At 62.7% G+C, this 56,655-nt stretch carries 49 protein-coding genes and 2 pseudogenes (1 of these 51 cut by a window edge); 31 read left to right on the forward strand and 20 right to left on the reverse strand.

Translation table 11 applies throughout. The annotated features are described in order from the left end of the window. The first annotated feature begins 150 nt into the window (after positions 1-150). The gene (egtB, locus tag ONG87_RS12390) at positions 151-2,298 is read left to right on the forward strand and encodes an ergothioneine biosynthesis protein EgtB (RefSeq protein ID WP_264381365.1); all 2,148 of its coding nucleotides are present in this window, start codon (positions 151-153) and stop codon (positions 2,296-2,298) included. A 33-nt stretch (positions 2,299-2,331) separates the two neighbouring features. Then, positions 2,332-4,920 carry a DNA ligase D gene (gene ligD, locus ONG87_RS12395; protein WP_264381366.1) on the forward strand — a complete coding sequence of 863 codons (2,589 nt, stop codon included), beginning with the start codon at positions 2,332-2,334 and terminating at the stop codon, positions 4,918-4,920. Positions 4,921-4,948: 28 nt separating this feature from the next. Here the strand turns inward: ligD and uraH are convergent, their stop codons facing one another. Beyond that, a complete protein-coding gene (gene uraH, locus ONG87_RS12400) occupies positions 4,949-5,302 on the reverse strand; it encodes a hydroxyisourate hydrolase (RefSeq protein ID WP_264381367.1) in 354 nt (117 codons plus the stop codon). A 328-nt stretch (positions 5,303-5,630) separates the two neighbouring features. Here uraH and puuE point away from each other — a divergent pair. The 4 genes and pseudogenes from puuE (at position 5,631) to ONG87_RS12420 (ending at position 8,713) form a co-directional block, all read left to right on the forward strand. Then, positions 5,631-6,559, forward strand: a pseudogene (puuE, locus tag ONG87_RS12405) (allantoinase PuuE). Then, entirely contained in the window at positions 6,556-7,071 is a 516-nt protein-coding gene (gene uraD / locus ONG87_RS12410) for a 2-oxo-4-hydroxy-4-carboxy-5-ureidoimidazoline decarboxylase (RefSeq protein WP_264381368.1), read from the forward strand. Before puuE ends, uraD begins: the two are co-directional and overlap by 4 nt. Before the next feature lie 69 nt (positions 7,072-7,140). Then, positions 7,141-8,136 carry an allantoicase gene (alc, locus tag ONG87_RS12415; RefSeq protein ID WP_122477391.1) on the forward strand — a complete coding sequence of 332 codons (996 nt, stop codon included), beginning with the start codon at positions 7,141-7,143 and terminating at the stop codon, positions 8,134-8,136. Positions 8,137-8,209: 73 nt separating this feature from the next. After that, positions 8,210-8,713 carry an ureidoglycolate lyase gene (locus ONG87_RS12420; protein ID WP_264381369.1) on the forward strand — a complete coding sequence of 168 codons (504 nt, stop codon included), beginning with the start codon at positions 8,210-8,212 and terminating at the stop codon, positions 8,711-8,713. 110 nt (positions 8,714-8,823) lie between these two features. Here ONG87_RS12420 and ONG87_RS12425 read toward each other — a convergent pair whose 3' ends face one another. Further along, positions 8,824-10,020 carry a PLP-dependent aminotransferase family protein gene (locus tag ONG87_RS12425; protein WP_192175459.1) on the reverse strand — a complete coding sequence of 399 codons (1,197 nt, stop codon included), beginning with the start codon at positions 10,018-10,020 and terminating at the stop codon, positions 8,824-8,826. 282 nt (positions 10,021-10,302) lie between these two features. Here ONG87_RS12425 and ONG87_RS12430 point away from each other — a divergent pair, with 282 nt between their 5' ends. The 4 genes and pseudogenes from ONG87_RS12430 (at position 10,303) to ONG87_RS12445 (ending at position 13,798) form a co-directional block, all read left to right on the forward strand. Beyond that, complete coding sequence (locus tag ONG87_RS12430) at positions 10,303-10,914, forward strand: paraquat-inducible protein A (protein WP_264381370.1); 612 nt, start codon at positions 10,303-10,305, stop codon at positions 10,912-10,914. Beyond that, positions 10,911-11,525, forward strand: coding sequence for a paraquat-inducible protein A (locus ONG87_RS12435; protein ID WP_122477384.1), 615 nt, complete (start codon positions 10,911-10,913; stop codon positions 11,523-11,525). Before ONG87_RS12430 ends, ONG87_RS12435 begins: the two co-directional genes overlap by 4 nt. Continuing rightward, a pseudogene (locus ONG87_RS12440) lies at positions 11,518-13,199 on the forward strand (intermembrane transport protein PqiB). The gene ONG87_RS12435 and the pseudogene ONG87_RS12440 overlap by 8 nt, the downstream one beginning before the upstream one ends. Beyond that, on the forward strand, positions 13,196-13,798 hold the full coding sequence (locus ONG87_RS12445) for a membrane integrity-associated transporter subunit PqiC (protein WP_264381371.1): 603 nt from the start codon (positions 13,196-13,198) through the stop codon (positions 13,796-13,798). Before ONG87_RS12440 ends, ONG87_RS12445 begins: the two are co-directional and overlap by 4 nt. Here the strand turns inward: ONG87_RS12445 and ONG87_RS12450 are convergent. After that, complete coding sequence (locus ONG87_RS12450) at positions 13,791-14,207, reverse strand: response regulator (protein WP_122477379.1); 417 nt, start codon at positions 14,205-14,207, stop codon at positions 13,791-13,793. The two genes, ONG87_RS12445 and ONG87_RS12450, sit on opposite strands and share 8 nt — an antisense overlap. 163 nt (positions 14,208-14,370) lie before the next feature. After that, positions 14,371-16,164, reverse strand: coding sequence for a phosphonate metabolism protein/1,5-bisphosphokinase (PRPP-forming) PhnN (gene phnN, locus ONG87_RS12455; protein WP_264381372.1), 1,794 nt, complete (start codon positions 16,162-16,164; stop codon positions 14,371-14,373). 262 nt (positions 16,165-16,426) lie between these two features. On the opposite strand from phnN, the gene ONG87_RS12460 reads away from it, so the two are divergent. From ONG87_RS12460 to ONG87_RS12475, 4 genes are all read left to right on the forward strand, one after another. Further along, positions 16,427-17,722 (forward strand): MFS transporter, encoded by a 1,296-nt coding sequence (locus tag ONG87_RS12460; protein ID WP_122477376.1) that lies wholly within the window; start codon positions 16,427-16,429, stop codon positions 17,720-17,722. A 134-nt stretch (positions 17,723-17,856) separates the two neighbouring features. Then, complete coding sequence (locus ONG87_RS12465; RefSeq protein WP_264381373.1) at positions 17,857-18,834, forward strand: aliphatic sulfonate ABC transporter substrate-binding protein; 978 nt, start codon at positions 17,857-17,859, stop codon at positions 18,832-18,834. 4 nt (positions 18,835-18,838) lie between these two features. Beyond that, entirely contained in the window at positions 18,839-19,678 is an 840-nt protein-coding gene (locus ONG87_RS12470; RefSeq protein ID WP_192059849.1) for an ABC transporter permease, read from the forward strand. After that, positions 19,675-20,388, forward strand: a complete 714-nt coding sequence (locus tag ONG87_RS12475; protein ID WP_264381374.1) for an ABC transporter ATP-binding protein — start codon at positions 19,675-19,677, stop codon at positions 20,386-20,388. The genes ONG87_RS12470 and ONG87_RS12475 overlap by 4 nt, the downstream gene beginning before the upstream one ends. A 158-nt stretch (positions 20,389-20,546) precedes the next feature. Here the strand turns inward: ONG87_RS12475 and ONG87_RS12480 are convergent, their stop codons facing one another. Then, a complete protein-coding gene (locus tag ONG87_RS12480) occupies positions 20,547-21,404 on the reverse strand; it encodes an SDR family oxidoreductase (RefSeq protein WP_122477369.1) in 858 nt (285 codons plus the stop codon). Between the two features lie 226 nt (positions 21,405-21,630). Between ONG87_RS12480 and ONG87_RS12485 the strand changes: the two genes are divergently transcribed. Continuing rightward, complete coding sequence (locus ONG87_RS12485) at positions 21,631-21,903, forward strand: hypothetical protein (protein WP_122477368.1); 273 nt, start codon at positions 21,631-21,633, stop codon at positions 21,901-21,903. Positions 21,904-22,020: 117 nt separating this feature from the next. Here ONG87_RS12485 and ONG87_RS12490 read toward each other — a convergent pair whose 3' ends face one another. Next, complete coding sequence (locus ONG87_RS12490) at positions 22,021-22,926, reverse strand: polyprenyl synthetase family protein (RefSeq protein ID WP_264381375.1); 906 nt, start codon at positions 22,924-22,926, stop codon at positions 22,021-22,023. A gap of 223 nt (positions 22,927-23,149) precedes the next feature. On the opposite strand from ONG87_RS12490, the gene fni reads away from it, so the two are divergent. The 5 genes from fni to ONG87_RS12515 are packed head-to-tail and all read left to right on the forward strand — an operon-like array spanning position 23,150 to position 29,111. Continuing rightward, complete coding sequence (fni, locus tag ONG87_RS12495; RefSeq protein ID WP_264381376.1) at positions 23,150-24,196, forward strand: type 2 isopentenyl-diphosphate Delta-isomerase; 1,047 nt, start codon at positions 23,150-23,152, stop codon at positions 24,194-24,196. Beyond that, positions 24,193-25,467: a glycosyltransferase gene (locus ONG87_RS12500; protein ID WP_264381377.1), complete on the forward strand. Its 1,275-nt coding sequence runs from the start codon at positions 24,193-24,195 to the stop codon at positions 25,465-25,467. The genes fni and ONG87_RS12500 overlap by 4 nt, the downstream gene beginning before the upstream one ends. Next, the gene (gene crtY / locus ONG87_RS12505) at positions 25,464-26,639 is read left to right on the forward strand and encodes a lycopene beta-cyclase CrtY (RefSeq protein WP_264381378.1); all 1,176 of its coding nucleotides are present in this window, start codon (positions 25,464-25,466) and stop codon (positions 26,637-26,639) included. Before ONG87_RS12500 ends, crtY begins: the two co-directional genes overlap by 4 nt. Continuing rightward, the gene (locus ONG87_RS12510) at positions 26,626-28,116 is read left to right on the forward strand and encodes a phytoene desaturase (protein WP_264381379.1); all 1,491 of its coding nucleotides are present in this window, start codon (positions 26,626-26,628) and stop codon (positions 28,114-28,116) included. Before crtY ends, ONG87_RS12510 begins: the two co-directional genes overlap by 14 nt. Further along, positions 28,113-29,111 (forward strand): phytoene/squalene synthase family protein, encoded by a 999-nt coding sequence (locus tag ONG87_RS12515; RefSeq protein WP_264381380.1) that lies wholly within the window; start codon positions 28,113-28,115, stop codon positions 29,109-29,111. Before ONG87_RS12510 ends, ONG87_RS12515 begins: the two co-directional genes overlap by 4 nt. Here ONG87_RS12515 and ONG87_RS12520 read toward each other — a convergent pair. From ONG87_RS12520 to ONG87_RS12530, 3 genes are all read right to left on the reverse strand, one after another. Further along, complete coding sequence (locus ONG87_RS12520) at positions 28,993-29,487, reverse strand: sterol desaturase family protein (protein ID WP_197975821.1); 495 nt, start codon at positions 29,485-29,487, stop codon at positions 28,993-28,995. The genes ONG87_RS12515 and ONG87_RS12520 overlap by 119 nt on opposite strands. 119 nt (positions 29,488-29,606) lie before the next feature. After that, the gene (locus ONG87_RS12525) at positions 29,607-31,709 is read right to left on the reverse strand and encodes a TonB-dependent receptor family protein (RefSeq protein WP_367400476.1); all 2,103 of its coding nucleotides are present in this window, start codon (positions 31,707-31,709) and stop codon (positions 29,607-29,609) included. 235 nt (positions 31,710-31,944) lie between these two features. Beyond that, positions 31,945-32,154 (reverse strand): hypothetical protein, encoded by a 210-nt coding sequence (locus tag ONG87_RS12530; RefSeq protein ID WP_122477353.1) that lies wholly within the window; start codon positions 32,152-32,154, stop codon positions 31,945-31,947. 248 nt (positions 32,155-32,402) lie between these two features. Between ONG87_RS12530 and ONG87_RS12535 the strand changes: the two genes are divergently transcribed. The 3 genes from ONG87_RS12535 (at position 32,403) to ONG87_RS12545 (ending at position 34,494) form a co-directional block, all read left to right on the forward strand. Further along, positions 32,403-32,663 carry a hypothetical protein gene (locus ONG87_RS12535; protein ID WP_163007545.1) on the forward strand — a complete coding sequence of 87 codons (261 nt, stop codon included), beginning with the start codon at positions 32,403-32,405 and terminating at the stop codon, positions 32,661-32,663. Positions 32,664-32,769: 106 nt separating this feature from the next. Beyond that, positions 32,770-33,036 (forward strand): DUF6555 family protein, encoded by a 267-nt coding sequence (locus tag ONG87_RS12540; protein WP_122477350.1) that lies wholly within the window; start codon positions 32,770-32,772, stop codon positions 33,034-33,036. 231 nt (positions 33,037-33,267) lie between these two features. Next, positions 33,268-34,494: a zinc-dependent alcohol dehydrogenase gene (locus ONG87_RS12545; protein WP_122477348.1), complete on the forward strand. Its 1,227-nt coding sequence runs from the start codon at positions 33,268-33,270 to the stop codon at positions 34,492-34,494. Between the two features lie 326 nt (positions 34,495-34,820). Here ONG87_RS12545 and ONG87_RS12550 read toward each other — a convergent pair whose 3' ends face one another. The 3 genes from ONG87_RS12550 to ONG87_RS12560 form a co-directional block, all read right to left on the reverse strand. After that, positions 34,821-36,401 (reverse strand): GGDEF domain-containing protein, encoded by a 1,581-nt coding sequence (locus ONG87_RS12550; RefSeq protein ID WP_192059863.1) that lies wholly within the window; start codon positions 36,399-36,401, stop codon positions 34,821-34,823. A 517-nt stretch (positions 36,402-36,918) separates the two neighbouring features. Continuing rightward, positions 36,919-37,710: a hypothetical protein gene (locus ONG87_RS12555; protein ID WP_197975801.1), complete on the reverse strand. Its 792-nt coding sequence runs from the start codon at positions 37,708-37,710 to the stop codon at positions 36,919-36,921. A 195-nt stretch (positions 37,711-37,905) separates the two neighbouring features. Beyond that, positions 37,906-38,808 carry a LysR family transcriptional regulator gene (locus ONG87_RS12560; protein ID WP_192175471.1) on the reverse strand — a complete coding sequence of 301 codons (903 nt, stop codon included), beginning with the start codon at positions 38,806-38,808 and terminating at the stop codon, positions 37,906-37,908. A gap of 100 nt (positions 38,809-38,908) precedes the next feature. On the opposite strand from ONG87_RS12560, the gene ONG87_RS12565 reads away from it, so the two are divergent. Next, positions 38,909-39,433 (forward strand): DMT family transporter, encoded by a 525-nt coding sequence (locus ONG87_RS12565; RefSeq protein WP_197975802.1) that lies wholly within the window; start codon positions 38,909-38,911, stop codon positions 39,431-39,433. 134 nt (positions 39,434-39,567) lie between these two features. Here ONG87_RS12565 and glgX read toward each other — a convergent pair whose 3' ends face one another. After that, positions 39,568-41,742, reverse strand: a complete 2,175-nt coding sequence (glgX, locus tag ONG87_RS12570; RefSeq protein WP_244646794.1) for a glycogen debranching protein GlgX — start codon at positions 41,740-41,742, stop codon at positions 39,568-39,570. A 227-nt stretch (positions 41,743-41,969) separates the two neighbouring features. Between glgX and ONG87_RS12575 the strand changes: the two genes are divergently transcribed. Together ONG87_RS12575 and ONG87_RS12580 are read left to right on the forward strand one after the other, a co-directional pair. After that, positions 41,970-42,410 carry a response regulator gene (locus ONG87_RS12575; protein ID WP_122477343.1) on the forward strand — a complete coding sequence of 147 codons (441 nt, stop codon included), beginning with the start codon at positions 41,970-41,972 and terminating at the stop codon, positions 42,408-42,410. Further along, entirely contained in the window at positions 42,403-43,410 is a 1,008-nt protein-coding gene (locus ONG87_RS12580; protein ID WP_185793031.1) for a sensor histidine kinase, read from the forward strand. Before ONG87_RS12575 ends, ONG87_RS12580 begins: the two co-directional genes overlap by 8 nt. 16 nt (positions 43,411-43,426) lie before the next feature. On the opposite strand, the gene hpxO is transcribed toward ONG87_RS12580, so the two are convergent. From hpxO to ONG87_RS12595, 3 genes are all read right to left on the reverse strand, one after another. Next, on the reverse strand, positions 43,427-44,584 hold the full coding sequence (hpxO, locus tag ONG87_RS12585) for an FAD-dependent urate hydroxylase HpxO (RefSeq protein ID WP_264381382.1): 1,158 nt from the start codon (positions 44,582-44,584) through the stop codon (positions 43,427-43,429). Positions 44,585-44,752: 168 nt separating this feature from the next. Next, positions 44,753-46,471, reverse strand: coding sequence for a ubiquinone-dependent pyruvate dehydrogenase (gene poxB, locus ONG87_RS12590; protein WP_185793029.1), 1,719 nt, complete (start codon positions 46,469-46,471; stop codon positions 44,753-44,755). A 208-nt stretch (positions 46,472-46,679) separates the two neighbouring features. Beyond that, positions 46,680-47,090 (reverse strand): DUF3597 domain-containing protein, encoded by a 411-nt coding sequence (locus tag ONG87_RS12595; protein WP_264381383.1) that lies wholly within the window; start codon positions 47,088-47,090, stop codon positions 46,680-46,682. 239 nt (positions 47,091-47,329) lie between these two features. Here ONG87_RS12595 and ONG87_RS12600 point away from each other — a divergent pair, with 239 nt between their 5' ends. Beyond that, complete coding sequence (locus ONG87_RS12600) at positions 47,330-47,698, forward strand: histone-like nucleoid-structuring protein, MvaT/MvaU family (RefSeq protein WP_122477336.1); 369 nt, start codon at positions 47,330-47,332, stop codon at positions 47,696-47,698. Positions 47,699-47,785: 87 nt separating this feature from the next. Beyond that, entirely contained in the window at positions 47,786-48,115 is a 330-nt protein-coding gene (locus tag ONG87_RS12605; protein WP_122477334.1) for a hypothetical protein, read from the forward strand. Between the two features lie 3 nt (positions 48,116-48,118). Here ONG87_RS12605 and ONG87_RS12610 read toward each other — a convergent pair whose 3' ends face one another. Further along, complete coding sequence (locus ONG87_RS12610; protein ID WP_264381384.1) at positions 48,119-49,582, reverse strand: IclR family transcriptional regulator C-terminal domain-containing protein; 1,464 nt, start codon at positions 49,580-49,582, stop codon at positions 48,119-48,121. A 246-nt stretch (positions 49,583-49,828) separates the two neighbouring features. On the opposite strand from ONG87_RS12610, the gene ONG87_RS12615 reads away from it, so the two are divergent. The 3 genes from ONG87_RS12615 to ONG87_RS12625 are packed head-to-tail and all read left to right on the forward strand — an operon-like array spanning position 49,829 to position 52,843. After that, positions 49,829-51,178: an MFS transporter gene (locus tag ONG87_RS12615; protein WP_122477331.1), complete on the forward strand. Its 1,350-nt coding sequence runs from the start codon at positions 49,829-49,831 to the stop codon at positions 51,176-51,178. A 10-nt stretch (positions 51,179-51,188) separates the two neighbouring features. Further along, entirely contained in the window at positions 51,189-52,163 is a 975-nt protein-coding gene (locus tag ONG87_RS12620) for a hydroxyacid dehydrogenase (RefSeq protein WP_192059911.1), read from the forward strand. A gap of 35 nt (positions 52,164-52,198) precedes the next feature. Continuing rightward, positions 52,199-52,843 carry an RraA family protein gene (locus tag ONG87_RS12625; RefSeq protein ID WP_122477329.1) on the forward strand — a complete coding sequence of 215 codons (645 nt, stop codon included), beginning with the start codon at positions 52,199-52,201 and terminating at the stop codon, positions 52,841-52,843. A gap of 53 nt (positions 52,844-52,896) precedes the next feature. On the opposite strand, the gene ONG87_RS12630 is transcribed toward ONG87_RS12625, so the two are convergent. The 3 genes in view from ONG87_RS12630 to ONG87_RS12640 are tightly spaced (each overlapping or abutting the next) and all read right to left on the reverse strand, a layout consistent with a single transcriptional unit that may run on beyond the window. Then, on the reverse strand, positions 52,897-55,128 hold the full coding sequence (locus tag ONG87_RS12630; protein ID WP_264381385.1) for a xanthine dehydrogenase family protein molybdopterin-binding subunit: 2,232 nt from the start codon (positions 55,126-55,128) through the stop codon (positions 52,897-52,899). Next, positions 55,125-56,120 carry a xanthine dehydrogenase family protein subunit M gene (locus ONG87_RS12635; RefSeq protein ID WP_122477326.1) on the reverse strand — a complete coding sequence of 332 codons (996 nt, stop codon included), beginning with the start codon at positions 56,118-56,120 and terminating at the stop codon, positions 55,125-55,127. The genes ONG87_RS12630 and ONG87_RS12635 overlap by 4 nt, the downstream gene beginning before the upstream one ends. Beyond that, positions 56,120-56,655 carry the 3' portion of a (2Fe-2S)-binding protein gene (locus tag ONG87_RS12640; protein WP_240998780.1) on the reverse strand. Its footprint extends 40 nt past the window's final position, so only the last 536 of its 576 coding nucleotides appear in the window; its start codon lies beyond the right edge, outside the window — the gene reads right to left on this strand; the stop codon is at positions 56,120-56,122. Before ONG87_RS12640 ends, ONG87_RS12635 begins: the two co-directional genes overlap by 1 nt.

The following is a 56,655-nucleotide window of genomic DNA, read 5'->3' on the forward strand; positions in this document are numbered from 1 at the left end:
ATGAGCGGGCGAACCTGCCGGGGGTTGCACAGTCACACCCTTTAGCCCGTCGTTGAAGCTCAACGGCGCTCGTGCGGAAAGCGATAGAAAAACGCTCCCGCGCCCGTTTCCCATCGTCGCCATCGACGGAGCCGTCGGAGCAGCCTCTTGATGAATAGTCTTTCCCAGCACGCCGTGCCCGTCATCCCCCTGCACGACCTGCTGCAACGCTTCAACCAGGTGCGTCGCCACAGCGAACACCTGGCCAGCCCGCTCAGCGCCGAAGACATGGGCGCGCAATCGATGCCCGATGCGAGCCCGGCCAAATGGCACCTGGCGCACACCACCTGGTTCTTCGAGACGTTTCTGCTGGCCGAACAGCTGCCGCACTACACGCCCTTCGACCCCGATTTCTGTTACCTCTTCAACTCCTACTACGAAGCCGTCGGACCGCGCCAGCCGCGTCCACAACGTGGCCTGATGACCCGTCCGGGGCTGGACCGGGTACGCGCCTACCGCGCCCATGTCGACCAGCACATGCAAGACCTGTTGAGCGGCGACCTTGCGCCGGAAGTTTACGCACTGATCGAACTGGGCCTGTCCCACGAGCAACAGCATCAAGAGCTGTTGCTGATGGACATCCTGCACTTGTTCAGCCTGTCGGCGCTCAAATCTGCCTACGACCCGGCATGGCCCGTCGACGCAACTGGCCAGCGTGGCCGGTTCATCGGGCATGCCGGCGGATTGGTGGAGATCGGTCACGCGGGCGATGGCTTCGCCTTCGACAACGAAGGCCCGCGGCACAAGGTATTCGCCCAGGCATTCGAAATCGCCGATCGCCTGGTCACCAACGGCGAGTGGCTGGAATTCGTCGAAGCCGGTGGCTACACCCAGGCGGGGCTGTGGCTGGCGGACGGCTGGGCGACGGTCCAGGGCGAAGGCTGGCATGCGCCGTTCTACTGGCAGCAGGACAACGCCGGCAACTGGCAGGAGATGAGCCTGCGCGGACTGCAACCCCTGCAGCTCGACGCCCCGGTGGTGCACATCAGCTATTACGAGGCGGCAGCCTTCGCCCAATGGGCCGGCGCACGCCTGCCCACTGAAGCGGAATGGGAAATTGCCGCCGGCACCGGGCAACTGCAGCAGCTCGACGATGTGGCCTGGCAATGGACGCAGAGCGCCTACAGCGCCTACCCCGGTTTTCAGCCGGCAGTCAGCGCCGTGGGTGAATACAACGGCAAGTTCATGATCAACCAGATGGTGCTGCGCGGCGGCGCCAGCATTACCCCGGTCGGCCACAGTCGCCCCACCTATCGCAACTTTTTCGGCCCGGCCTGCCGCTGGATGTTCTCGAGCCTGCGCCTGGCGCGCGACGTGACACCGTACAGCGCCCGCAACGATGGCAGCGACGAGTTCGCTCGCGATGCAGTGACCGGGCTGTTAGCCCCACAGAAGTCGATTTCACCCAAGTATTTCTACGATACCCAAGGCTCGCAGCTGTTCGAAGCCATCTGCACATTGCCCGAGTACTATCCAACGCGTGCGGAAACTGCCCTGCTGACCGAAATCGCGCCGCAGCTCTCTGCGCTGATCGCCGAAGATGCAGCGCTGGTCGAATTCGGCGCCGGTGCCTGCGACAAGGTACGTCTGTTGCTGAATGCCGTGCCGCAGATCGGCCTGTACGTACCGATCGATATCTGCAGCAACGCGCTCGAACGGGCCGGCGCCCAGCTGCGCCAGCGCTACCCTGCCCTGCGCATCGCCCCGCTGGTCGATGATTTCACCCGTGCCCTGCACCTGCCGGAGGAAACCCGTGGCCACCCGCGCGTCGGCTTCTTCCCGGGTTCGACGCTGGGCAACTTCACTCGCCCGCAAGCCGTGCGTTTTCTGCGTTCGGCCCGCGAGCTGCTGGGGCCCGACGCGCGTTTCGTCATCGGGGTCGACATGGTCAAGGACATCGCCACCCTGGAGGCTGCCTACGATGACGCTGCGGGGGTTACGGCACGCTTCAACAAAAACCTGCTGACGCGCATGAATCGCGAGCTCGACGCCGACTTCGACGAACAGGCCTTCGACCATTTGGCGGTATGGAACCCCGACTACGAACGGATCGAAATGCACCTGGTCAGCCGCAAGGCGCAACAGGTTCGTGTGGCGGGACGCACGTTCGCCTTCAAGGCAGGGGAACGGCTGCACACCGAGAACTCGCACAAGTTCACCGTGCAATCCTTTACCGAACTGGCCGCCGCGGCCGGCTGGGAAGTCAGCGACCAATGGGTCGGTGAGTCGCCGCAGGTGGCGCTGTTCTGTCTGCGCTGATCCTGCTGCAGCGCATCATGAGTGAGGAACGCCATGAGCAAGGCATTGGAGGAGTACAACCGCAAGCGTGACTTCGATGCCACCCCGGAGCCTTCGGGCGGCGCACGCAGCGGCAAGCGCGGCAAGGCCGCTCAGGCCCTGCAGTTCTGCATCCAGAAGCACGACGCCAGTCACTTGCACTATGACTTTCGCCTGGAACTCGATGGCACCCTGAAAAGCTGGGCGGTGCCCAAGGGTCCATCGCTGGACCCGAAGGCTCGACGCCTGGCGGTTCATGTCGAAGACCACCCGCTGGATTACGCCGGCTTCGAAGGCAACATTCCCGAGGGGCACTACGGTGCCGGGGACGTGATCGTCTGGGACCGCGGCACCTGGATCCCTGAGGGCGACCCTCGCCAAGGCTATGAAAAGGGCAAGCTCAAGTTCGTGCTGCAGGGCGAGAAATTGGCTGGCGCGTGGAACCTGGTCAAAACCCATATGCCTGGCAAGCGTGAGCAGTGGTTCCTGATAAAGTCCAAGGACGAGGCCGCGCGTCCCTTGGCCGAATACGATGTGCTGGAGGCCCAGCCCGACAGCGTCCTCAGCGAGCGCACCCTAGTCCCGCGCGAGCGCAAAAGCAAAGTATCGACCAAGACGTCCGACAAATCCGTGGCCAAGCCGGCAGCCAAACCCCGGGCCACTGGCAAAGGTGTGCAGCTGCAAGGCGCACGCGCCGCTGCGTTGCCGGCCAGCCTCAAGCCCGAGCTGGCGACCTTGGTGGACACCGCCCCGGACGGTGACTGGCGCTACGAGATCAAGTTCGACGGTTACCGTATCGTTGCGCGCATCGAAGACGCCGAGGTCCGCCTGTTCACGCGCAACGGCCACGACTGGACCGCCAGGATGCCGCGCCAGGCCAAGGCACTTGCGGCCCTGGGCTTGCAGTCGGCCTGGCTGGACGGTGAAGTGGTCGTGACCAACGGACAAGGCGTGCCGGATTTCCAGGCTCTGCAGAATGCCTTCGAAGAGCAACACAGCGGCGACATCGTCTTCTACCTGTTCGACATGCCTTACCTCAACGGCATGGACCTGCGCGAAGTGCCTGTCGAGCAGCGCCGCAGTGCCTTGGCGAAGGTACTGGAAGCCAACGAGGACGATGCCCTGAAATTCTCCGACGACTTTGCCGACTCGGCCGAATCCCTGCTCGCCAGCGCGTGCCAGATGAACATGGAGGGGCTGATCGGCAAGCGTGTCGGCAGCCCTTATGTCTCGCGGCGCAGCAGTGACTGGATCAAGCTCAAGTGCAAGCGGCGCCAGGAGTTCGTCATCGTCGGCTACACCGAGCCCAAGGGCAGCCGCAGCGCATTCGGCGCCTTGCTGCTGGGCCTGCATGATGCCGACAGCGGCGAGTTGCGCTATGCCGGCAAGGTCGGCACCGGCTTCAGTGAAGCCACGCTGCGAAGCCTGCACGCGCAGCTGCAGTCGCTGAAAACCGACGATCCGGCGCTCGGCAACCCGCCCAAAGGCGCCGACGCACGTGGCGTGCACTGGTTGCAGCCAACGCTTCTGGCGGAAGTGGCGTATGCCGAAATGACCCGTGACGGGGCCGTTCGCCATGCGGTTTTCCATGGTTTGCGCAGCGACAAGCCCGCCAGGAAGATCACTGCAGACAAGCCGGCTGCGAAAGCCAGCGACCCCCCTCGACTCGTGAAGCCGAAAAAGACACCTCGCAAGGCGGCTACCAAGGCAGACGACGCAGACCTGGTCGGTCAGGTGCGCATCACCCACCCGGAACGGGTGATCGATGCCGCCAGCGGTACCACCAAAATGCAACTGGCCGAATACTACGGGCGCATTTCACCCTGGTTGCTGCCGCACCTCAAGCAGCGTCCGGTGGCGCTGGTACGAGCGCCCGACGGGGTGGGCGGCGAACTGTTCTTCCAGAAGCACGCAGGCCACCTGGCGATCCCGCACATCGTCACCTTCGACAAGGAAGAGGCAGGCCAGGCCGCCATGGTCATCAACGACGGCCAGGCGCTGCTCGGCGCGGTGCAGATGGGCACGCTGGAGCTGCACACCTGGAACGCGACCAGCAAGGATTTCGAACATCCGGACCGGTTCGTGCTCGACCTGGACCCCGATCCAGCGCTGCCCTGGAAAAGCATGGTCGAAGCCACCCAATTGACCCAGACCCTGCTCGACGAACTGGGCCTCGCATCGTTTCTCAAGACCAGCGGCGGCAAAGGCATGCACGTGGTGGTGCCGATCACCCGCAAGCTGGGTTGGGACGAGGTCAAGGCGTTCAGCCGCGCCGTGGTCGAGCACATGGCCAGGCTGATGCCGGAGCGCTTCAGCGCCGTGTCCGGCCCGAAAAATCGTGTTGGAAAGATCTTCATCGACTACCTGCGCAATGGCCTCGGCGCGACCACGGCCTGCGCCTACGCCGCACGGGCGCGTGACGGCTTGCCGGTGTCAGTGCCGGTCACCCGTGACGAGGTGGCACAGATCAAGGGTGGCGACCATTGGAACATCGACAGCGTGCTCGAACGCATGGCAGAGATGGATGACGATCCGTGGGCGGATTTTTTCACCACCCGCCAGAGCATCACCGTTGCGATGCGCAAGAAGCTCGGGCTCAAGTGAGCGCACGCTCACCCGGCAGCAACGCCGCTCAGCTGCCGCGGTAGGTGGAGTAGCTGTAGGGTGAAAGCAGCAGGGGCACATGGTAGTGCGCCTGGGTGGCGTCGATGCCGAAGCGCAGCACGATCTCGTCGAGAAAAGCCGGCGCAACCATGAGCGTGCCACGGGCACGGTAGTAGTCGCCGCCGGCAAAATGCAGCTGATAGACGCCCGAACGGTAGTGCTCGCCTTCGAGCAACGGCACGTCGCAACGCCCGTCGGCATTGGTCACGGCCGTTGCCAGCAGCTGCAGCTGCTCGCCCTCGACCCGGTACAGGCGCACTTGGATGGCGTTACCAGGGCACCCATGTGCGGTGTCCAATACATGTGTGGTCAAGCGTCCCATGGTCGATGTTCACCTGATGAAGGGGTGCGTTCAACGCGCACCGTGGAAGAGCGGGAACGGGCGATTCGCGCCGAAACGGGGCATGGCGCGTGGCACGTTGCAAAGGAGCCGAACCAAAAATGCCGGAAGATCCTTATTGCTGACCGACCGGGCAGGTTTTTTGCAAGACTCTGGGCAAGTGCTTCTGCAAGGATGAAGCCATCTATCCGCCAATGACGCGAGCTTACAAATTGCCCATGCCGATGTATACAATCCGTTCAAGCGCGAAGCGGGCCCTTCCCGGGTGCGTCGTCGAGCCCGTTCTGCCACGCACAGAAGGAAGCCTGCGGTGAGCCCCGACTACCCCCGCGACCTGATCGGCTACGGTGACAACCCCCTCATCCGCAGTGGCCGGGCCACGCCCGCCTTGCAGTGTCGTTCGTGCTCAACTACGAAGAAGGCGGCGAACGCAACGTGCTGCATGGCGACAGCGAGTCCGAGGCGTTCCTGTCGGAAATGGTCGCGGCTCAGCCGTTGCAGGGCCAGCGCAACATGAGCATGGAATCGCTCTATGAGTACGGCAGCCGCGCCGGCGTGTGGCGCGTGCTCAAGCTGTTTCGCAACGCCGGCATTCCCTTGACGGTCTTTGCCGTGGCCATGGCGGCGCAGCGCCACCCCGAGGCCATCCGGGCCATGGTTGCCGATGGCCATGAAATCTGCAGCCACGGCTATCGCTGGATCGACTACCAGAACATCGATGAAGCGCAGGAGCGCGAGCACCTGCGCGAAGCCATTCGCATCCTCACCGATATCACTGGCCAGCGACCGCTGGGCTGGTATACCGGTCGCACCGGCCCCAATACCCGGCGCCTGGTCATGGAAGAAGGCGGTTTTCTCTACGACAGCGACGCCTACGACGACGATCTGCCCTACTGGCAACCGGGCAGCGATGCGCGCGATGGGCATCTGGTGATCCCCTATACGCTGGACACCAACGACATGCGTTTCACCCAGGTGCAGGGTTTCAACAAGGGCGACGACTTCTTCGAGTACCTCAAGGACGCCTTCGACGTGCTGTATGCCGAAGGCGCGGACGCGCCGAAGATGCTCTCGGTAGGCCTGCATTGCCGCCTGATCGGCCGCCCCGGACGCCTCGCATCGCTCAAGCGCTTCATTGACTATGTCCAGAGCCATGAGCAGGTGTGGTGCGCACGGCGCGTGGACATCGCCCGGCACTGGCAGACCGTTCACCCCTACCCAGGCAGCCTTCGCCCATGAGTCACTTCCGTACCCTGCAACCCTCACGGCTGAGCCGCGCCGGTTTCATCTCCGCGTTCGGTGATATCTACGAGCACTCGCCCTGGGTCGCCGAGCAGGCTTTCGAGCGCCTGCCGGTGGACAGTCGCGACGACATCGAGGCAGTGCATGCCTGCATGAGCCAGGTGGTGGCCGACGCCGACCGTGCCAGGTTGATGGCATTGATCAATGCGCACCCCGATCTGGCCGGCAAGGCTGCGGTGCAGGGCCAGCTCACCGCCGCCAGCACCCAGGAGCAGGCCGGTGCCGGCATCAGCCAATGTACCCCCGAGGAGTTTCAGCGCTTCACCGAGCTCAACGATGCATATCGTGCCCGCTTCGGCTTCCCGTTCATCATGGCGGTCAAGGGCAGCGACCGGCAGCAGATCCTGGCGGCCTTCGAGACGCGTATCGGCCATTCTCCCGAAGACGAATTCAGCTGTGCATTGCGCGAAATCGACAAGATCGCCCTGTTTCGTCTGCAAGCGTTGTAACCGCTGCAGCCATGCCATCGCGCCCGCCGCGATTTTCCTCTCACCACCGTTCAAGGCAGACCCGCATTCATGAAAGCCTACGCCGCACCGTTCCAGAAATACGTCAACCTGGCGGATGCCCGCCTCGGTACCCGCGCCATTTCGGTGACCGATGATTGGTTCGCCGACGTCAACCGGTTGTTCCAGCCCACCCCGGCGGTGTGGAAGGAAGGCGTGTTCGACGACAACGGCAAGTGGATGGATGGCTGGGAATCGCGGCGCAAGCGCTTCGAAGGCCATGACACGGCGGTGATCCGCCTGGGCGCGCCGGGCTCGATCAAGGGTGTGGACATCGACACCTCGTTCTTCACCGGCAACTTCCCTCCCTCGGCGTCGTTGGAAGCGTGCTTCATCAGCGAAGGCGAGCCCGATGACCAGACGCAGTGGGTCGAGATCCTCGGCGCGGTGGAACTGCAGGGCAACAGCCATCACTACCACAGCATCGACAACGACAGCGCGTTCAGCCATCTGCGCTTCAACATCTACCCGGACGGCGGCGTCGCACGCCTGCGCGTATACGGCATCCCCTTTCGCAGTTGGTCTAGCGTCAGCGACGAAGAGCCGCTGGACCTTGCCAGCGCGCTCAACGGTGGACGCGCGCTGGCCTGTTCGGACGAGCACTACGGCAGCATGAGCAACCTGCTCAATCCCGGCCGCGGGGTCAACATGGGTGACGGCTGGGAAACCGCACGCCGACGCACGCCGGGCAATGACTGGGTCATCGTGGCCCTGGGTCACGCCGGGGTGGTGACGCAGGTGGTGGTCGACACCTTGCACTTCAAAGGCAACTACCCCGACAGCTGCTCGATCCAGGGCGCATTCGTCAAAGGTGGCACCGACAGCCAGATCGAGACCCAGAGCCTGTTCTGGCGCGAGCTGCTGCCCAGCCAGAAACTGCAGATGCACCAGGAACACAGCTTCGCCGAACAGATCAAGGCGCTGGGGCCGATCACCCATATCCGCCTGAACGTGTTCCCCGACGGAGGCGTGAGCCGCCTGCGCGTACTGGGTACCCTGGCCAGGTAGCCGGCTCGGCATCCGCTCGGCTGCCCAGGTGGATCGACCACCCAGGCAGCGCCAATCAACGACGAGGCCCTTCATGCGTACATTAACCATCGAACCCCTGAGCAAAGCCGCATTCGCCCCTTTCGGCGACGTCATCGAAACCCAGGGCAGCGCGCACTTCCTGATCAACAACGGCTCCACGCAACGCTTCGATCGCCTGGCCGACGTGCAGCTTGGCACTGCGCAGGATCAGGCCGTGATCAGCATCTTTCGCGCCCAGGTCCTGCCGATGCCGCTGACCGTGCGCATGCTGGAACGCCACCCGCTGGGCAGCCAGGCGTTCATCCCGTTGCAGGGCAAGGCGTTCCTCATCGTGGTGGCCCCGGCCGGTGAGGTGCCGCACAGTGAAGCAGTGCGAGCTTTTCGTAGCGACGGGCATCAGGGCATCAACTACCATCAGGGCGTCTGGCACTACCCGATATTGGCCTTGGCCGATGGCGATGACTTCCTGGTGGTGGACCGTAAAGGCCCTGGCAATAACTGCGACGAGTTCTTCTTCGAGGAGCGCGATTCATTGTCCCTGGATCCCTTACGGTAATTCTTGCCACGCATGGCTCGGCACCTCTGTAGCAGCGGCGCGAGTCGCGTCCGGCGTCTACGTGTTTTTTCCGATACACCACGGCGCCGGTGACGCGGCTTGCGCCGCTGCTACAGGAAGGCACGGCGCAGGCGCTCGAGGCCTTCGTCGATGTCGGCAAGCCCCGGCGCGGCGAACGACAGGCGAATGCTGCTTGGGTCGGGGTCGTGGGCATAGAACGCGCTGCCCGGCACGAACAGCACCTTCTGCTCGATCGCGCGCGGCAGCAGCGCCTTGGCGTCCAGCCCGTGGCGGCAGCGACCCCAGACGAACATTCCCCCAGCAGGCGGGCTGACCTCCAGGTATTCGGCCATCGGCTGCAGCCCTGCCAGCATCCGCTCGCATTTCTTCCGGTAGCCCTCGGCCAGGCTCGGCAAAGCCCGCTCCAATGCCCCCGCCGCAAGGTAGTTGGCCGCGATGCGCTGCGCCCAGGGCGAGGTGCACAGGTCCACGGTCTGCTTGGCCACCAGGCAGCGCTGGCGGATCGCCGCAGGTGCCACCATCCAGCCCACCCGCAGCCCTGGCGCCAGCACCTTGGACAGACTGGACAGATGGATCACCCGGCCCTCGGCGCCCTCGACCTGGCGACTCAGTGCCAGCAGCGACGGCACGTCCTCACCGGCGAAACGCAACGCACCGTAGGGATCGTCTTCGACCAGCAGAAAATCGTGCGCGACCGCCAACTTCAATAGCGCCAGGCGTCGCGCCAACGGCAGGCAGGCCCCGGTAGGGTTGGCGAAGGTCGGTACGCAATACAGCATGGCCACATCGCCGGGCGTACGCTGGGCCAGTTGTTGCGCCAACGCGTCGGTGTCCAAGCCGTCGGCATCGGTAGCCGCGCTGAGCACCTGCGCCCCGGCCAGGCGCAACGCCTGCAGCGCTGCTGGATAGGTCGGGCATTCCACCAGCACCGTGGCGCCGGGTACCAGCAGCACCTTGAGCAACAAGTCGAAGCCTTGCTGCGAGCCGGTCGTCACCACCATGTCGTCGGTCTTCACCGCGGCGCCGCGGCGCTGCATCAGCTCCGCCAACTGTTCAAGCAGAGCGGGCAGGCCTTCGGTGGCGGCGTATTGCAGGCAGTCCAGGGGCGTTTCGCGCATGGCCTGCTCTGCGGCGTCACGCAGGCCGGACTGGTCGAAGAACGTCGAGGCCGGATAGCCGCCGGCGAAGGAAATCATGCCCGGCAGCGACAGGTACTTGAACAGCTCGCGTATGGCCGAGCCCGTGGGGTTTTCGAAGGCTGGGGTGAAACGGTAGTCCAGGGCCATGACAATGCTCGACGACGGGTGTGCCGAAAGTATCGAGGCGGGCGAATACTCGTCACAAGCGAGGATATTTCCAGATGTCATGCCATTTGGTGCTGACAACGCGCAGGCGAGAAAAACACGGCTCGCCCCTGGTCCGCCGCGCATGGCTATCGCCAGACGGAACGCACACCACTATCATGACTCAGATACTCATGGCACCGCGCCACTGGACTAGACATGTCGCGTCGAATCTGGGGAAATGCGCGCCCTTGTCCGCAGGCCTTCACCCATGCCCATTGTCGAATGAATACGTCTTCGCGCCGCATCATCTGTGAACACTGCGATTCACTGTTCGAATCGGTGACGCTGGCCCATGGCCAAAAAGCCGAATGCACGCGCTGTGGCGCGGTGCTCGAACGCGGCCATCGCCTGAGCATCCAGGCGCTGTTCGCCCTCGCGCTGACCGCAGCCATGCTGTTCCTGCTGGCAAATGCCTTCCCGGTGATCAGCATCAGCATGGAAGGCCTGAGCAACCAGGCCACCCTGCTCGCTTCGGTCGGGGCATTGGCCCAAGGGCGCATCACGCCCATGGCCGCCGTCACCGGGCTGACCATCATCCTCGCCCCGCTGTTGCAGATCTGCCTGCTGTGCTGGTTGCTCGGGTTCGCCACTGCAGGGCGCGCCGCGCCCGGCTTTCGCAGCTGCATGCGAGCCCTCGAACACCTGCGCCCATGGAGCATGCTCGAAGTCTGCCTGTTGGGCATTCTGGTCGCCATCATCAAGCTGGCCGGCATGCTCGACGTGCATCCTGGCGTCGGCCTGTGGGCGCTGGGCATGGTCACGGTGCTGCTGATCCTGATTTCGGGCAAGGGCATCCGCCGGCTCTGGGATGACCTGGAAGGACAGCTGCGATGAGCGAGCCGGTCTACGCCCGACAACTGGGCCTGGTGCTGTGCCACACCTGTGGGCATATCTGCCAGACAGGTGAACATCACTGCCCGCGCTGCCACTCCACAGTCCACGCACGCAAGCCCGACAGCATTGCCCGTACCTGGGCGCTGCTGATCGCGGCCCTGATCCTGTACATCCCCGCCAACCTGCTGCCGGTGATGCGCACCAACATGTTCGGCAATGCCAGCGAAAACACCATCATGAGTGGTGTCATCGAGTTCTGGCACGGCGGCTCGTGGGACATCGCCGTGCTGATCTTCTTCGCCAGCGTGGTGGTGCCCTGCATGAAGTTCATGATCCTGGGCACGCTGCTGATAACCTGTCAGCGCAAGAGCCACTGGGCCATGCGCGAGCGGGCCCGGCTGTATCGCTTCATCGAGTTGATCGGCTATTGGTCGATGCTCGACGTGCTGGTGGTGGCGCTGGTGGCCGCGCTGGTGCAGTTCCGTTCGCTGAGTTCCATCGACCCATTGCTGGGTATCGTGTTTTTCGGTCTGGTGGTGGTACTCACCATGCTTGCCGCCATGAGTTTCGATCCCCGGCTCATCTGGGATGTAGAGGTTGAAGATGTCTGATCGTCCAGGTTCCACCCCCCGTCCCCTGCCGCTGCGCCGGCGGTCAAGACGCGTCGTTTCAATGTCTCGCTGGTGTGGATCGTGCCGATCATCGCCGCCGTGGTGGGCGCCTCGATGCTGATCAGCAACGGCCTCAATGCCGGGCCGCAGATCGAGATCAGCTTTCAGACCGCCATGGGCCTGGAGGCCAACAAGACCCAGGTCAAATACAAGAACGTGGTGATCGGCCAGGTGACCGCCATCGCGCTCAGCGACGATCGCAGCCATGTGGTGGCCAAGGTTGACCTGAACAAGTCCGCCGAAGGCTTCACCGCCGAAGACTCGGTGTTCTGGGTGGTGCGCCCGCGCATCGGTGCCAATGGCATTTCCGGCGTCGACACCCTGCTCTCCGGTGCCTTCATCGGCGCCGACGCGGGCAGCGCCGAAGAGCGCAAGAAACAGTTCGTCGGCAAGGAAACACCACCGCCGATCACCTATGGCGAGCAAGGCAAGCGGTTCACCCTGCACACCGAGGACCTGGGTTCGCTGGACATCGGCTCGCCGGTCTACTATCGCCGCATCGAAGTCGGCCAGGTGGTGTCGTACCAACTGGCCGAGGACGGCAAGGGTGTCGACGTGGAGATCTTCGTGCATGCGCCCAACGACAAATTCGTCACCACCGACACGCGCTTCTGGAACGCCAGCGGCATCGACCTGACCGTGGGTGCCAGCGGCCTGAAGGTGAACACCGAATCGCTGTCGACCATCCTTGCCGGCGGTGTCGCTTTCGTCGAGCCCAAGTACAGCCCCAACGCGACGCCGGCCACCGAACGCTCGCGCTTCGACCTGTTCGGGGATCAGGAAACCGCACTGGCGCCGCCCGACGGTGATCCACGCTACATCAGCATGAACTTCAACCAGTCGCTGCGCGGCCTCACGGTCAACGCGCCGGTGGAGTTCATGGGCGTCAACATCGGCCGCGTGGTCTCGGTCAACCTGGACTACGATGCCAAGACCAAGAGTTTTCCCAGCGTAGTCGGCGCGGTGATCTACCCGGATCGCCTGGGCAAGGCGCACGAGAAGCTGCTCAAGCAGATGGGCACCGAGGACGACGAACGTTCGGCCCAGCTGATGTCAGCCTTCGTCAAGCAGGGCCTGCGCGCCCAGGCTCGCAGCGCCAACCTGATCACCGGCCAGTTGTATATCTCGCTGAGCTTCATACCCAATGCCACGCCAGTGGCCTTCGACATGGCCGCTCGCCCGCTGCGCATTCCCACGGTGCCGGGCAGCCTGGACAAGGTTCAGGAACAACTGCAGGGTGTAGTCGACAAGATCAGCAAGCTGCCACTCGACGAGATCGCCACCAACCTCAATGGCAGCCTGAGCGAGATGCAGAAGACCCTGCGTCAGGTCAATGCCGAGGTGCTGCCGCAGATGCGCGGCACCCTGCAACAGACGCAAAAGACGCTCGCCGCGGCGAATTCGACGTTTGCCGACGACTCGCCGGAGCGCCAGCAGCTGAGCCAGGCCATGGATGAAGTTCAGCGCACCGCGCGCTCGGTGCGCGTACTGACCGACTTCCTCAGCCGCAACCCGGAAGCGCTGATCCGTGGCCGCACCAAACAGGGCGAGCCGGACGCCTTCCGCAGCCCGAGCAATACTTCACGTGAAATCCAACCGGAAGCTCAACCATGATCAAACGCACCCTGATGCTGGCCGCAAGCCTGGGCCTGAGTGCCTGCAGCTCGCCGGTCACCCACTACTACACGTTGCAGGACACCGCGCCGAGCACCCCGGCCCGCCTGTCCGCGCCGTCGTTCCAATTCGAGATGCTGGGCGTGCGGATGCCGGTGCAGGTCGATCAGCCACAACTGGTGGTGCGGCAGAACCAGGGCAACCTCGCCATTCTGGAAAACGATCGTTGGAGCGCGCCGTTGGCCGATGAGTTTCACGATGCCCTGACCGATCGCCTCGAACGCCAGCTGGGCACGCGAGACCTGGCCGGGCTACCCAAGGACGCGCAGCGCCCGGTGCTGTCGTTGCAGACCGACGTGCGGCGCTTCGACTCGCTGCCGGGGCAATATGCACTGGTCGACGTGGTGTGGAGCCTGGGCCTGCGCGGGGGTGCGCAGCCGCGCCGTACCCTGACCTGTGCGAGTCAGATCCGTGAAACGGCGGGAGTGGAATTGAGCAGCCTGGTGGTGGCACACCAGCGCGTGATCGATCAATTGGCGAAGCAGATCGCGACGACTGCTCGCCAATGGGTGCAGGGCAGCGGCGCTTGTCCTAGCTGACAGCGCGCGGCACGGTGGCGAGGGCCTTCTCGACACCGTCGAGCAACTGGCCCAGGGTCCAAGGCTTGCGCACGAAGCTGACGGGAATGGTCACGCCGGAGCTTTCCGGTGTTTCGTGCCCCGACATGATCATGATCGGAATCTCGGGCCAGGTCTGTGCCGAATAGTTGGCCAGGCCTGCGCCGTTCATGCTGCCCGGCATCAGGATGTCCGTCAGCAACAAACCCACTTCGTTGGAATGCTGGTTCAGAAACGCGAGGGCATGATCCGCAGATTCGACACCCTCGGTCTTCCAACCCTCGTCGGTCAGCAGCTCGCAGACGAATTCGCGAATCACGGCTTCGTCTTCCACCACCAGAACCAGGTTCGCTCCCTTGGAAGCGCCGTCGATGCGCGGCGAATCAGTCATTGCCAAATCCTTCTGTGTACTTGAATTGATTGAGGAAAGTAACCGCCGCGATGGCGACTCCCACACTCAGGTTAGGAGAGCGGAAAAGCCTGCGAATTCCATTTGTCGAGGTTGCGCCGACGAACGGTAACCCGCCCGCCTGGCGCGGCCGCCGCAACGGCGATCAGCGCGGGGTCGCAAGTTCGATTCCGCTGCAGGCATGGGCAAGCCGAGCCGCACATTCCAGACTGTCAGCGCTCGCGCCATGGATAACGTAGAGCACATCGCCCGGCGCCACTGGTGTGCCCTTGTCTACCTTCAGGTCGATGCCGGCGCCCTTGTCCCGGGGCGCTCCGGCGCACCGTGCGATTTCCGCCAGGCGCCAGCCGTCGAACCGGGCCACGTGGCCTTCGCAGGGTGCACGGACGGCGCAGGTCAGCGCGCTGGGCATCACCGGCACCCTGCGCCCCTGGGCGTCGATCATGCGCTCGAACGCAGCAAGGGCGCAGCCTTCGTCCAACAGCTGCTCGGCGCGTCGCCGACCCGCGGCGACGCTGCCGACCTGCGGGTCCCAGGCCAGAATCTGCGCGGCAAACACCAAGGCTTTCTCGCGCAGGTCGGCCGGTGCCTGCACAGCGCCTTCAAGCACCCAGCGTACATCGCGCACTTCGAGCGCCGGCCCGATACCGCGCCCCACCGGCCGCGATCCATCGGTGACGAGCGCCACTACGGTCAGGCCCAGCAACGCACCGACCTGCTCGAACAGCTCGCCCAGTGCCTGCGCCTGCTCGCGGCTTGCAAGCTTGGTACGCGGGCCGAACGGCAGATCGACGATGACATGGGTCGAGCCGGCAGTCAGTTTCTTGGACAGAATGGAGGCCACGGCCCAACGTGTGGAGTCGATGCGCAGCGGGCGTGTGATGGTATTCATCACCTCATCGAGATGTGAATGGTTGAGGCGACCGTTCCAGGCAATGCAGGCGCCGGTGTGGGCCACGCACTGACGCACTTGCGCAGGCGTCAGTTCCACTTCGGCGAGGACTTCCATGGCGTCGGCCGTGCCGGCCGCCGAAGTGATCGCCCGCGACGAGGTCTTGGGCATGGCCAGCCCATGCGCCGCAACGATCGGCACCACGATCAGGGTAATCCGGCTACCGGGGACGCCGCCCATCGAGTGCTTGTCGACCACCATGGGCCGGTCCCAGCGCATGATCGGTGAAAATCGCGTGCGCACCCTGGCCAAGGCCATCACCTCGGCATCCGACAGGTGCTGGCTGGCACTCACCAGGAAGGCGCCGATCTCGCTGTCCGTATAGCGACCCTCGATGATGTCGCGCAACAACGATTCGTACTGCGTTTCGTCCAGCGCGTGGCCCTGGACCTTGCGCGCCAGCAGTGGATGGCTGGTCGGCAGCCCGGCGTGACGTCGGGCGACGCTCTGCACGGCATCGATGAAACCTTCGATGCCAGCGGCCAGTGTGCCGTCGTTGTCGACGCGCAGGGTTTCGATGTCCGACGGCAGCATGTCCACTTGACGCAGCACCCGCGCACTGGCCTGCTCGGCGGTCTCCCGCCCGCGTCCCAGAATGCGCGCGGCAAGCACCTCTGGCGCGGCAGTGACCTCGATCACCACCAGATGCGGCACACGCGCCGCGGCCTCGCGGATCATCCTGCGCGAGCCGTTGGCGATGACGTGGCCACCCGCCTCCAACACCTGCAGCAGATCGGCAGACAAGCCATAGCTCAGGCCGTGGGCATGCCAGCTGAGCAGGAACTCGCCGGCCGCAACGCTGGCCTGGAACTGCTCGGCAGTCACTCCCGTGTGGTCTTCGCCGGGTGCGCCGCTTGGGCGGGTGATGGTGCGCCGGGCGAACAGGTACCGACCGCTGCCGCCCAGTCGGGCGCGGGCGCCTTCGATGAGCGAGTCCTTCCCCGCTCCGCTTGGGCCGACTACAAAGAAAAAAATGCCCTGCGCCATAGAAGAAGATGCTCCGCCTTGCCCGGACCGATGCCGTCCGGCGTATGGCCGGATCGAGCGTGTGGATGAAAGCGACGCGGCGCGAACCTGCTCGCCGACGCCGGCAGTCTACGCGATTATTTGCGCCCCAGGCTGGCACCCGTGCTGCATGCATCGAGCGCAACGATTATCATCGCCACGCACCGAGCAGTGCGGCGTTCGCGGCATGGACCGCTCCTGCGGGATACATCCCCGATTTTCTCAATGCTTCAGGAGTTCTTGCATGTCATCCATCTCCGGCCTGCCCGAGCACGCGAGCGCTGAAACGTACCGCAAGATCGTCTGGCGGTTGATCCCGTTCCTGTGCTTCTGCTACCTGGCCTCGTACCTCGACCGCATCAACGTGGGCTTCGCCAAACTGCAGATGCTCGACACCCTGCACATGAGCGAAACCGCCTACGGACTGGGCGCGGGCCTGTTCTTCGTCGGCTACATCCTGTTCGAGGTGCCGAGCAACCTGGTGCTGCAGAAGGTCGGCGCGCGCCTGTGGATCGCGCGCATCATGATCAGTTGGGGCGTGCTCTCCGGGCTGACCATGTTCGTCACCAGCCAATGGCATTTCTACCTTCTGCGGTTTCTGCTGGGCGCCGCCGAAGCCGGGTTTCTGCCGGGCGTGCTGTTCTACCTGAGCCAATGGTTCCCGTCGTACCGACGCAGCCGCATCATCGCCCTGTTCATGATCGGCCTGCCGTTGTCGAGCCTGATCGGCGGCCCCCTTTCCGGCTGGATCATGGGCAGCTTCGACGGTGTCGGCGGCCTGCATAACTGGCAGTGGCTGTTCCTCCTCGAAGCCATTCCCACTGTGATACTGGGCGTGCTCTGCCTGGCCATCCTGCCCAATGGCATTGGCGATGCAACATGGCTGAGCGAGCGCGAGAAACACCAACTGCAGGCGGTGCTGGCCAGGGACGAGAGCGAAAACCGCGGCGGCCACTCGTTTCGTGCAGGCTTTTTCGACATCAAGGTGTGGATGCTCGGCGGCATCGATTTCTCGATTCTGCTGAGCGCCTACGCCATGGGGTTCTGGCTGCCCACGTTCATTCGCAATGCCGGGGTGGCGAATGCCGGCGACATCGGCCTGCTGGTCGCCATTCCCAGCCTTGCCGGGCTGATCGGCATGCTGGCCATCGGCGCCAGTTCGGACCGATACCGCGAGCGGCGCTGGCACATCATCGTGCCTTTCATCGTCGGCGCCGCAGCGATGTTTCTCAGCACCTTCTTCACCCAGAACGTGGCAATCACGGTCCTGCTGTTCTCGGTGGCTTCGCTGGCCATCATTGGCGCAGTGCCGGTGTTCTTCAGCCTGCCGGCGACCTTTCTCAAGGGCACCGCAGCCGCCACCGGTTTCGCCCTGGCCTGTTCGCTGGCCAACATTGCCGGTCTGGTCAGCAATTCCCTGATGGGTGTGGTGATGGATCGCTTCCACAGCCCGCAGATTGCCCTGTGGATCTTCGCCGCCTGCCTGCTGCTCAGTTGCCTGCTGGTTCTGGCACTGCCGGCCAAGACCGTCAATCGCTGAGGGTCAGTGACCCGCGAGCGACTGGCCGGCAGTCTAAGCTAAGATCCAAAAGGTATTTACAGTTGGTTTTTTAGATCATTTAGGCTTGGGGTCCGGCGTGCCAGCCGGCTCTCCCCTGCCAAGGAATGATCGTCATGACCCTGTTCTCACGCCTGTCCAAACCCCTGCTGGCTGCCGCCGTGCTGCTGGCCGCCCTCGGCAGCACCGCCCAGGCCGCAGCGCCCGCCGAGGTTCGCCTGGACTACGCCTACTACTCGCCCACCAGCCTGGTGCTGCGACATTTCGGCTGGCTGGAGAAAGCCCTGCCCGGTACCAAGGTCGACTGGGTGCTCAGCCAAGGCAGCAATCGTTCCCTGGAATACCTCAACGGCGGCAGTATCGACTTCGCATCGACCGCCGGCCTTGCGGCGGTGCTGAGCCGCGCCAATGGCAGCCCGATCAAGACTGTGTACATCGCCAGCCGCCCGGAATGGACGGCCTTGGCCGTGCGCAAGGACTCGACGATCAAGAGCGTGGCCGATCTCAAGGGCAAGAAGATCGCCGCCACCAAAGGCACCGACCCTTTTCTGTTCACCTTGCGCAGCCTGCAGCAGGCTGGGCTGAGCAAGGATGATGTGGAGCTGGTCCACCTGCAGCATGCCGACGGCCGCGTTGCTCTGGAACGTGGCGATGTCGACGCCTGGGCCGGGCTCGACCCGTTGCTGGCGGCCAGCCAATTGCAGGCTGGCTCACAGTTGCTGTATCGCAACATCGAGTTCAACAGCTACGGGGTGATCAGCGTCACCGAAACATTCGCGGCAGAACACGCCGACACCGTCGAGCAGGTCATCAAGGCCTACGAGCAGGCACGTACCTGGGCGCGGGAGCATCCCGACGATCTGGCAGCGCTGCTGGCCAAGGAATCCGGCTTGCCGCTGGATGTGGCCAAGCTGCAGCTGTCGCGTACCGACTTCAGCGATGCACAGCCAGGCCCCAAGCAGGTCGAGGCGCTCAAGGCTGCGGCACCGATCCTGACCGCCGAAGGCCTGGTGCGCAAAGGCGTGGACGTCAACGAGGTGGTCGATCGCCTGATCGAGCCGCGCTTCAGCGCTGACGTCATCGGGAAGCCATGAATTCATGAGCACTTCGGAAAAAGCCCTGCCCAGGGGCGCCGCATCGTCCCCTGGGCGTGTATCGACGGCCTGGCGACGCGGCGCCAAGGGCTGGCTGCTGCCCTGCATGATCGTCGCAGTGCTGGAAGTCGTGGTGCGGGCCGGCTGGATTCCCGCCTACCAGATGCCGGCGCCCAGCGATGTGGCACTGACGCTCGCCGAACTGGCGCAGGGCGCGCTGGGCAAGCACGTGCTCGCCAGCGTAGGCCGCGTGCTGGCAGGTTTCGTCATCGGTGCGTCACTGGCCCTGGTATTTGCCGCGTGGGTGGGCCTGAGCCGAGAAGCCGAAGCCTATCTGGAGCCGACCTTCGCGGGTCTGCGCGCCATACCGAGCCTGGCCTGGGTGCCCTTGTTGCTGCTGTGGCTGGGCATCGACGAGACGTCCAAGATCGTGCTTATTGCCATCGGTGCGTTTTTTCCGGTGTACGTCAACGGCGTTGCCGCCATTCGCAACATCGACCGCAAGCTGGTCGAGGTCGGCCAGATGTATGGTTTCAACGCCCGCCGACTGACCGTGCGTATCCTGTTGCCGGCAGCCATGCCGGGATTGTTCACCGGCCTGCGCAGCGGCCTGAGCATGGCCTGGATGTTTCTGGTCGCCGCCGAATTGATTGCCGCGACCAAAGGCCTGGGTTACCTGCTCAGCGACGGACGCGAAACCTCGCGACCGGATATCGTTCTGGCAGCGATCCTCGCCCTAGCGGTGCTCGGCAAGCTCAGCGATGGCCTGCTTGCGGCCCTCGAGCGACGCTGCGTCAGCTGGCGCGATGCATTCACGGGTGAAGCCTCGGGGAACCGCTCATGAACGATGCCCTGTTGAGCCTCCGTGTCCGGCGCAAAGCATTTGGCGACACGGTGGTGCTCAAGGACCTGGAACTGCAGTTGCAACCCGGTGAGCGGGTCAGCCTGCTGGGGCCCAGTGGTTGCGGCAAAAGTACGCTGCTGCGCATCGCCGCAGGGCTCGATCGGGACTACACCGGTGAGCTCGACAGCGCGGGCGACTCCGTAGCGTTCGTGTTCCAGGAACCGCGGCTGATGCCTTGGCTGAATGTAGAGCGCAACATCGGCTTTCACGATGATGGGCATTATGACCCGGCCTGGGTGCGGCAGCTGATAGACGAAGTGGGACTGGGCGGGTTTGCCAAGGCGCTGCCCAAGGCATTGTCTGGCGGCATGGCGCAGCGGGTGGCGATCGCCCGTGGGCTTTATTCCAGGCCCAAGGTGTTGCTGCTGGACGAGCCGTTCAGTGCCGTGGATGCATTCACCCGAATGAAGCTGCAGGATTTGTTGCTGGACTTGGCTGAGCGCCATGACATCGCGTTGTTGCTGGTGACTCATGACGTGGATGAAGCGCTATATCTGAGTGATCGGGTGTTGGTGATGGGGCATCGGGCTACTGGTATTGGCAGTGATATCGAGGTTGGGCTGACACGACCGAGGGATCGGCGTGATCCTGTGTTGGCGACGTTGAAGGTGAAGGCGTTGACGCAGCTGCAGGTCGCTCATGTGGTTTGATCTTTATGTACGGCTGGAGCGCCTCTTCGCGGGCAGAGGGCTCGCCGCCCGCCCCGCTCCCACAGGGGTCCCGGGTGGACTTGGGAGTATGTGGGAGCGGGCTCTGCCCGCGAAGAGGCCCGAGCGGACAAAACAAGGACCGCCAACCGGGCGCAGCCTTACAGAATAGGCTTGCCCCCAGTCACTGCATAGCGCGAACCGGAGATATAGCTGCTCTCATCCGACCCCAGCAGCACATAGATAGGCGACACTTCCACCGGCTGCCCCGGGCGACCCAGTGGGGTTTCTTCGCCGAAGGTCTTCACTGCGTCCGGCGGCATGGTCGCCGGAATCAATGGCGTCCAGATCGGGCCCGGTGCCACGCTGTTCACGCGGATGTTTTTCTTGCCCAGCAACTGCGCCAGGCCCGCGGTGAAGTTGGCAATCGCGCCCTTGGTGGTCGCGTAGGGCAGCAGGGTCGGCTTGGGCATGTCCGAGTTGACCGAGCTGGTGTTGATGATCGAACCACCCGACGGCATATGCGGCACTGCTGCCTTGCAGATACGAAACATCGCCGTGATGTTGATATCGAAGGTACGCACCCATTCCTCGTCCGGAATCTCGTCCAGGGTTTCGTGGCTCATCTGGAACGCGGCGTTGTTGACCAGAACGTCGATACGGCCGAAACGCTCGACAGTCTTCGCCACGATGGCCAGGCACTGCTCTTTCTCGGCCAGATCGCCTGGCAGCAGCAGGCACTGGCGTCCGGCTTCCTCGACGTAACGGGCAGTGTCCTTGGCGTCCTCATGCTCATCGAGGTAAGAGATCACAACGTCAGCGCCTTCGCGGGCATAGGCAATCGCCACAGCGCGGCCAATGCCGCTGTCGCCACCGGTGATCAGGGCGACCTTGTTGGCCATCCGTCCTGAGCCCTTGTAGCTGGTTTCGCCACAGTCGGGAACGGGATTCATCTTCGACTGCGTGCCAGGTACCGATTGCTGCTGCGGCTCGAACGGCGGAGTTGGATAGTTGGCCATGGGTATCTCCATAGGTTGGCAAAAAAAGGTGCGCAAAAAATGCGTTGCGAAAACATCCCTCGAAATGGATACGCGTGCAAAGTCGACTTCCTTGTCCGCGCAAAAGTTTGTTTTTTTTGTGCGGCGCCTGTGCAGGCGTGATTGCAGACGCAAGGAATCTCTCGCGCCTGACCGAGTCACAATGGCGTAACCGATGCATTTTCATTCAGCAGTCAGAGAGGCATTCATGAGCAACGTCGAACTTGAGCACGAAGTACTCACCCGTTTGCTGCACGCGCATCCCCACGGCCTGGGCAAGGAAATTCTCGACAATTATCGCGGCGAGAAGGCAGTGGCTGGAATGATCAAGACGCTGCAGGAAAAAGGCCTGATCCAGGGCAAGCCGGTCACGGTCGAAGACCACGAACCCGCGCTCGAATACCCGATAAAACTGAGCAGCGCAGGCGTCGACGCCGCGAAGAAACACGATGCGGAGAAAGGCAGCAACCCGCACGCCTGAGGATCGGGTAGCGCAGACCTTCAACCCGATCGAACAGCAAAGGGCATCGAGCGTACTCGATGCCCTTTGTCGTGAAGGGGCTTTATTCGGGAAGAAGTAGTACTGACAGGTGAACGGTCACGCGCAGGTAGCGGCCTTGACGAATATCAGCTGAAGGAAGCGGCTGATGTGATCATCCTGCGCATAGGCGTCGGCCAGGCAGGCGCGAGCCTTGTCCAGGTGTTCCTGCAGGCGCCGCTTCACTTCATCCTCACCGCACAGCGCCATGAAGGTCGACTTGCCGTCGTCCTTGCCCTGGTCCTTGGCTGTGGCTGGGCTATGATCATGAAGATCGTCGTACAGTTGGAAGGCCTGCCCCAGTTCCAGGGCAAAGCACTGCAGCACGGCGCGTGTAGGCGGTGGTGCATCGCTGATCAGGTAGGCCATGTCCATGATTGCGCTGAACAGCACGCCGGTCTTGAGGTTGTTGGTGGCGGCAATTTCCTCTGCGGTGCGCGGGTGCAGGCCTTCGCGCAGGTCTTGCAGCTGACCACGGGCCAGACCTTGAGCGCCGATGGCGTTGGCCAGTATTTCCACCAACTGGGTTCGAATCGAAGGCTTCAGCCCGTCGATGCCCGCCACCACGGCGAAGGCCCGCGACAACAGCGCCACTGCAGCCAGAATGGCAACGTCTTCGCCAAACGCCAGGTGCGTGGTGACACGGCCCCGGCGCAGCCTGGCGTCGTCCATGCAGGGCATGTCATCGAGCACCAGCGATGCGGCGTGGACCATTTCCACCGCGCAGCCCAGATCCAGGGCCGCCTGGTCGCTGGCCCCCAAGCCGTTCGACGCCAGGATCAACAGGATCGGACGCATGCGCTTGCCCGGCGCCAGGGCACCATCGCGCATCGCCGTGGCCACCAGGTCGCGCTCATTGCTCGCCGTGGGCAGCAAGGCGTCCAGGCGCGCTTCGATGGTCGTGCGCAGCAGAGCCATGTGCTCGGTGAAACCGGTATCGCTGGTCGCAGACGTGTCAGCTGTCATCGTTCCCTCTGTTCTTGTTTCGAGTCCTGCGGCCGCCGGAGACGAGGTATCGGCATGGCCTGGCGCGGGCAGCTGCGCTCCTAAACAAGGAACGACTGCGCAGCGCCGATGCCTGAGCCTGTGAAGATGGACATACGTTATGCGAATATGAGCGCGCCGTACAACTCTCTACCATGGACAGACCGCAGGCGGCCGTAAATGATTCCTGAGCAATGGAGCTGACATGAAGCACGACGAGTTGAGTCGACGCAAGGATGACCACCTGGACATCGTTCTGGACCCGCTCAGGGCCGGTACACGGGCGGGCGCCGGCTGGGACGTGGTCCAGTTCGAACACTGTGCGCTGCCCGAACTGGACCTGGCAGACATCGACCTGAGCAGCTCGTTGCTCGACATCGCCCTGCGCGCACCGCTGCTGATCAGTTCCATGACCGGTGGCGCCCTGCGCTCCGTGGCGATCAACCGTCACCTCGCCGAAGCGGCGCAGGCGCTGGGCATCGCCATGGGTGTCGGCTCGCAGCGGGTCAGCCTGCAGACCGGCAACGACCAGGGGCTCACCCGCGACCTGCGGCGCATCGCCCCGGACATCCCGCTACTGGCCAACATCGGTGCAGCGCAGTTGCTCGAGAAAGACGGCATGGACCTCGCTCATCGTGCGGTCGACACCCTCGAAGCCAACGGCCTGATCATTCATCTCAACCCGCTGCAGGAAGCGGTGCAGCCCGAAGGCGACCGGCACTGGCTCGGCGTGCTGGCGCAGATCGCCCGTGCAGTGACCGTTCTGAAAGTACCGGTGGTGATCAAGGAAGTCGGCGCCGGGCTCTCGGCCAGCGTCGCGCAGACCTTGGTCGAGGCCGGCGTGCAGGTCATCGATGTAGCGGGCGCGGGCGGTACCAGCTGGGCTGCAGTCGAAGGTGAACGCGCCACCCGCGCGGCCGATCGCGCGGTGGCCATGGCATTCGCTGGCTGGGGCATTCCCACGGCGACCTGCATCCAGACCGTGCGCCAGGCCTTGCCGCAGGTACGCTTGATTGCCTCGGGCGGCGTCCGCGATGGCGTCGATGCAGCCAAGGCCATTCGCCTGGGCGCGGACATCGTTGGCCAGGCCGCTGCCGTGCTGCCAGGCGCAACGCTGTCCACCGAAGCGGTCATCGAACACTTCGAGGTGGTCATCCGCCAACTGCGCGTGGCCTGTTTCTGTACCGGCTCGGCCAATCTGACGGGCCTGCGCCATGCCCGCCTGCTGGGTCCGCAGGCCCTGCCTCGATGAGCCACTTCGGCGTCGTGGCGCCCGCCTATTACAGTCATTTTCACGCCCTGCAGGCTTTGGCCGAGGAATTGATGCGACGAGGCCACCGGGTGACGTTCTTCCACCAGGCGGACGCCGCGCGCTGGGTCACGGCTCCCGGTATCGGCTTCGCAGTGCTGGGCCAGGCCAGCCATCCGCCCGGCAGCCTGCAGCGCAGCCTGCGTCTGGCGGCAAACCCAGGCACACCGTGGGGCCTGCGGCAGATCATCGAGCAATTGGCAGCGACCACCCGCATGTTCTGCGACGAGCTGCCGGCAGCCTTGGCGCAACACGGCGTCGACGCGCTGCTGTGCGACCAGATGGAGGCTGCCGGCGGCCTGGTCGCGGAAAGCCTGGGGCTGCCTTTCGTGTCGATCGCCTGCGCGCTGCCGGTCAACCGTGAGCCGGGCCTGCCGTTGCCGGTGATGCCCTTCGCCTATGCCACGGACGAGCGCAGCCTGCACATGTACCGCGGCAGCACCCAGGTCTACGATTGGTTGATGAAGCCCCATGCGCGCGCTATCCAGAGCGCTGCGAAAACCCTCGGCCTGGCGCCACGCAGTGCGTTGCACGAGTGCCTTTCGCCGCTGGCGCAGATCAGCCAGACCCTGGCCGGCTTCGACTTTCCCCGCCAGCACGCCCCGCCCCACCTGCACGCCGTCGGCCCGCTGCGCAACGCTGCCATTCAGGGCCAGGGGCACTGGCCAATCGACCCGCAACGCCCGTTCGTCTTCGCCAGCCTGGGCACCCTGCAAGGCCAGCGCCTGGGCATGTTCGAGCAGATGGCCAAGGCCTGCCGCCACCTCGACGTGCAATTGCTGATAGCCCACTGCGGCCTGCTCGATTCAACTGCGGAGCAACGCTTGCAGCGCCTGGGCGCCACATGGGTGACTGATTTCGCGGCGCAGCAATGGGCTCTCGAACGGGCCGATGCGGTGATCACCCACGGGGGGCTGAACACCGTGATGGATGCCATCGCCAGCGCCACGCCCATGCTGGTGATGCCCATTGCCTTCGACCAGCCCGGCGTGGCCGCGCGCGTGCGCCATCATGGCATCGGTCGCCAGTTGCAGCGCCGCGCGCGGTCTTCGCGCATTGCCCAGGTGCTGCGCGAGGTTCTCGACATGCCGACACCGGCCTTTGCCCGCTTGAAGGCAGAACTGGCCAGCGCGGGTGGCACGGCCAAGGCGGCGGCTATCGTCGAAACCGCGGTGCGCACGCGGCAACCCGTAGTGGCCGGAGCCCCGTCATGACCTACGACCTGATCCTCGCCGGTGCCGGCCTGGCCAATGGCCTGATCGCCTGGCGACTGCGCCAGGTGCGCCCGGAACTGAACGTACTGTGCATCGATTCGCAGCAGAGCCTGGGCGGCAACCATACCTGGTCGTTCCACGATGGCGACCTGACCGCCGAGCAGCACCACTGGATCGAACCCCTGGTGGTCAAGCGCTGGCCTTGCTACCAGGTACATTTCGCCGAGGTCTCGCGGCGACTGGACAGCGGCTACGCCAGCATCACCAGCGAGCGCTTTGCCGAGGTCATCACCCAGGCCCTGGGCTCGAGCCTGCGCCTGGGCGAAACCATTGCCGAACTGGGCCCGCGACACGTGCGCCTGGCCAGTGGCGAGACGCTGCAGGCCCAGGCGGTGATCGACGGCCGCGGCGTGCAGCCCAGCCGCCACCTGGTGCTGGGCCAGCAGGCATTCGTCGGCCAGCTGCTGCGCCTCCAACAGCCCCACGGCCTGCTGGGGCCAATCATCATGGACGCGCGGGTCAGCCAGGGCGAAGGCTATCGCTTCGTCTATGTGTTGCCATTCACGGCTGATACGGTGCTGGTCGAAGACACCCATTACGTGGATCGCCACACCTTGAGCTGCGATCAGTTGCGCGAGCATATCGCCGACTACGTGCGCTGGCAGGGCTGGACAATCGCCGAGTGCCTGCGCGAAGAACAGGGCGTGCTGCCGATCACCCTGGTCGGCGATTTCGATGCGTTCTGGCAGCAAGCCGCCGGCCAACCCCTTTCCGGCCTGCGCGCCGGCCTGTTTCACTGCACCACCGGCTATTCGCTGCCCCATGCGGTGCGCCTGGCCCAGTGGCTGGCGGAGCAGACCGACATGGACGCCGACCGCCTGTTCACGGGTATCCGCGAACACGCACGCCAGCAATGGCAGGCGCAGGGTTTCTATCGCCTGCTCAACCGCATGTTGTTCCTGGCCGGCAAGCCTCAGGATCGCTGGCGGGTGATGCAACGCTTCTACCGCTTGTCGCCCGCGCTGATCAGCCGATTCTATGCAGGCCAAAACCACTGGCGTGACCGCGCCCGGATTCTCGTCGGCAAGCCTCCCGTGCCCGTCGACGAGGCCGTGCGCGCCGCCCTCAGATCTTCTCCCCGGCAGTTCGAGAACCCCCATGAATCCAGCTAAAACCGCCATCGTCATCGGCGCAGGCTTCGGCGGCCTGGCCCTGGCGATCCGTCTGCAGGCCGCAGGCATCCACACCACCTTGCTGGAAAAGCGTGACCAGCCCGGAGGCCGAGCCTATGTCTACCGCGACCAGGGCTTCACCTTCGACGCCGGCCCGACCGTGATCACCGACCCTTCGGCCATCGAAGAGCTGTTCACCCTCAGTGGCAAGCGCATGGCCGACTACGTCGATCTGCTGCCGGTCAAGCCGTTCTACCGGCTGTGCTGGGAAGACGGCACGAAGTTCGACTACGCCAACGACCAGGCCGAACTGGACCGCCAGATTCATGCCCTGAACCCACCAGACGTCGCCGGCTACCAGCGCTTCCTGGCCTACTCCCAGGCGGTGTTCAAGGAAGGCTACCTCAAGCTTGGCGCGGTGCCCTTCCTGTCGTTTCGCGACATGCTCAAGGCAGGTCCGCAACTGGCTCGGTTGCAGGCGTGGCGCAGCGTCTACTCGATGGTTTCAAGCTTCATCGAGCATGATCAGCTGCGCCAGGCATTCTCGTTCCACTCGCTGCTGGTGGGCGGCAACCCGTTCGCCACCTCGTCCATCTACACCCTGATCCATGCCCTGGAACGCGAATGGGGCGTGTGGTTTCCCAAGGGCGGCACCGGCGCGCTGGTGCAAGGCATGGTCAAGCTGTTTCAGGACCTGGGCGGTACCGTGGAGTTGAATGCCGAAGTGGCGAAGATCGACGTCGAGCACGATCGGGCCACGGCAGTGCATGCGCGCGACGGCCGCAGCTGGCGCGCCGACTGCCTGGCCTCGAACGCCGACGTGGTGCATACCTACGCCGACCTGCTGGGCGAGCACCCGCGCGGTCGACGCGAGGGCAAGCGCCTCAAGGGCAAGCGCTTCAGCAACTCGCTGTTCGTCATCCATTTCGGCCTGAAGCGCCCACAACCGCAGTTGCAACACCACACGGTGTGCTTCGGTGCGCGCTACCAGGCGTTGATCCACGAGATTTTCAACGGCGCCGAACTGGCGACGGATTTCTCTCTGTACCTGCATGCGCCCTGCGTCACCGACCCCAGCCTGGCGCCACCGGGCTGTTCGAGCCACTACGTATTGTCGCCGGTTCCGCACCTGGGCAATGCAGCCATCGACTGGTCGGTGCAGGGCCCGCTGTACCGCGACCGGATTTTCGAATACCTGGAAGAGCACTACATTCCCGGCTTGCGCGAAGATCTGGTCACCTGCCGCATCTTCACCCCGGATGATTTCCAGAGCGAACTCAACGCGCACCTGGGCTCGGCGTTTTCGCTCGAGCCGGTGCTGCAGCAGAGTGCCTGGTTCCGCCCGCACAACCGCGATGCGCAGTTGAACAACGTCTACCTGGTCGGTGCCGGCACCCATCCAGGCGCCGGGGTACCGGGTGTGATCGGCTCGGCCAAGGCGACTGCCGGGCTGATGATCGCGGACCTGCATTCATGAGCACGCCGGCGCCGGATCCGGCGCTGCGCGAACATGCCGAGCAGAGCATCGCCGTGGGTTCGAAAAGCTTCGCTGCAGCCGCCAAGCTGTTCGACGAACGCACGCGGCGCAGTGCGGTAATGCTGTATGCCTGGTGCCGCCATTGCGACGACGTGATCGACGGGCAACAGGCCGGCCACGACGCAATATCGATCAGCGCTGAGGAAGCGCAGCGGCGGCTGGCCCTGCTGCAGGCCCAGACCCGTGCGGTGTACGCCGGGGAGCCTACTGGCGAACCAGCGTTTGCCGCGTTCGCCGAGGTCGTGCGCGAGCACGGCATTCCCGAACACAACGCAATGGAACACCTGGCCGGGTTTGAAATGGACGTGCTGGACCGCCGCTATCACACCCAGGACGACACGCTGCAGTACTGCTACCACGTGGCTGGCGTGGTCGGCCTGATGATGGCGCGGGTCATGGGCACTGACGATCCACGCACCCTGGATCGGGCCTGTGACCTGGGGCTGGCGTTCCAGCTGACCAATATTGCCCGCGACATCGTCGAGGACGCGCGTATCGGCCGCTGCTACCTGCCCGCGCAGTGGTTGGATGAGTTGAACATTCCGCTGCAGGCACTGGCCACGCCTGAGCACCGACCGGCCGTGGCAGTGCTCGCCCAGCGCCTGGTCAACCTGGCCGAACCCTACTACGCCAGCGCCCAGGCCGGCCTGGCGGCCCTGCCCTGGCGCTCGGCCTGGGCCGTGGCGACCGCCGCCGCGGTGTACCGACAGATCGGCGTGAAGGTGGTTGCGGCGGGCAGCCATGCCTGGGATGCCCGCATTTCAACCTCGAAGGTGGAAAAGCTGGCAGCCGTGAGCCAAGGCGGATGGCGCGCCGTCAGCGCTCGCTGGCGGCAGTGGCCGCAGCGCCCTGCGCAGCTGTGGAGTCGGCCTCGTCCGCCTTGCGCAGCGGCCCCTGGTGCAGTGCGCGAAGCTGAGCACGCAAACGCGTCGTAGAAGGCGCGAACAGAAAGCCGAAGGAGACGCAGCGCTCCTTGCCCTCTACCGCGTGGTGCATCAAGTGCGCCTGGTAGAGGCGCTTGAGGTAACCACGCCGGGGCACCAGGTGGAACGGCCAGCGCCGGTGCACCAGCCCATCGTGAACCACGAAATACAATGCGCCATAGGCAGTCATGCCCGCGCCGATCCACTCCAGCGGATGCAGCCCCTGGGTCCCCAGGGCAATCAGCACGATTGCCAGCCCTGCGAACACCACCGCGTACAGGTCGTTCTTCTCGAACCAGCCGGTGCGGGGCTCGTGATGGGAACGATGCCAGCCCCAGCCCCAACCATGCATGAGGTACTTGTGGGCCAGGTAGGCAACGCCTTCCATGGCCGCCAAGGTGATGAAAAAAACCAGGCTGTTGAGGATCACTGCTGCTCTCTGCCAAAGCGGGTAGGCCACTATCTTAACGCAACCGGCGCGACCCTGGCCGGCTGCTCATCGCCTGGTCAGCGCAAGGTCCAGGAAATGCCCGCATAGACACCCAGGCCGTCGCCGGGGGTCGAGCGCGCCACGTCACGGCCCTGATCGTCATAGCCCGGAGTGACGGTGCTGGCATAGCGTTTGTTGGTCAGGTTGCGAACGTCCAGCCAGGTCTGCCAGGTGTCGTCCGGCGCGGCGTAGCCCAGGCTGGCACCGAACAGGGTATACGGCGCCGCGTAATAGGAATTGGCATAGTCCACGGCAATGCGTGAGGCGTGTTGCACGTTGAGGCCGGTGTACACACCGCTGGGGTGGTCGTAGCGCAGTTCGGCCTGATAGTAATGCTCGGGCAGGCCGGGCAGACGGTTGTCACCGAACCGCGCATCGTCACGGTAGTGGAAGTCACTGTAGGTATAGGTTTGCCGCAGTGCCAGGCGCCCGGCCTGGTGGCCGTCCCACAAGGGACTGTCCAGTGCCAGCTCGATACCTTGATGCACCGTCGGGCTGGCATTGGCCTCGCCAATCACTTGCGAGCGCGTGGCCGTGGCGGCCTGGGTCTCGACGCTGAGCAGTTCGTGACGCACCTGCGAGTAATACCAGGCCAGGTCCCATTGGCCGAACCAGGCCTCCCCTCGCCCGCCCAGTTCCAGGGTGGTAGCGCTCTGGTTGTCGAGTTCGACGCCGTTGCTCTGCAAACCCGTGGCCGCACCGCTGCCCGCCGCGAAGTAGCGGTTGGAGCCCCAGATCATCGACCACGGGTGCGGCGGTTCCACCGAACGACTGAGGTTGCCGAACACCTGCAACTGCGGGCTGTAGTCGTAGCGCAGCCCCAGGCGTGGCGCGTAGTCCCAGGCATGCAGGCTGACGCGGTCGTTGGTCACCGGGTAACTGACTTCCGTCTCGCGGCGCGTGTACAGGGCGGCCAGTCCACTGGTCAGCCAGAGGTCCGGCAGCAGCTCCAGTTCGTTGCTGACGTACAGCGTATGGTCGGAGCCTTGGTAGCTGTAATCGCGGGTCCGCGTGCCAGGTGTATACCCAGCCGTGTTGCCGACCGGCACGCGGACGAATTCCGACACTCCGGAATTGGGCAATGCCTTGGTGCTGCGCCACCCCACTGTGGTCTTGCTGACATGCCCGAGCAGGTCGTCCTGGCGCACATAGTTCAACGTGCCGCTGACATCGGTGTAGGCCACCTTCATCCGATTGGTGCCTTCGCGCAGGTCCATCGGGTAGTCGTGATAGACCACCCCGGCTTCCAGGCGGGCACCGTCATCCAGGTGCCAGGTGGTCTTGTTGGCCAGCCAGGTACTGCCCGGCTGGATGCGCTTGGAGTCGCGCGCCAGGTTCAAGCCATTGGCCGCGCGAGGGTCGTGGGCGATCTGCCCGCGGGCCAGTCTGCCGGGCGTGTCGTTGTCGGTCTCGCGATAGCGGAAGAAAAACCGGGTCTCCAACTGCGGGCTGAAGCGATAGCCGAAGTTGCCTGCAGCGCCACGGCTGCCGCCGGCGCTCTGGTCCTGGAAGCCGTCGTAGCTGGAATCGGTCACGCTGAAATAATAGTCGGCATCCCCCAGAACCTGGCCGGAACTGACCTGGCGCTTGCTGTAGCCATGGCTGCCCACTTCGTAGCGCAGCTGCAATCTGGCGGCGTCGTAGCCGGTACGCGTGACATAGTTGATGGCGCCGCCCAGGGCCAGCGCGCCACGGTCGAAGCCATTGGCTCCGCGCAGCACCTCGACACGGCTCAGCCACAGCGGTTCGAGCAACTCATAGGGCGTGCCACCAGGGCCGGTCAGCGGCAGGCCGTCGAACATCTGGTACAGCCCCGAAGAATGCGCGCCGGGACCGCGGTTGATGCCCGAACCACGGATGGAGATTTTCGCACCTTCGTTGTTGGCAGCGCGGGCATAGATGCCTGCCTGATTCCTGAACAGGTCTTCATTGCCCGCCAGCCGCCCGCGCTCACTCGCTTCGGCGTCGATCAGATTGGTACCGCCCGGGACCGAGTGCAATGCCAGACCTGCCTCGTCCAGCTCGCTCACGCGGGCCTCGCTGACCTCGACAGCCGGCAACTCCATGACCTGTGCCGCGAGGGCACACGAAGGTGCGCCGAACACGGCAGCCAAGCCCAAGGCAGGCCATCGGGGCGAGCGTGACAGGGCAATCGAAGACAGGCAGTGGGGACGGCCCCCGACATGAAGACGGGGCGCAGAGGGTTGCGGCATGGAACGGATCCTTGAAGAGCGGTATACCCGAGAACGGTCCGGGTCTGGCAAGCGGCGCGGCCCCAGCCTCGGGCCCGTTGGGGAGGATTGACGCTCGTGATGGCCCAATGAGCACATTGGTGGGTGAAATGCCCCGCAGCGGTCAGACTTCGCTGCGCAGTTCCTCGAGATAGCGGGTGCCGCGCACGGTGAGGGCCAGCCGCGTCCGGCTATCTGGGGTGACCGTGGTAACCACGTAACCGACCAGCAGCAAAGCGCGCAGGGCGAAACCGTCCTCGCTGCCGAATGCCTGCCATTGGGCGCTCTCTATCAGCGTCAGCAGCCGCTTGTAGTTAGCCTGGTCTTCCGTCATCGCTAGCCAGCCTCCGTTGCATCCATTGCACGTGCCGCCAGCTTACTCAAAAGCATCGACCAGGGCACAGGAAAAAGCATGCTGGAGGATCTCGAGCATGGAAGTGGCGGCTGCGGCCGAGCCGTGGAAAAACCAATGGCAGCAGGGAGGCGGTTTCGGCCAACATCAGCTATAGCTTTTACAGCCCCGGGCAATTTCAGCCGGTTTATTCCCCTGCCTTCTCAACATCGACCGTCAAGGGTGACTCCATGGCTTCCATCGAAGCGGTACTAGCAGGGCTCGACCCGCCCCTCAAACATGAAACCCACATGGAAGAAGGGCTGCTCAACCTGACCCTGATCGACCCCAATGTCCCCGCGCAAGTGATGCGCAGCCTGTCGCCCCATGAATACAAGGACAGCACCACGTTTCGCCTGCTGGTGCTGTATGCGGTCAACGAAATTCGTGGCAAGGGTTCCCATGCGCCACTGGAAGTGATGCCTGCCGTCGAGTGGGACTCGCACACCTGATTGCAGAGGGCTCGCCAGGCAAGCGACAACTCGTCGCTGTGCCACACATTTTCTGAATCTTTCCTGCGTATCACAACTCAATGATGAGTCAACGCAGGAGATCACCATGCCGAACCCAACACTGTTCATCATTGACTACCGGCTCCATGGAGCGGAAAAGTCGTTCATCATCCGTCTACCGACCCTGAACAATGCCGATGCCTGGCATTGGGCAAGTTGTGATGCAGGGGTCGGTGTCATCCCCAAGTTCGGCCGCGAACGGGTGCAGAAAGTCAGCAAGCCCAAGGCCGAGCAGTATGGTATTACCGATGTGCGCTGGAGGCCGTCCGGCCAGCAGGCACGTGAAGAACTGGGAATCGAAACGGCTCATTGAGCCGTCCGATCTGTGCTTCGCTTCATCGCCTTGGTATCACCCGCTGTTGCAGGACCATGCCGGGGGTTGCCCACGCAACCCCCGCAGCCGATCCGCAGTCACCCTCGCCGCACCCTCGCTTACTCATCGAACATCGGAATGATTCCTGATTCCGCTGAGCATATCCGCTTGAACTTCCCGGTTTTGGTATCCCTCTGCTGATAACCATCCCTGATCAAGAGGCTGAAGAACATGAGAGCACTTACCTACCACGGCGCTCACGACGTCAAGGTCGACACCGTTCCCGACCCCCAGCTGCAGGATGCCGACGACATCATTCTGCGCGTCACGGCCACCGCCATCTGCGGCTCGGACCTGCACCTGTATCGCGGCAAGATACCCACGGTCGAACACGGCGACATCTTCGGCCACGAGTTCATGGGTGTGGTCGAGGAAGTCGGGACCGGCGTCACTGCAGTCAGCCCCGGCGACCGGGTGGTCATCCCCTTCGTGATTGCCTGTGGCAGCTGTTTCTTCTGCAACCTGGACCAGTTCGCCGCGTGCGAGACGACCAATACCGGCCGCGGGGCAATTCTGAACAAGAAGTCGATTCCACCAGGCGCGGCGTTGTTCGGCTTCAGCCACCTTTACGGCGGCGTGCCCGGCGGGCAAGCCGAGTACGTCCGTGTGCCCAAGGCCAATACCGGGCCGTTCAAGGTGCCAGGCACTCTGGCCGACGAGAAGGTGCTGTTTCTTTCCGACATCCTGCCTACCGCTTTCCAGGCAGTGAAGAACACCGAGATCGGCCAGGGTTCAAGCATTGCCATCTACGGCGCCGGTCCCGTCGGGCTGCTGTGCGCCGCCGTGGCGCGGATGCTCGGCGCCGAGCGTATCTTCATGGTCGATCACCACCCCTACCGCCTGGCTTACGCGCAACAGGCCTACGGCGTGATTCCGATCAACTTCGATGAAGACGATGACCCTGCCGACACCATCATTCGCCAGACCCCCGGCTCACGAGGTGTCGACGGCGTGGTGGATGCGGTGGGTTTCGAAGCCAAGGGCAGCACCACCGAAACCGTGCTGGCGGCATTGAAGCTGGAAGGCAGCAGCGGCAAGGCACTGCGCCAGTGCATTGCCGCTGTGCGCCGTGGCGGCGTCGTCAGCGTGCCGGGTGTGTACGCCGGGTTCATCCACGGCTTCCTGTTCGGCGACGCGTTCGACAAGGGCCTGACCTTCCGCATGGGCCAGACCCACGTGCAGCGCTATCTGCCGGAGCTGCTCGAGCACATCGAAGCGGGCCGCCTTACGCCTGAAACCATCATTACCCACCGCATGTCGCTGGAACAGGCTGCCGAAGGCTACAAGATCTTCGACAAGAAACAGGAGGACTGCCGCAAGGTCATTCTCACGCCTGGCGAGCCGACCATCGAAGCCCCGGTTGTCGAGCCCACCGCAGGCGTCATTCCGGCGCTTTGAGGTACCGCACAACAAGGCTGGGCAGTGCCCGGCCTTGGCCACTGCAAAGCAACGGACCGGGATCACCGATCGACATTGGATGAAACGAGCACCGAGGGCCGCTGTCTAGAGCAGTAACACCCATTGATGTGAGTCATCCCATGTTGAAGTTTCTTGGCAGTACCGTCGGTATCATCTTCCTGATCGGCCTGGTCGTGGTCATCGGCCTGTTTAAGCTGGTCTTCTGAACCCTGTCGGGGCACTCATCGAGTGCCCCTGCCCTGCCTGGGCCGCTGTGCGCTCGCCGCTATCTCCAGAATATCAGCCGCCTTTCCCGCCACTGCCTATCAAACGGCGCCCGCCATCGCCACCCCTTGCCGACCTTCCAGCTTGACCTGATACATTGCCTGATCGGCCGCCTTGAGCAAGGTGTCCAGATCTTCACCGTGTACGGGGCACAGCGAGATCCCGACGCTGCCCGACAGTGACAGCGCACCGACGCTGGTGCCGATTGGCAACTCGATCGCATCCAGCAGCTGCTGCGCCTTGAGGATCACGCTGTCCGGATTGGTCAGATCGGAGACCAGCGCGACGAATTCATCGCCACCGTAACGCGCGACCGTGTCGTAATGGCGCACCGTCTCGCGCATGCGTTTGGCGAGTGCCTGCAGCACCTGGTCGCCCACCGCGTGGCCGTGCTCATCGTTGATCTGCTTGAAATGGTCGAGGTCGATCAGCATGACCGCGAATGGGACGCCTTGCTCGGTCCAATGCTGAAGTGCCTGGGTGAAGCGGTCTGCCAGCAGGTAACGGTTGGGCAACTGGGTCAGGACGTCGTGGGTGGCCAGGAATGCCGAGCGCTCATGCTCCAGTTCGGCGGCCTCGATGGCCGAGAAATGCCTGACCAGCACCATCGGCACCACCACCAGGCTCGCCATCAAGATTGCCAGAATCAACAGATTTCCCGGACCCAGCACGTCCATCAGCCGTAGTTGCCGTTGAAAGCTGAGGGAAACAGGTTGCGTAGGACTGTCCACGTACACACTGTCGGTCAGCCGCGGCAAGGCAAGTTCGTCCCACCAACGCCCCGCCACCGGCTCCATGGCGACCACCTGGCTGGGGCTGTCTGTGCTGTGCAACTGAGCACTCACTGCCACACGCGAGTCGCTGTTGTGGCGCACGATGGCACCGAGCAGTGCATCGGTCTTGATCAGCAGCATGGCCACCATGGTGCTGCCGAAGAAATTCGGCAAGGTGTGCTGGGTATCCTCATCGGGGCGCGACACCGACTTCATGAGAATGTAGGCGTTGCCGCCTTCGTGCAGGGCGAACACCGGCGACACCACTGGCAGCGGGTTCTGACGAATACGCGCCAGGGCGTTGGCCAGGTACGGCACGGTTTCCAGGCGCACGCCATAGATGACGCTGGCCTGCGGCAGCTGCGGCGACATGAACAGGATGGGCCAGGTCGCTTCCGCCATGGCTCGCGACCCGCCGACCCCAGGCTCGGCTGGCGCTACGCCCTTCATGTGCGCGTCTTTGACCTCGAAATTCTTCAACTCGAAATCGGGCAGCCAGGTGCGCCGCAGCAATGCCGTGAAATCGAATTGCTCGTCCACCGGGACACTGCGCGCCACTTCCAGCATGTAGATGTGCGGGTACGCCGCCAGCACGGCCGCGCCGTAGCGGGCTGCCGCATCGGTATCGCTCTGCTTGACCGCCTGCAGGAATGCCGCAAAACCTGCCAGTACGGCATCGTTGGTGTCGAGCTGATTGCGTACGGTGCCGGCGATGCTCTGTACATACTCGGAGAAGCGGGTTTCCTGCCGCTGGATTTCGGACCGCAGCAGCGAGAACGCCGAAAACACGATCAAGCCGAGCGCCAGGCCGATAAAACCTGCGAGCGATGGGCGGCGTCTGATCAACATCGTGGCAATATCCAACGCACGGGCGTGCACGGGCAGCAAGTTTCGGGGTCGTCGAAGGTCGTCATGTGTGGCTGCGTAAGGGCAGCAAAGGATGAGTTCGACGGTACACATGGCCGCCAGTCACGGGGTTGACCGGCGCCTGCAGAGCAAGCTAGCAAATTGCCATCTCAGCGTCTACAGCGTCTCGTCGCTATCGTGGAAGGACCCAAGCCTCGATCACGCGTATGCGGGTCGCGTCGAAGCAGCGCCAATGCGTCCAGCGCATTGAAAGTCTAGCAAGAAGCCTGTTTTTGCCGCTTCCGCAGGCACCTCGAGGACCAACGCGAAACTGCCGTAGTTTGCTAAAACGGCGAATCGCAGAATCTGCGCACAGTAGCGACAGTGGCACCTGTTGACGACAGGGCTGATGAGTACTTGGATAATCCCTACATGAACACAGTTGTGATGACGCCCTCCAGCCTTCTCGATAAGCACATCACACAACCGCTTTGTGAGCTCAAGGTTGTTCAGAGCAGGGTTAAGACTTTACTTCATCCAGCACGACTGGCGTCTCGCCACTGAAGTCGATCCATGGATTGGTGCCCAGCAGATGGGCGTGGGGTACTTGCGCCTCATAACGCATGGTGAACTCTGCCGGACCATGACCGTAGGCCACTATCAAACCCTGCCTGGAATCCATAATGCCTGCGTGCATTCCCAGTCCGTGATAACTCACACGAACGGCCTTGTCGCCGAGGTCAAGCCTTTCGATCTGGAAACGCGCGATTGATCCATCCTTCAGCGTGAACCCCCAGCGGAAAGGGCCACCCGCGACGACCGTCATTACCTCGTCGACATCAGTACCATCATCGGCCGAGTTGACATGCATTCGGCCGTACTTTTCAAGCGCTGCCTTGTGAGCACGGGCATCCATGGCCTTCATATCGTAGACCTTTGGGTAGGGCCCCATGCCGGTTTCCTCGGTCAGGACACCACCACCAGTCACTGAGGGCAAACGACCTGCAAGTTTTACCTGTTCAAGAAGCTGGGGGGTGGTCAATTCGAAAGCTTTGATCAGGTCCTGCTTCTCAAGCTCGGTGAGCGCGCGATCATATGACGCCGCCAGGATCGGGGCCGCTGATTTCGGCACTTCGACGGTCACAACGTGTACACCAATCTCTTCAAGTAACTCATTGACGTTTTTCAGCCCAATGACATCTTTTCGGTTGTCGCTGAACTTCAGTGAAACAACCTTGGTGGCCATTGCATTGTCAGACACCTTCATGGGCTCTGCCCCCGCTGCTGAGCACAACGTATCGTTCGCCTTCATCTCACTATCCTCTGTTGGAAGCAACAGCTCTGGTTTGAGATGAAAGTATCTGGCGGCGCTAGATTCATTGGAAATCGATGCTACGCACAACGCACATGCAGCCAATGAATAACGTGCCCGGATCCCAACGCAACCGTTGTCGGTCGGTAGCCCAGGCAGCGCCGGCAACTGGTCACCTTTCGATTCTCACTTTGCCTATGGCTGGCTGCACATGAACAACACTTCTCGAAGCCAACGATGGGCAGGGTCGTGCTCCTTTCGAGAGTGCCACGCTTGCTGATAGTCCATCTGGGGAATTGTGAAGGGCGGTGCGAACCTCGCAAGCTGCCTGTGTCGATCAACCGAATCAGCGGCTCGACTCGCCACGGTCAGGACCAGGTCCGTACCGGGAAGAACATCGACTGCAGCGCCCCAATGCGGCAGGGCCAAGGCAATACGCCGTTCCAGTCCTCGCACGCCTAGAGCGCGTTCAATTTCATCATAGGCATCGGGACGCATCGCCACCATGACATGTGACCGAGCCAACCACGCGTTCAACGATAGGCAGCCTTCCTGTGGCAATGAATGCCTGTCCGCGACGCAGATGAAGTCCTCGACGAACAATGTCTGGACCGATATATCCGGCGCAACGTCAGTGAAGATACCAAGCGCCAGGTCCAGCTCTCCATCCTGCAACTGAGCCATCATGCCTTCCCGGCTTGACTGGCTTATTGCTAGATCAATACCTGGCGCAGTTTGCCGAAGGTGTTTGACCAGCGGTGGAAGGATGATTCTGGAGGCGTAATCTGACAGCGATAGCCGGAAACGTCGCTGCGCTGTCGCAGGATCGAAATCAGGAGAGGCAAGCAGTCCATTCAAACTGCCAAGTGCATCTTGCAAAGGGGTAACCAAGGACTGCGCTCGCGCCGTCAGAATCATCTTGCCGCCCTGTCTCACCAGAAGAGGGTCATCGAAATACTCCCGAAGTTGCGCCAATGCATGGCTCACCGCTGGCTGACTTCTGTGCAAACGAACAGCAGCTCTGGTTACGTGCTTTTCGATGAGAAGCGCGTGCAAAGCAAGCAACAGGTTCAAGTCAATCTTTCTTAGTGCATCCATCAGAAGAATAATCCATGTGCATGCAAGTAATTTCCATCAGGTTAGCAGATGGATCAACCTTGGATCTGCCCTTAATCGAGCCGTGCTTATGGAGAGCCTCATGCTGAATAGAACACTGCTGGTCGGATCACTTCCGCTTGCCATATCGGTGATGGCCGGGGTGCTGATTCCAGTTCAAGCAGCGAGCGGCGGCATGCTTGCGAGGCTGCTTGGCAACCCACTGTGGGGAGCGGCTGTGGCGCTTCTGATTGGATTCATCGTGCTCGCATCGACTGCGGTGACCATTCGCCTTCCCGCACCCGACTTCGTAGCAGCTTTTCAAGGCCCGTGGTGGATTTGGATAGGAGGGATCACTGGGGCGGTGTACGTGGCAACCTCGTTGTTCCTACTGCCGAAGGTCGGTGCTGCAAGCTTCATCCTGTGCGTGATTGCAGGCCAAATGGTCGCTGCGCTGCTGCTCGATCACTTTGGTCTGTTGGGTCTTGCGGTCAAGCCGGTAGGCTTTGGTCGGATTTCAGGCATTGCCATAATGCTGATCGGCCTTGCAATTGCTCAGTACAGCAGCGCGCAGACCAAACCGATGACGCCGAGGGATGCTCAAAACACCGAGCACACATCGAATTGATGACCATACAACGACAAGCCGATGGCGATCGGCAACTGGACGAAAGAACTCTAAAAGCAGCTCATGGGCGCTCGCATCACGAACGCCCATGGCAACTTTGACGCTTCTACGGCGGCGTTACTCGCCTAAGACGATCAGCGACGCTTCTTGCTCACTGGCTTGGCCAGTTCGAACATCAGTACCGAACGTCCGGTGACGGCGTACTCGGTGCCGAAGTCGAACGACTCACCGGCTTCGAAGTCGGTCTGGTTGGTGTCCAGTTGCAGGATCCAGCGCTTGCCTTCCGGCACTTCCGGCAAGGTGAAGCCAACCACGTCATGGTGCGCGTTGACCACGATCAACAACGAATGGTCGACCCCGGCGCGGCGGATACCACTGGACTGGGTACGGCCATCGAGCAGGATGCCCATGCAGCGGTTGCTGCCGTCCTGCCACTGCTCGACGCCCATCTCGCTGCCGTTGGGCTGGATCCAGCTGACATCCTTGATACCCAGGCTTTCGTCGTAGGCACCGGTGAAGAAGCGATTGCGGCGCAGCAGCGGGTAGCGATTGCGCAGCTCGATCAGGTACTTGACGAAGTCCTGCAGCTCGCTGCTCTGCTCGCTGATGTTCCAGTCAACCCAGCCGATTTCGCTGTCCTGGCAGTAGGCGTTGTTGCTGCCGCCCTGGGTACGAGCGAACTCATCGCCCGCCAGCAGCATCGGCGTGCCCTGGGCAAGAAACAGCGTCGCCAGCAGGTTGCGCATCTGCCGGTAGCGCAGCGCGACGATTTCCGGATCGTCGGTCGGACCTTCGACGCCGCAGTTCCACGAGCGGTTGTCGGAGTGGCCGTCGCGGTTGTCTTCACCGTTGGCTTCGTTGTGCTTCTCGTTGTACGACACCAGGTCGTTCAAGGTGAAGCCATCGTGCGCGGTGATGAAGTTGACCGACGACGCCGGCTTGCGACCACGACGGTTGAACTGATCGCCCGAGCCCAGGAAGATTTTCGCGAAATCACCGAGCATCTCGTCGTCGCCCTTCCAGAACGCACGGGAGATGTCGCGGAACTTGTCGTTCCATTCCATCCAGCCCGGCGGGAAGTTGCCCACCTGATAGCCGCCCGGGCCGCAGTCCCACGGCTCGGCGACCAGCTTGACCTTGGCCAGCACCGGATCCTGGCGGCAGGCGTCGAGGAAACCGCCGCCTTCGCTGAAGCCATGGGCTTCACGACCCAGAATGGTCGCGAGGTCGAAGCGGAAGCCGTCCACGCCCATTTCCGAACTCCAGTAGCGCAGGGAGTCGGTGACCATCTGCAATACGCAGGGGTGGCTCATGTTCAGGGTGTTGCCGGTGCCGGTGTCATTGATGTAGTAACGCGCATCGTCTGGCATCAGGCGGTAGTAGTTGGCGTTGTCGATACCCTTGAGCGACAGGGTCGGGCCCATCTCGTTGCCTTCGGCAGTGTGGTTGTAGACCACGTCGAGAATCACTTCCAGGCCGGCCTTGTGGAAGCGCGAAACCATGACCTTGAATTCGGCGATCGACGAGCCGGCCATGAAGCGGGCATGCGGCGCGAAGAAGCCCAGGGTGTTGTAGCCCCAGAAGTTGTGCAGGCCTTTTTCCAGCAGATGGTTGTCATCGAGGAAATAGTGAACCGGCATCAGCTCGACCGAGGTGACACCCAGGGAACGGATGTATTCGACCACGTCGTTCTCGTGGAAGGCGGCGAAGGTACCGCGCTCGGACTCACGCACCGAAGGGTGGCGCATGGTGAAGCCGCGCACGTGGGTTTCGTAGAAAATGGTCTTTTCCCACGGCACGTTCGGCTTGGCGGTGCTGCCCCAGGTGAAGGCCGGATCGATCACGCGGCAGCGTGGCATGAAGGGTGCACTGTCACGCTCGTCGAACGACAGGTCGCCGTCTTCATGGCCCACGGTGTAGCCGAACAGCGCGTCGTCCCACTTCAATTCGCCCGAGATCTGCTTGGCGTAGGGGTCGATCAACAGTTTGTTGGCGTTGAAACGGTGGCCGTTGGCAGGGTCGTATGGACCGTGCACGCGGTAACCGTACAATGTGCCCGGGCGCGCATCGGGCAGGTAACCGTGCCAGATCTCGTTGGTGAATTCAGGCAGCGCGATGCGTTCGATCTCTTCGACGCCGTCGGCATCGAACAGGCACAACTCAACCTTGGTGGCGTTGGCGGAAAAGATTGCAAAATTGACGCCCGACCCATCCCAGGTCGCGCCCAATGGGTACGGCAAGCCCTCGCTGACACGGCTGGCGGGACGTTCCTGGCTTGACGCACTGTCATTCATTGATTGATCAGACATGATCAAACACTCCGGAAATAGGTTGAGCCTGAGCTCTGAGGTAGACGACCAAAACGGTCTACTGATAGAAGCGCGCGCAGCCGAACAGTTCAGGATATTTTTCAGCGTGGAATCAAGATGTGGTTAGCAGCCGACAACGCGAGATTGAACGCACTGGTTTATTGACGCTCTTAAAACAAGCTTTGCAAGAAGAGCGCAAGCGCCCTTGAAGAGAATGAGTTAACTCAATGCGTATCCTGCTGATAGAAGACGATCCAATCCTGGCGCTACTGGCCGAGATAGCTCTGGAGGAAGATGGCCATGAGATCATCGGTCCTGCGTATGACGTCGCCGGAGCGCTGTCACTGGCGCACGAGCATGTCATCGACGTTGCATTCGTCGACATCAATCTGGATGGACACGACGAAGGCGTAGGCCTGGCGCAGACGCTCTACGAGCAATTCAAGATCCACTCGCTGTTCGTCAGTGGCCAGATCGATGTGGCCAAGGCCAACAGCGGCTACGCGTTGGGTTTGCTGTCCAAGCCCTACAGCCCCAATGACCTGTCGCGCAGCGCACACATCGTGCATTCGCTGGTCAAAGGTGAACTACCCTTGAATCGACCGCTGCCAGTGCCCTTGAAGCTTTTCACAGAATCGCGCGGCCTATATGGAAAGAAGCATGAGTGAACCCACAGATCTCCCGGGCATGGGACCAGGACTTGGTGAAACCGAGTTTCGCGAGTTGGCTGACAACGCGCCGGTATTGATCTGGCGCGCGGGTACCGACAAACAGTGCGACTGGTTCAACAAGCCTTGGCTAGACTTCACCGGCAAGACTCAGGACCAGCTCTGCGGCTATGGCTGGGGCGACGACGTGCACCCCGATGACCTGGAGATGTGCACGCGCAATTACGAACAGGCCTTCGACGCTCGCGAGTCGTTCACTACCCCGTATCGCCTGCGTCGCCACGACGGCAGCTACCGATGGTTTCTCGACCACGGCGCGCCGTTCTATCGCCAGGGGGTGTTCGCCGGCTACTTCGGCAGCTGCACCGACATCACCGCCCAGAAAGAGCTCGAGGCACACCAGGACGTTCTGGTTTCCGAGCTCAATCATCGGGTCAAGAACAACCTGCAGCTGATCATCGCTTTCCTGCAGATGTCCAAGCTGCGCGCCCAGGGCGACGAAGCGCGGCAGTTGCTCGAATCGGCCATCGCGCGTATCCAGGGCGTGGGCACGGTCCAGGCCGAGCTGTATCGCAGTGCGTCGGGCACCGTGGATCTGGCGCATTACCTTCCTCACCTGGTACGGGCATCGATCCAGGCAGAGCGCGACGACAGCATTCACCTGACCGTCGATACCGAAACTGCCCACGCCCCGTTCAAGCTGGCCTCGGACCTGGGCTTGATCGTCAACGAGCTGGTGGCCAACGCCATCCATCACGGCAACCAGCGCACCACTCATATCCACTTTGCACTCAAGCGTCTCGGTACAGGTGACCTGCAGTTGACGGTGAGCGATCGCGGACCAGGCTTCTCCCCGGCGCAATTGTCGAATGCAGGCGCGTCGGGGTCTAAGCTCAGTGGCCAGGGGTTGATCGGCGCGCTGGCCAAGCGTTGCGGTGCGGTTCTCAACCGCAGCAACGCAGAGGGCGCCGTGGTTACCTTGACCTTGCCGCACCCCTAGACAGTGCGGTTGCGCGCTACAGCGGGCTGCCCTCGTCGGTCTTGATCAAGCCACCCAGAATGTCGCTGCCATCGCTGCCGGCCAGCGCTGCGTACCATTGCCGGGTTTCTTCCGGCACTTCACCGTGGATGATCGCCGCCCGCTGGCGCGCCTTCACTACCAGACCGGCGACCCGCTCCGCGCGTGCAGCCTCATAGGCCGCCAACGCGGCTGCCGGAGTCAGCTCGCGTTCGATGCAGCGGGCCAGCACCCAGGCATCCTCCATGGCCTGGCAACCGCCCTGCCCTATGTTGGGGGTCATTGCATGGGCCGCGTCCCCCAGCAGCGCAACCCTCGTGCCGACCAAATGGGGGACTCGCTCGGTGTCATGGATTTCCACTCGCGCAACGCTGGCCGGATCCAGCCGTTGCAGAAGACGCTGCACCGGGTCGGGCCAGCCGGCGAATTGCTGCTCGAGTTCGGCGCGATAGCCTTCACGGACGTTGGCCGTTCCTGGCGGCAACGGTACGTCGAAGAAGAAATACAACTCACCGTTCCCCATGGGCATCAACGACACCCGCTTGTGGTCGCCCACGTACTGCACCCATTCATCGGCGGCTGCCAGGTCGGGTGCCGACTGGATGCGACCATTCCAATTGACGTAGCCGCAATAGCGCCGCGGAATCGAGCGCCCGGCAATCTTGTCGCGCAACAGCGAGTGTGTGCCGTTTGCCGCCACCAACAGGTCGGCTGTCACCGTTTCACCCGTCGACAACATGACCTGTACATGCTTCTCGCTTGCCTCATAGTCCAGGCAAGCAACTCCAAGGGTCACATTCTGCATCTCTACCGCCTCGAGCAGAATGCTTTGCAGACGCGCACGGGCGACTGGAAACGCGCGACGTCGGGCGTGGCTGTACAAGGGTTGCAGATCGAAACGGGTGAGCAAGCGGCCTTGGTGGTCGCTGTAACTCATGGTCTGCATATGGCCGCCCGCTTGCTCGATGGACCCACCCAGGCCCAGCGCGTCCATCACCCGCACACCATTCGGCCAGATGGAAATGGCTGCGCCGACCGGGGCCAGCTCTGCCGCACGTTCATAGACGTGCACCCGGTGGCCAGCCTGACGCAGGGCCACGGCGGCGCTGAGGCCACCCATGCCGGCACCGGCAATGACGATATTCAAGGCTTTCATGGCTTCTCCACTGAGATCGGTTCGATCCGAGACCGTGCAAAAAGCTGTCCAAGTGATCAGGAACCGTCATCAGCTGAGATTACGCCGACTAGCCAGGTGTGCCCAGTGAGGGCTGGCGTCAAACCGGTGCGTCGCTGCCGCGTGCGCACCGGTTTGCAGCGTCGGGACTCAGCGCAGGAGGTTGTTCTTGGCCAGACTGACCAGTTCCTTGGCTCGCCCGTCGAGTACCGCACGCATCATGAACAAGCCGAAGCCCTTGACGTTGGCTGCCGTGATTTCCGGCGGCATGATCAATTCCTGACGCTCGCTGACCACATCCACCAAAACCGGCCCATCATGCTCGAACGCCTCGATCAGGGCGGCACGCAGATCCTGCGGTTTCTCCACACGGATGCCCTTGATACCCATGCCCTGGGCGAACGTGGCGAAGTTCGGATTCTTCAGCTCGCAGCCCACGTCCACCAGACCGCTGGCCTTCATTTCCATTTCGACGAAGCCCAGCGTGCCGTTGTTGAGCACGATGACCTTGACCGGCAGGTTGGCCTGGCTGAGGGTCAGGAAGTCACCCATCATCATGGCGAAGCCGCCGTCGCCGGACATCGACACCACCTGGCGGTCGGGGTAGGCCGCCTGTGCGCCGATGGCCTGGAGCATGGCGTTGGCCATAGAGCCATGGTTGAACGAGCCGATCAGGCGGCGCTTGCCGTTCATTTTCAGGTAGCGGGCGGCCCAGGCGGTGGGCGTGCCCACATCGCAGGTGAATACCGCATCGTCGGCGGCCAGCTCGCTGACCAATCGGCTGACGTATTGTGGGTGGATGATCGTGCTGTTCGGGCCGCTCTCGGCGAGGTCGTCGAGGCCCTTTCGCGCGCTGTCGTAGTCCGCCAGCGCCTTGTTCAAGTGCATGGTGTCGGTGCGTTCTTCAAGGCGTGGCAACAGTTGCTGCACGGTGTGCTTGATGTCGCCGATCAGACCGATAGCCAGTGGGCAGCGATTGCCCAATGCCTCAGGCTGCAAATCGATCTGGGCAATGCGCGAGTGCTCAGGAAAGAACTGCCGGTACGGAAAGTTGGTGCCGAGCATCAGCAGAGTGTCGCATTCCTTCATGGCATTGAAGCCGGAAGCGAAGCCGATCAGCCCAGTCATGCCCACGTCATAGGGATTGTCGTATTCCAGGTGCTCCTTGCCGCGCAGGGCGTGCACGATGGGCGCCTTGAGCTGCTTGGCCAGTGCCACGACTTCGCTGTGTGCACCTGCGCACCCGGCACCGCACAACAGGGTGACGCGCTTGCCACCGTTGAGAAACCGGGCGAGCTCGTCGAGTTGCCCCGGCGCCGGAACGACCACCGGCGCCTGTGGCGCAATCCACTGGCTGACCGGCGCGTCGAGCGAGCTCAGCGCCACATCGCCCGGAATCACTACCACGGCAACGCCGCGGCGACTGATGGCAACGCGCATGGCCCGCTCCAGAATCTGCGGCAATTGCTCGGGGCGCGAGACCAGTTCTACATAATGGCTGCAGTCTTTGAACAACGACTCGGGATGGGTCGCCTGGAAGTAGTCTATGCCGATCTCGCTGCTGGGAATGTGCGCTGCAATCGCCAGCACCGGCACGCCGCTGCGATGACAGTCGAACAAGCCGTTGATCAAATGCAGGTTGCCCGGTCCGCAGCTGCCGGCACAGACCGCCAGTTCACCGGTCAGGTGCGCCTCGCCGCCAGCGGCGAAGGCCCCGGCCTCTTCGTTGCGCATGTGTATCCAATCCAGCCCGCCCAACCGACGCATTGAATCGGTCAGGCCATTCAAGGAATCACCCACTACGCCATAGATGCGTTTGACACCTGCGTGCTTGAGGGTATTGACCATGAAATCGGCTGCAGTGGACATTTGGCGCTCCTTTGAAAATATAAGTTCAAGGGCTCTGAGTACCGCCACGCCGAGGGTGTTCCGCTCGATTTATTAACAAAAATTATAGAATTGGCCCACGGGTTCTATAAGGGCGCCTGCGGCTGCGCGCAAACCGGGTATTCAAATGCAAGAAAGCCCGACTGGGGTCGGGCTTTCTTATAAGCGGTGCAGCACGCTGAGCGATATATCAGTTCAGCAGTTCCGCAGGCACGGTGCCGCCGTTTTCAGCGAGCTTCTTCATCACAGCAGAGTGCAGCCAGGTGTTCATGGCTGCCGAATCATCGGTCGAACCGGTGTAGTGCAACTCTTCGGCAAGTTCCTTGCGCGCGGTCAGGCTGCTGTCCAGGCCAAGCAATTTGAGCAAATCGACGATCGACGTACGCCAGTTCAAAGTTTCGCCGTGGCTGGCTGCCATCGCTTCGAGCTTTTGGGCCACATCCACCTGAGTGATCGGCGCAGAGGAAGGCTGGTTCGTGACGGTAGTGGTGGGCGATGCACCTGGCGCAGGAGCAACGGGAGTTTGTGTAGAAGCGTCTGCGTCCGGAACAGCGTGCTTGCCGATACCCAGTTTCTCGAGGATGCTGCTGAAAAAGCTCATTTCGTATCTCCAGATTTCTTGGCTGCTGCCGTGGATTCGACAGCCTACTTAAGACCTGACACCCCTGGTCGCCGAAAAGTTTAATCGAGCCTGCGACATTCCGTGTCCTCGACCGGATACGAAGCTGGCCACATATTGTAATAAACGTTATTTAGTTGTGGCATCGGTGCGCACACTGCGCCAGAATCACGCCTCGATACCTTTACCTTTTTATCCACGATCCATGCCTGGGGATACTCATGTCCAAACTTGCTGAATACCGTCAACTCGAACGTCATCTGGCCGAACAACTTGCAGCACTTGAGGCCATGAAAGGCGACAAGGGCCTGGAACAGGAAATCGAGTTCGAGACCAAGTTGCGTTCGCTGTTGGGCGAATACAATAAAAGCCTCAGGGACATCGTTTCCATTCTCGACCCACAGCAAGGCGGCAAACCAGTCAAGGCCAGCGCAGCGCCTGAAAAAGCCACACGCAAGCCGCGCTCGCTGAAAACCTACAAGAACCCCCACTCGGGTGAAGTCGTCGAAACCAAAGGCGGCAACCACAAGACCTTGAAGGAATGGAAAGCCGAATACGGCTCCGACACTGTCGAAAGCTGGTTGAGCTAAGCCACACCCACCGGCAAGCAGCGACATACGGCCCGCTTGCCGGATCGCAGCCCCCCCCCTCACACCGTCCTTGTCGATGATCCCGCGATGTATCCCACCACACCCGATGGACGCTATTTCGTCGTACGCGGCCGGCTCTGGCGATGCAGCAACCCTGCCCTGCCCGAGGCCGTGCGCGAACATTGGGTCAAGGTGCTCATGGATGCACGGCGAGCGGTCAAGGCCGCCAAGCACTCGGAAGATCCCGAGGCTCTGGTAAAAGCCCGCGCGCAGGTCGATGTCGCCAAGCAGGCCTTGGGCGAACGCGGGGAAGTCTGGTGGGACGACGGCAGCGCCGACGTCAACCGACGCATGGCGCGCAATACACAATACGCGGATTGGTACGCCGGGCTGGATGAGGCTTCACTACAGAAGTAACCCTCAGGCGGCCTTCACACCCAATGACAACAGGCGCTCTATCCGGGTGGTAGCTTCGCGCATCCGTGTCAGCAGCAGCGGCAAATCAAGCTCGCTCTTGCGGTACTGCGGGATCGTTGCCGAGATCGACCCTCGTATTCGACCGTCTACGAAAAACGGCACAGCCAAACCGAAAGCCCCCAACACACGCTCACCTTCACCCGTGGCCCAGCCTCTGGCTCTTATGGCTTCCAGGTCTGCCTTGAGCAACTCGCGGGAGGTTATGGTCGCGTCGGTGATCCTCACCAGGTCAAGAGATTCTGCTACCTGACTGTCGCAGTTGGCCAATACCGCCTTACCCGCCGCACCCGCGTACAGTGGCACTTCCACGTTCACCTGCAGCTTGTATTGAATGGGTCGCCAGCCTTGGATGACGTCGAGAAATTCAGCCGTGCCAGTAGCCTCGTCATAGGAAAGCAGCGCTATGGTCTCGCCGGTTTCCTGAACGAGTGAAGAAACGATCCGGTGGGTCATGTCGGCAAGGTCACGGTCTGCAGCGGTGATTCGCGCCGCCCATTGATAGAGCTTCGGGCCTGGGTAAAGCGTGCCTGCAACCCACCTGACGACACCGGCCTGACTACCTGACTCGATCAATCGCTTGGCTGTGGCCGCGTTACACAGCAGTTGGTCGTGCAGATCCACGGAGTTTTTCACGCCTTGGGGGAAGGCGCACGCCAGCAACAGGAGTCGCTCCAGACGACCCACCGTAGATTTGCTATCCGGTTCGATGACATCAGGCAGGCGTTGAATCCGTTCGACGCTTCCTGATTCCATGTCTGCCTGTATTCGAGCGATGACGTGCTGCGCATCTGCCTCCCAGGCTCGGGGTTGCGCCGATTCCGTGCTGCTCGCGCAGTGAACGGAAACCGCTACCACAAGCCCATTCGCCATGCGCCTGACCGAGATCGACGACGCGCGCGGAAACTCGGATTCCGACAACAGCCCAAGCTGTTCATGCTGGGACAGCGCGTAGGCAGCGACATCGGATTCCCTATCCTGGGAAGAAAGGTCATCGGCAATGAATCGCTGGAATGCGCGTCCAATGTCGCCGAAAGCGAGCGGATAAAGCGCGCCCAGCGCGGGTCTGAATATGAGCGCCGCCTTGGCTTCGCTGCAGGCGGCGATGAAATACCCGCCTTCGCGTGGGCAGCAGACTGACACCAATGCCGTGCACCTCGATGCTGCTGCCAGATCACCCAACGATCGTGAGCCGCGCCCCAGAAGCGTGCTCGCATCACTGAGCGTCCTGGCCAAGACATCGACTCTCGGCCCTACTGCGTACTTGCCCGTTCCTGCCTCGGTCGCCAAACCTACTTCGACCAGAGACGCCAGGATCCGATTGATCGTGCTGCGACTCTCGTCGAGTTCTGCCGCCAGTTCACGCACCCCCCAAGGCTCGGCGCCCGAGCGCCTGACAAGCGCGTCCACGACCTGAATCAATCGGGTGTGGCTGGAGGCAGTTGCCGCAGTCGAGGAAGTGACGGAAGAGCAGCTTGATGGGGACATCATGAGTCGAATCGAGGGTTTGGGCCCCCATTCTGGGGTGTAAAGCAGCCGCAGGGCAATTACACGTGACTGTTGACAAGCTCCTCGAGCTTCTAGAAGCTAGCCAAAACAAGATCAGGACACTGTCCCATTTTTTGAAGAGATAGTGTTCTATAACCCGAGGTGCCCATGAATAACAACAATGCTGTGGCCGAACCTGTCCGGTCTGCCGTCGATCAGACGGAGCAAACGCGCAAAGCCAAGAAAGCCACTAGAGCGGCGGTATTCGGCACCTTCGTCGAGTACTACGATTTCAGCGTCTACGGTTATGTCGCCGCGACCCTGGCGCTGGTTTTCTTCCCGTCGGACAACGCGACTACAGGCTTGCTGAACACTTTCCTGGTGTTCGGCTCTGCATTCCTGGTCAGGCCCTTGGGTGCCATCGCCTTTGGCTGGCTGGGCGACAAAGTAGGAAGACGCTTCAGCCTGATCGCCAGTATCACGCTCATGGGCATTGCCGCCACGCTGATCGGCCTGCTGCCTGGCTACGCGCAGATCGGCGTGTGGGCGCCGATACTGCTGGTCGTGCTGCGCATGCTCCAAGGGTTCTCGGCAGGCGGCGAAATCGGCGGCGCCGCAAGCTACATCCGCGAGTGGGCGCCGCCCAAGCGCCGCGCCTTGTACATTTCCTTTCTGCCCTCCATCGCGCAATTCGGCAAAGGCCTGGCCGCAGCCATAGCAGGCCTCGCAGCGGCGACCCTCACGGATCCCGAAATGCTTGCCTGGGGCTGGCGCATTCCTTTCCTCCTGGCGCTTCCGCTTGGAATCATTGGCCTTTACATGCGGCTGAGCATCGAGGACAGCCCCGAGTTCGCATCGAAGAAAAACCATACCGAAGTCAAGCAAGGCCAGCCCTTCGCGGAGTTGCTGCGTGACTACCGCAAGCCTTTGCTCAAAGTGATCATGATCGCGATGGTGCAGAACATCGGCACCTACATCGGCACCGTATTCATCGCAGCCTATTTCAGTTCGATCCTGGGCTATTCGAAAGGTCAGGCATCCACCATCGTGCTGGTCGCGGTGATTCTTGCCGCGTTCCTGATACCTCTGGCTGGACAACTGGGCTCCTATCGCGGCGGCAAGTCCATCCTGCGCTACGCGTACGTGGCCTATGCCGTGCTCTCGATACCCTCCTTCATGTTGATGCAGCAAGGCTCGGTGAATCTGGCCATGGCCGGTTTGGCGCTGGGCATGATTCCCTACGCGCTTTGCCAGGCCGGTACCTACTCGGTCATGCCCGAATTCTTCCCGATGCACATCCGCCACACCGGGGTGGCGTTCGGGCACAGCGTAGGTGCGGTCATCGGCGGAGGCTCAGGCCCGTTTCTGGCTACCTGGCTGATCGGCGCCACCGGCAATCAGTCCACGCCTGCATTCATCCTGTGCGCATCAGGCCTTCTGGGGCTGATCGTTATCTCGACCGTTCGCAGAAATCCGCCCGCGGCTACCGATGATGCCAACACCCACCAATTCTCCTGAGGTGACGATGATGCCTTTGATCTATGTAACGAGCCCGATTCATCCAGATGTATTGCAGGCACTTTCTTCTACAGGTGAGGTGCGACTCGGCTACGGCCCGAACGCAGTCGCGTACACCGACATTCAGCAACAGGTCGATGCCGTGTTCCTGCGTGGTGGCCATATATCCGCGCAAATGATTGCGGCATCACCGAAGCTGCGGATCGTGGCCAGACACGGAGCGGGTTACGACAATGTCGATCACAAGGCGGCTGCCGAACGGGGTGTGTGGGTCACCAACACGCCAGGGGCCAATCGCAGAAGTGTCGTGGAGCATGTGTTTGCCCTGCTGCTGGGGGTCAGCCGCAAGCTGCAACTGGCCACCGATCAGACTCGTGACAGCGTCTGGGCAGCGGACCGTCTGTCCCTGACCGGAATAGAGCTTGAGGGGCGTACCCTGGGCCTGATCGGCTTCGGTGATATCGGCCAGCATGTCGCGCCGGTTGCCGAAGCGTTCGGCATGAATGTATTGGCGACCGATCCTGCCTATGACGCAAGCTTCGACGCCCGGCTGGTCGATCTCGACACCCTGCTGGCCAAGGCCGATGTAGTGAGCCTTCACGTGCCTCTACAGTCGAGTACCCGGAATCTGATCGGTCGACCCGAGATAGCAAAAATGAAGGCTGGCGCGATCCTCATCAATACCAGTCGCGGCGGGGTCATCGATGAGGCGGCTGTCGCCGACGCCTTGCGCAGCGGCCAGCTGGGCGGCGCAGGGATCGACGTTCTGGCTGCGGAAAACGCCGACATGATCAACCCGTTCAGCTGCAACACGTTCCCCGTTTCCGACCTGCCCAATCTGCTCGTGACACCTCATGTCGCAGGGCAAACCAACGAGTCGTTGCTGCGTGTCGGCATGAGCGCTGTGGACGCCATTCGCGCCGTGTTGCGTGGCGAGCCGCCCTTGCATCCGGTCAACGAGCCCGTCTCCCGAGCGTTCGACTGACGACGCCCACTAAACGCAAACCTGCCGAGGTCAACATGTTCATCAATGCATCCGCTGCAAACATCACCGTGAGCGAAGACTGGCCCAGGGCTTGTCTTGCGCAGCTCGAGGAAATATCACAATACCCCGTCGCGCTGATCGGCGACGTGCTGCAACGCATGGGGATGATGGCATCTGCCATCCACCACGTCGCTGGCAAGGCATCGTTTCATGGCACGGTTCTGCCGATTCAGACCTGGGAAGGCGACAACCTGGCCATCCACCGCGCGTTGGACGATGCCAAGCCAGGCGATGTACTGGTGATCAACGGCAACGGCGAAATCAATCGCGCGGTGTTCGGTGACTTGCTCGGAGAAATATGCCTGGCGCGTAAAGTCGCCGCCGTGGTCATCGATGGCGCGGTTCGAGACGTGGAAGAACTGAGCGTGATGGGGCTGCCTGTCTACGCACGGGGCGTGAATCCTGCCGGACCTTCCAAGCACGGTCCAGGCCAGGTCGGCACGCCGGTGGCGTGTGGCAACGTGGTGTGCAATCCGGGTGATGCCATCGTGGGAGACAGGGACGGCGTCATCGTCATTGGCCGCCACCTGATTGCGGCGCTCGCCGATAGACTTGAGGCCCAGGCCGGGATCGAAGCGAAGCTCAGGGAAAATATCAGGGCGAGCATCGTCGAAGCATAGCCAACGAAGCCGGCAATACCGCGCCGAGAGAACCCCGGCGCGGCAACGAGCGATCAAACGCTGACGGTCGGCACCTGATCCATCAGTTTTTCCAGGCTGATCGGCAGGTCACGCACACGCTTGCCGGTGGCATGGTAGACCGCGTTGGCCACAGCAGCCGCCAAACCGGTCACACCGATTTCACCCACACCACGCGCACCGTACTCGTTGAGGTTGTAGTCGGGGTAATCCAGCAGGATCACATCGATGTCCGGCTGATCGGCGTGCACCGGCACCACATACTCCGCGTAGTTGTTGTTCACCGGCATGCCATTGCGCTCGTCGTAGTCGGTCGACTCGAACAGCGCCATGCCGATGGCCATGACGATGGCACCTTCGACCTGATTGCGTGCGGTCTTGGCATTGATGATCTTGCCCACATCAATGGCGCTGACCACGCGTGACACGCGCAGGCGGGAGATACCCGGATCCCAGCGCACCTCGACGAAATGCGCGCCGAACGAGCTGAATGCATGCTTCTTGGTATCGGCCATACCGGTATGGGCCTCGCCTTCGGCGCTGGCGATCTTCAGCTTCTTGAGTACTTCGGCGAACTCCAGGCTGGTCGAACCGTCCTGCAGGCGCCCGTTGCTGACCGTGATCGCTTCTGGCTTGGCATTGGCCAGCCCGCCCTCTTCCGAGGCTGCGAAGCTCTTGAGCTGGGTGAGCGCGGCGCGGGTCGCTTCGGCCACGGCTGGCAAGGCACTTGCAGTCATCCACGAGCCGCCGGAAACAGGCGCGGGCGGGTAAGACGAGTTGCCCAGCTCTACCGTGATCCGCTCCAGCGGCAGACCAGTGATGTCACTCACGCACTGGGCAAGCACCGTGTAGGTGCCGGTCCCAATGTCCTGAGCACCGCAGTACACCACGGCGCGACCGTCGGAGGTCAACGAGACCCGCGCTTCGCACGGCGTGCGGAAGGCATCCCAGTTGCACTGCGCCATGCCGTAGCCGACGATCTCGTGGCCATCACGCATGCTGCCGATACCCGGCGTGCGCTTGGCCCAGCCGAAACGCTCGGCGCCCTGGGCCAGTGCTTCGCGCAGATGGTTGCCGGACCACGGCAGTTTTTCCTGCTCGTTCTGCTCGGCCCAGTTCAACTGGCGAAAGGCGAGCGGGTCCATCTTGCAGCGTTCGGCCAGTTCGTCGATGGCCGACTCCAGCGCAAACAGGCCAGGGGCTGCGCCTGGGGCACGCATCGAGGTCGGTGCGCCGCGGTTGACCTGCACCGTGCCATGGGTCACTTCGACGTTTGCACACGAGTACAGGCTGGCACTCATGCCCCCGCAGTTCTCGACATACTGGTCGCCGATCCCGGTGGTGTTGAGCGATTCATGACGCAGGGAAACCAGCTTGCCCTTGCCATCGGCCGCCAGGCGCATGCGCTGGCGGGTCTCCGGGCGATGCCCTACCGTGGTGAACATCTGCGCTCGCGGCAGCACCAGTTGCACCGGTCGGCCGACGATCTTGGCAGCCGCACAGGCAGCTACCGAGTGCGGCCAGATCCACAGCTTGCCGCCGAAGCCCGAACCAATGAACGGCGCACGCACTTCCACGCGCTCGGTGGGCAGGCCGAAGATCTGCGCCAGGGTGTTGCGGTGAACCACGACCGACTGGGTGGATTCATACACCACCAGTCGACCGTTGTCCCACAGCGCAACGGTGGCGTGCATTTCCATGGGGTTGTGGGTTTCCACAGGCGTCGTATAAGTGGCGTCTACCGTCTGCGCACCGCCATCGAAGGCGCTGGCTGGATCGCCACGCTTGTGGCCCTGCCCGCCGTCGGCGGCTGCGCGCCGCTTCAGCCCCTGCTCCAGATTGGCGGCAGCCGCGCTTTCGCTGTAGCTGACCTTGACCTTGTAGGCCGCTTCGCGCGCATGCTCGAACGTGTCGGCAACCACCAGCGCCACGAACTGCCCGGCATAACGCACGACGTTGTCCTCGAACGGCAGCCTTTTCTCATCGGTACGCGAGCCTGTCAGCACCCCTGCCAGGGAGAAAGGCACGGGCGAGGTGTGGAACGCCTGGGGAAAGTTGCCGTGGTGCAGAATTTCCAGCACGCCGGGCGAGCGGCGCGCCGCGTCGATGTCCAAAGATGTGATCGAGCCACTGGCCACCGTGCTGTAGACGCCGTAGGCGAAGACCATGCCCTTGGGCTGATGGTCGGCCGCATACTGCGCGCTGCCGGTGACCTTCAGGCGACCGTCGATGCGGCGTGGGGATGCCCCCATGATTGACTCGCTCATGCCATGGCTCCTGTGCTCAGGGTGGAGAGGTTGCGCACGATGGCCTGCTGCCCAAGGGGAATCTTGTAGGCGTTGTGTGCATACGGCTTGGACCCTTGCAGCGCGATGGCTGCGGCCTTGGCGAAGTTTTCCGGGGTAGCGGCCGCACCGCGCAGTGCGCGCTCGGCTTCCAGCGCACGCCATGGCTTGGTGCCGACGCCGCCCAGGGCAATGCGTGCCTCGCGAATGACCTGCCCGTCCATGACCAGAATCACCGCGCTGGAAGCCAGCGCAAACTGGTAGGACGCGCGATCACGCAACTTCAGGTACGCAGACTTGCCGTTGGCCAATGGCGCATTCAGCGTTACATGGGTAATCAATTCGTCAGGCTGCAGCGCATGCTCTTTCCACGGCGTGGCGCCCGGCAGCAAGTGGAAGTCCTGGAAGTCGATCTCGCGTTTGCCGTTGGGGCCTTGCACCTGCACGGTCGCACCAATCGCCGCCATGGCCACGCACATGTCCGAAGGATGGGTGGCAATGCACTGGTCGCTGGTGCCCAGTACCGCGTGCACGCTGCGGTTGTGCCCGCCGATGGCAGCACAGCCCGAGCCGGGCACCCGCTTGTTGCAGGCGGAAACGCCGTCGCGGAAATAATTGCAGCGCACCCGCTGCATGACATTGCCGCCAGTGGTCGCCTTGTTGCGCAGTTGCGTGGTCGCCCCGGACAGCAGCGCCTGGGACAGCACCGCGTAATCACTTTTGATGCGCGGATGATTGGCCAGACGAGTGTTGCTGACCATGGCGCCGATACGGGTCCGGCCATCGCTCAAGGTTTCGACCTGATCCAGCGCCAAGGTATGCACGTCGATGACCCGATCAGGCTGCATGATGTCGATCTTGACCAAATCCAGCAGGGTCGTACCGCCGGCAAGAAACGCCGTGGCTTCATTGCGGGCATGGGTCGCAACGGCCTGTTCGGGGCTGGTTGCGCGGGTGTATTCCAAGGCTCTCATCAGCTGGCTCCCTGTACTTTGCCACGGGCATCCTGCACGGCGGCAAGGATGTTCTTGTACGCGCCACATCGGCAGATGTTGCCACTCATGGCCTCGCGCACGCTGGCGTCGTCGGCGCCGATGTCCGGGTCCTTGATGATGGCCGCAGCGGTCATCATCTGGCCCGAGGTGCAATAGCCGCACTGGAACGCGTCGTGGGCCCAGAACGCTTCCTGAATCGGGTGCAACTGACCATTGCGCTCCAGGCCTTCGATGGTGGTGATGTCATCGCCCTGGTGCATGGCCGCCAGGGACAGACAGCTGTTCACCGGCTGACCATTGATGTGCAGCGTGCAGGCCCCGCACTGACCGTGGTCGCAACCCTTCTTGGTGCCGGTGAGCATCAAGCGGTCGCGCAACACGTCCAGCAGCACGGCATTACCGGGCACATTGAGCGTGTGCGGCTGGCCGTTGACCTTGAGCGTGATCCGCTGCTCGCCCTTGGCCAAGGGCTTGTCGCTGTCGTCGACAGGCGCCAGCTGGGCGGCCTGGGCCC

Source organism: Pseudomonas sp. MM227 (assembly GCF_947090715.1).
Classification (GTDB): Bacteria; Pseudomonadota; Gammaproteobacteria; order Pseudomonadales; family Pseudomonadaceae; genus Aquipseudomonas; species Aquipseudomonas baltica.

What these genes read in the sequence shown, in the direction of transcription:
- egtB (WP_264381365.1), top strand. Translation starts at nt 151, where the DNA reads ATGAATAGTCTTTCCCAGCACGCCGTGCCCGTCATCCCCCTGCACGAC.
- ligD (WP_264381366.1), top strand. Translation starts at nt 2,332, where the DNA reads ATGAGCAAGGCATTGGAGGAGTACAACCGCAAGCGTGACTTCGATGCC.
- uraH (WP_264381367.1), bottom strand. Translation starts at nt 5,302, where the DNA reads ATGGGACGCTTGACCACACATGTATTGGACACCGCACATGGGTGCCCT.
- uraD (WP_264381368.1), top strand. Translation starts at nt 6,556, where the DNA reads ATGAGTCACTTCCGTACCCTGCAACCCTCACGGCTGAGCCGCGCCGGT.
- alc (WP_122477391.1), top strand. Translation starts at nt 7,141, where the DNA reads ATGAAAGCCTACGCCGCACCGTTCCAGAAATACGTCAACCTGGCGGAT.
- ONG87_RS12420 (WP_264381369.1), top strand. Translation starts at nt 8,210, where the DNA reads ATGCGTACATTAACCATCGAACCCCTGAGCAAAGCCGCATTCGCCCCT.
- ONG87_RS12425 (WP_192175459.1), bottom strand. Translation starts at nt 10,020, where the DNA reads ATGGCCCTGGACTACCGTTTCACCCCAGCCTTCGAAAACCCCACGGGC.
- ONG87_RS12430 (WP_264381370.1), top strand. Translation starts at nt 10,303, where the DNA reads ATGAATACGTCTTCGCGCCGCATCATCTGTGAACACTGCGATTCACTG.
- ONG87_RS12435 (WP_122477384.1), top strand. Translation starts at nt 10,911, where the DNA reads ATGAGCGAGCCGGTCTACGCCCGACAACTGGGCCTGGTGCTGTGCCAC.
- ONG87_RS12445 (WP_264381371.1), top strand. Translation starts at nt 13,196, where the DNA reads ATGATCAAACGCACCCTGATGCTGGCCGCAAGCCTGGGCCTGAGTGCC.
- ONG87_RS12450 (WP_122477379.1), bottom strand. Translation starts at nt 14,207, where the DNA reads ATGACTGATTCGCCGCGCATCGACGGCGCTTCCAAGGGAGCGAACCTG.
- phnN (WP_264381372.1), bottom strand. Translation starts at nt 16,164, where the DNA reads ATGGCGCAGGGCATTTTTTTCTTTGTAGTCGGCCCAAGCGGAGCGGGG.
- ONG87_RS12460 (WP_122477376.1), top strand. Translation starts at nt 16,427, where the DNA reads ATGTCATCCATCTCCGGCCTGCCCGAGCACGCGAGCGCTGAAACGTAC.
- ONG87_RS12465 (WP_264381373.1), top strand. Translation starts at nt 17,857, where the DNA reads ATGACCCTGTTCTCACGCCTGTCCAAACCCCTGCTGGCTGCCGCCGTG.
- ONG87_RS12470 (WP_192059849.1), top strand. Translation starts at nt 18,839, where the DNA reads ATGAGCACTTCGGAAAAAGCCCTGCCCAGGGGCGCCGCATCGTCCCCT.
- ONG87_RS12475 (WP_264381374.1), top strand. Translation starts at nt 19,675, where the DNA reads ATGAACGATGCCCTGTTGAGCCTCCGTGTCCGGCGCAAAGCATTTGGC.
- ONG87_RS12480 (WP_122477369.1), bottom strand. Translation starts at nt 21,404, where the DNA reads ATGGCCAACTATCCAACTCCGCCGTTCGAGCCGCAGCAGCAATCGGTA.
- ONG87_RS12485 (WP_122477368.1), top strand. Translation starts at nt 21,631, where the DNA reads ATGAGCAACGTCGAACTTGAGCACGAAGTACTCACCCGTTTGCTGCAC.
- ONG87_RS12490 (WP_264381375.1), bottom strand. Translation starts at nt 22,926, where the DNA reads ATGACAGCTGACACGTCTGCGACCAGCGATACCGGTTTCACCGAGCAC.
- fni (WP_264381376.1), top strand. Translation starts at nt 23,150, where the DNA reads ATGAAGCACGACGAGTTGAGTCGACGCAAGGATGACCACCTGGACATC.
- ONG87_RS12500 (WP_264381377.1), top strand. Translation starts at nt 24,193, where the DNA reads ATGAGCCACTTCGGCGTCGTGGCGCCCGCCTATTACAGTCATTTTCAC.
- crtY (WP_264381378.1), top strand. Translation starts at nt 25,464, where the DNA reads ATGACCTACGACCTGATCCTCGCCGGTGCCGGCCTGGCCAATGGCCTG.
- ONG87_RS12510 (WP_264381379.1), top strand. Translation starts at nt 26,626, where the DNA reads ATGAATCCAGCTAAAACCGCCATCGTCATCGGCGCAGGCTTCGGCGGC.
- ONG87_RS12515 (WP_264381380.1), top strand. Translation starts at nt 28,113, where the DNA reads ATGAGCACGCCGGCGCCGGATCCGGCGCTGCGCGAACATGCCGAGCAG.
- ONG87_RS12520 (WP_197975821.1), bottom strand. Translation starts at nt 29,487, where the DNA reads ATGGAAGGCGTTGCCTACCTGGCCCACAAGTACCTCATGCATGGTTGG.
- ONG87_RS12530 (WP_122477353.1), bottom strand. Translation starts at nt 32,154, where the DNA reads ATGACGGAAGACCAGGCTAACTACAAGCGGCTGCTGACGCTGATAGAG.
- ONG87_RS12535 (WP_163007545.1), top strand. Translation starts at nt 32,403, where the DNA reads ATGGCTTCCATCGAAGCGGTACTAGCAGGGCTCGACCCGCCCCTCAAA.
- ONG87_RS12540 (WP_122477350.1), top strand. Translation starts at nt 32,770, where the DNA reads ATGCCGAACCCAACACTGTTCATCATTGACTACCGGCTCCATGGAGCG.
- ONG87_RS12545 (WP_122477348.1), top strand. Translation starts at nt 33,268, where the DNA reads ATGAGAGCACTTACCTACCACGGCGCTCACGACGTCAAGGTCGACACC.
- ONG87_RS12550 (WP_192059863.1), bottom strand. Translation starts at nt 36,401, where the DNA reads ATGTTGATCAGACGCCGCCCATCGCTCGCAGGTTTTATCGGCCTGGCG.
- ONG87_RS12555 (WP_197975801.1), bottom strand. Translation starts at nt 37,710, where the DNA reads ATGAAGGCGAACGATACGTTGTGCTCAGCAGCGGGGGCAGAGCCCATG.
- ONG87_RS12560 (WP_192175471.1), bottom strand. Translation starts at nt 38,808, where the DNA reads ATGGATGCACTAAGAAAGATTGACTTGAACCTGTTGCTTGCTTTGCAC.
- ONG87_RS12565 (WP_197975802.1), top strand. Translation starts at nt 38,909, where the DNA reads ATGCTGAATAGAACACTGCTGGTCGGATCACTTCCGCTTGCCATATCG.
- glgX (WP_244646794.1), bottom strand. Translation starts at nt 41,742, where the DNA reads ATGTCTGATCAATCAATGAATGACAGTGCGTCAAGCCAGGAACGTCCC.
- ONG87_RS12575 (WP_122477343.1), top strand. Translation starts at nt 41,970, where the DNA reads ATGCGTATCCTGCTGATAGAAGACGATCCAATCCTGGCGCTACTGGCC.
- ONG87_RS12580 (WP_185793031.1), top strand. Translation starts at nt 42,403, where the DNA reads ATGAGTGAACCCACAGATCTCCCGGGCATGGGACCAGGACTTGGTGAA.
- hpxO (WP_264381382.1), bottom strand. Translation starts at nt 44,584, where the DNA reads ATGAAAGCCTTGAATATCGTCATTGCCGGTGCCGGCATGGGTGGCCTC.
- poxB (WP_185793029.1), bottom strand. Translation starts at nt 46,471, where the DNA reads ATGTCCACTGCAGCCGATTTCATGGTCAATACCCTCAAGCACGCAGGT.
- ONG87_RS12595 (WP_264381383.1), bottom strand. Translation starts at nt 47,090, where the DNA reads ATGAGCTTTTTCAGCAGCATCCTCGAGAAACTGGGTATCGGCAAGCAC.
- ONG87_RS12600 (WP_122477336.1), top strand. Translation starts at nt 47,330, where the DNA reads ATGTCCAAACTTGCTGAATACCGTCAACTCGAACGTCATCTGGCCGAA.
- ONG87_RS12605 (WP_122477334.1), top strand. Translation starts at nt 47,786, where the DNA reads ATGTATCCCACCACACCCGATGGACGCTATTTCGTCGTACGCGGCCGG.
- ONG87_RS12615 (WP_122477331.1), top strand. Translation starts at nt 49,829, where the DNA reads ATGAATAACAACAATGCTGTGGCCGAACCTGTCCGGTCTGCCGTCGAT.
- ONG87_RS12620 (WP_192059911.1), top strand. Translation starts at nt 51,189, where the DNA reads ATGCCTTTGATCTATGTAACGAGCCCGATTCATCCAGATGTATTGCAG.
- ONG87_RS12625 (WP_122477329.1), top strand. Translation starts at nt 52,199, where the DNA reads ATGTTCATCAATGCATCCGCTGCAAACATCACCGTGAGCGAAGACTGG.
- ONG87_RS12630 (WP_264381385.1), bottom strand. Translation starts at nt 55,128, where the DNA reads ATGAGCGAGTCAATCATGGGGGCATCCCCACGCCGCATCGACGGTCGC.
- ONG87_RS12635 (WP_122477326.1), bottom strand. Translation starts at nt 56,120, where the DNA reads ATGAGAGCCTTGGAATACACCCGCGCAACCAGCCCCGAACAGGCCGTT.